Origin of the sequence: Rhizobium sp. AN68 (assembly GCF_030758035.1) — a bacterium.
GTDB classification, from domain to species: domain Bacteria; phylum Pseudomonadota; class Alphaproteobacteria; order Rhizobiales; family Rhizobiaceae; genus Agrobacterium; species Agrobacterium tumefaciens.
This window is the reverse complement of sequence record NZ_JARWMI010000003.1, coordinates 1,938,849-1,996,519: the sequence shown is the minus strand read 5'-3', so window position 1 is coordinate 1,996,519 and position 57,671 is coordinate 1,938,849. Positions and strand designations below refer to the sequence as shown.

47 protein-coding genes and 1 pseudogene (2 of these 48 cut by a window edge) are annotated in these 57,671 nt (G+C 57.9%); 28 read left to right on the top strand and 20 right to left on the bottom strand.

The genetic code is table 11. The annotated features are described in order from the left end of the window. The 9 genes from RBH71_RS22825 to RBH71_RS22785 all read left to right on the top strand — a co-directional run. Window positions 1-777: the 3' portion of a flagellin gene (locus RBH71_RS22825; protein ID WP_323687510.1), read on the top strand. Its footprint begins 321 nt before the window's first position; only the last 777 of its 1,098 coding nucleotides appear in the window; its start codon lies off the left edge, out of view; the stop codon is at window positions 775-777. A gap of 344 nt (window positions 778-1,121) precedes the next feature. Further along, on the top strand, window positions 1,122-1,562 hold the full coding sequence (locus RBH71_RS22820) for a hypothetical protein (RefSeq protein WP_323687509.1): 441 nt from the start codon (window positions 1,122-1,124) through the stop codon (window positions 1,560-1,562). 46 nt (window positions 1,563-1,608) lie between these two features. Next, window positions 1,609-3,639 carry an AAA family ATPase gene (locus tag RBH71_RS22815; RefSeq protein ID WP_323687508.1) on the top strand — a complete coding sequence of 677 codons (2,031 nt, stop codon included), beginning with the start codon at window positions 1,609-1,611 and terminating at the stop codon, window positions 3,637-3,639. A gap of 1,180 nt (window positions 3,640-4,819) precedes the next feature. After that, complete coding sequence (locus tag RBH71_RS22810; RefSeq protein WP_162729492.1) at window positions 4,820-4,978, top strand: hypothetical protein; 159 nt, start codon at window positions 4,820-4,822, stop codon at window positions 4,976-4,978. 75 nt (window positions 4,979-5,053) lie between these two features. Further along, the gene (locus RBH71_RS22805) at window positions 5,054-5,824 is read left to right on the top strand and encodes a hypothetical protein (protein ID WP_323687507.1); all 771 of its coding nucleotides are present in this window, start codon (window positions 5,054-5,056) and stop codon (window positions 5,822-5,824) included. Further along, window positions 5,821-8,214: a hypothetical protein gene (locus RBH71_RS22800; protein WP_323687506.1), complete on the top strand. Its 2,394-nt coding sequence runs from the start codon at window positions 5,821-5,823 to the stop codon at window positions 8,212-8,214. Before RBH71_RS22805 ends, RBH71_RS22800 begins: the two co-directional genes overlap by 4 nt. After that, the gene (locus tag RBH71_RS22795) at window positions 8,211-9,167 is read left to right on the top strand and encodes a TniB family NTP-binding protein (protein WP_323687505.1); all 957 of its coding nucleotides are present in this window, start codon (window positions 8,211-8,213) and stop codon (window positions 9,165-9,167) included. The genes RBH71_RS22800 and RBH71_RS22795 overlap by 4 nt, the downstream gene beginning before the upstream one ends. Beyond that, window positions 9,160-10,653, top strand: a complete 1,494-nt coding sequence (locus RBH71_RS22790; RefSeq protein ID WP_323687504.1) for a TniQ family protein — start codon at window positions 9,160-9,162, stop codon at window positions 10,651-10,653. The genes RBH71_RS22795 and RBH71_RS22790 overlap by 8 nt, the downstream gene beginning before the upstream one ends. Continuing rightward, window positions 10,650-11,354, top strand: coding sequence for a hypothetical protein (locus tag RBH71_RS22785; protein ID WP_323687503.1), 705 nt, complete (start codon window positions 10,650-10,652; stop codon window positions 11,352-11,354). The genes RBH71_RS22790 and RBH71_RS22785 overlap by 4 nt, the downstream gene beginning before the upstream one ends. A gap of 420 nt (window positions 11,355-11,774) precedes the next feature. Here RBH71_RS22785 and RBH71_RS22780 read toward each other — a convergent pair whose 3' ends face one another. The 6 genes from RBH71_RS22780 to RBH71_RS22755 form a co-directional block, all read right to left on the bottom strand. Continuing rightward, the gene (locus tag RBH71_RS22780) at window positions 11,775-12,482 is read right to left on the bottom strand and encodes a hypothetical protein (protein ID WP_323687502.1); all 708 of its coding nucleotides are present in this window, start codon (window positions 12,480-12,482) and stop codon (window positions 11,775-11,777) included. 492 nt (window positions 12,483-12,974) lie between these two features. After that, a complete protein-coding gene (locus tag RBH71_RS22775; protein ID WP_323687501.1) occupies window positions 12,975-15,035 on the bottom strand; it encodes a hypothetical protein in 2,061 nt (686 codons plus the stop codon). 65 nt (window positions 15,036-15,100) lie between these two features. Continuing rightward, entirely contained in the window at window positions 15,101-16,342 is a 1,242-nt protein-coding gene (locus RBH71_RS22770; RefSeq protein WP_323687500.1) for a metallophosphoesterase family protein, read from the bottom strand. Window positions 16,343-16,661: 319 nt separating this feature from the next. Then, a complete protein-coding gene (locus RBH71_RS22765) occupies window positions 16,662-18,290 on the bottom strand; it encodes an SH3 domain-containing protein (RefSeq protein ID WP_323687499.1) in 1,629 nt (542 codons plus the stop codon). A 485-nt stretch (window positions 18,291-18,775) separates the two neighbouring features. After that, entirely contained in the window at window positions 18,776-19,138 is a 363-nt protein-coding gene (locus RBH71_RS22760) for a hypothetical protein (protein WP_003513347.1), read from the bottom strand. A 212-nt stretch (window positions 19,139-19,350) separates the two neighbouring features. Then, window positions 19,351-19,983: an outer membrane protein gene (locus tag RBH71_RS22755; RefSeq protein ID WP_003513345.1), complete on the bottom strand. Its 633-nt coding sequence runs from the start codon at window positions 19,981-19,983 to the stop codon at window positions 19,351-19,353. A 386-nt stretch (window positions 19,984-20,369) separates the two neighbouring features. Between RBH71_RS22755 and RBH71_RS22750 the strand changes: the two genes are divergently transcribed. Continuing rightward, window positions 20,370-20,822 (top strand): hypothetical protein, encoded by a 453-nt coding sequence (locus tag RBH71_RS22750; RefSeq protein WP_003513344.1) that lies wholly within the window; start codon window positions 20,370-20,372, stop codon window positions 20,820-20,822. A gap of 202 nt (window positions 20,823-21,024) precedes the next feature. Then, window positions 21,025-21,585 (top strand): dual specificity protein phosphatase family protein, encoded by a 561-nt coding sequence (locus RBH71_RS22745; RefSeq protein WP_003513343.1) that lies wholly within the window; start codon window positions 21,025-21,027, stop codon window positions 21,583-21,585. 99 nt (window positions 21,586-21,684) lie between these two features. Here RBH71_RS22745 and RBH71_RS22740 read toward each other — a convergent pair whose 3' ends face one another. Next, window positions 21,685-22,944, bottom strand: coding sequence for an AGE family epimerase/isomerase (locus RBH71_RS22740; protein WP_003513342.1), 1,260 nt, complete (start codon window positions 22,942-22,944; stop codon window positions 21,685-21,687). A 179-nt stretch (window positions 22,945-23,123) separates the two neighbouring features. Here RBH71_RS22740 and metH point away from each other — a divergent pair, with 179 nt between their 5' ends. Continuing rightward, window positions 23,124-26,897 (top strand): methionine synthase, encoded by a 3,774-nt coding sequence (metH, locus tag RBH71_RS22735; RefSeq protein ID WP_323687498.1) that lies wholly within the window; start codon window positions 23,124-23,126, stop codon window positions 26,895-26,897. A gap of 69 nt (window positions 26,898-26,966) precedes the next feature. Here metH and RBH71_RS22730 read toward each other — a convergent pair whose 3' ends face one another. After that, complete coding sequence (locus tag RBH71_RS22730; protein ID WP_003513340.1) at window positions 26,967-28,298, bottom strand: MFS transporter; 1,332 nt, start codon at window positions 28,296-28,298, stop codon at window positions 26,967-26,969. Between the two features lie 79 nt (window positions 28,299-28,377). Further along, window positions 28,378-29,154 (bottom strand): AAA family ATPase, encoded by a 777-nt coding sequence (locus tag RBH71_RS22725; protein ID WP_003513338.1) that lies wholly within the window; start codon window positions 29,152-29,154, stop codon window positions 28,378-28,380. A 200-nt stretch (window positions 29,155-29,354) separates the two neighbouring features. Between RBH71_RS22725 and RBH71_RS22720 the strand changes: the two genes are divergently transcribed. After that, a complete protein-coding gene (locus RBH71_RS22720) occupies window positions 29,355-29,999 on the top strand; it encodes a hypothetical protein (RefSeq protein WP_003513336.1) in 645 nt (214 codons plus the stop codon). Window positions 30,000-30,046: 47 nt separating this feature from the next. On the opposite strand, the gene RBH71_RS22715 is transcribed toward RBH71_RS22720, so the two are convergent. The 6 genes from RBH71_RS22715 to RBH71_RS22690 form a co-directional block, all read right to left on the bottom strand. Continuing rightward, complete coding sequence (locus tag RBH71_RS22715; protein WP_003513334.1) at window positions 30,047-31,090, bottom strand: zinc-dependent alcohol dehydrogenase family protein; 1,044 nt, start codon at window positions 31,088-31,090, stop codon at window positions 30,047-30,049. A 75-nt stretch (window positions 31,091-31,165) separates the two neighbouring features. Continuing rightward, the gene (locus RBH71_RS22710) at window positions 31,166-32,224 is read right to left on the bottom strand and encodes an ABC transporter ATP-binding protein (protein WP_003513332.1); all 1,059 of its coding nucleotides are present in this window, start codon (window positions 32,222-32,224) and stop codon (window positions 31,166-31,168) included. 13 nt (window positions 32,225-32,237) lie between these two features. Beyond that, entirely contained in the window at window positions 32,238-33,020 is a 783-nt protein-coding gene (locus tag RBH71_RS22705; protein WP_003513330.1) for an ABC transporter permease, read from the bottom strand. After that, window positions 33,017-33,901, bottom strand: a complete 885-nt coding sequence (locus tag RBH71_RS22700; protein ID WP_003513327.1) for an ABC transporter permease — start codon at window positions 33,899-33,901, stop codon at window positions 33,017-33,019. The genes RBH71_RS22705 and RBH71_RS22700 overlap by 4 nt, the downstream gene beginning before the upstream one ends. Window positions 33,902-34,103: 202 nt before the next feature. After that, window positions 34,104-35,210 (bottom strand): ABC transporter substrate-binding protein, encoded by a 1,107-nt coding sequence (locus tag RBH71_RS22695; protein WP_003513325.1) that lies wholly within the window; start codon window positions 35,208-35,210, stop codon window positions 34,104-34,106. Between the two features lie 288 nt (window positions 35,211-35,498). Then, window positions 35,499-36,377, bottom strand: coding sequence for a MurR/RpiR family transcriptional regulator (locus RBH71_RS22690; protein ID WP_323687497.1), 879 nt, complete (start codon window positions 36,375-36,377; stop codon window positions 35,499-35,501). 177 nt (window positions 36,378-36,554) lie between these two features. On the opposite strand from RBH71_RS22690, the gene RBH71_RS22685 reads away from it, so the two are divergent. The 9 genes from RBH71_RS22685 to RBH71_RS22645 all read left to right on the top strand — a co-directional run bounded on the left by RBH71_RS22685 (window position 36,555) and on the right by RBH71_RS22645 (window position 46,264). After that, complete coding sequence (locus RBH71_RS22685) at window positions 36,555-37,328, top strand: N-formylglutamate amidohydrolase (protein WP_003513321.1); 774 nt, start codon at window positions 36,555-36,557, stop codon at window positions 37,326-37,328. A 212-nt stretch (window positions 37,329-37,540) separates the two neighbouring features. After that, window positions 37,541-39,055, top strand: a complete 1,515-nt coding sequence (locus RBH71_RS22680) for an amino acid permease (RefSeq protein WP_003513319.1) — start codon at window positions 37,541-37,543, stop codon at window positions 39,053-39,055. Window positions 39,056-39,119: 64 nt separating this feature from the next. After that, a complete protein-coding gene (locus RBH71_RS22675) occupies window positions 39,120-40,484 on the top strand; it encodes a glutamine synthetase family protein (protein ID WP_003513317.1) in 1,365 nt (454 codons plus the stop codon). A gap of 18 nt (window positions 40,485-40,502) precedes the next feature. Further along, window positions 40,503-41,891 carry an aldehyde dehydrogenase family protein gene (locus RBH71_RS22670; protein WP_003513315.1) on the top strand — a complete coding sequence of 463 codons (1,389 nt, stop codon included), beginning with the start codon at window positions 40,503-40,505 and terminating at the stop codon, window positions 41,889-41,891. Beyond that, complete coding sequence (locus RBH71_RS22665) at window positions 41,888-43,033, top strand: iron-containing alcohol dehydrogenase (protein WP_003513312.1); 1,146 nt, start codon at window positions 41,888-41,890, stop codon at window positions 43,031-43,033. The genes RBH71_RS22670 and RBH71_RS22665 overlap by 4 nt, the downstream gene beginning before the upstream one ends. Window positions 43,034-43,051: 18 nt before the next feature. After that, complete coding sequence (locus RBH71_RS22660) at window positions 43,052-43,426, top strand: hypothetical protein (protein ID WP_244420490.1); 375 nt, start codon at window positions 43,052-43,054, stop codon at window positions 43,424-43,426. 162 nt (window positions 43,427-43,588) lie between these two features. After that, window positions 43,589-44,305, top strand: a complete 717-nt coding sequence (locus RBH71_RS22655) for a ParA family protein (protein ID WP_003513309.1) — start codon at window positions 43,589-43,591, stop codon at window positions 44,303-44,305. 59 nt (window positions 44,306-44,364) lie between these two features. Further along, on the top strand, window positions 44,365-45,012 hold the full coding sequence (locus RBH71_RS22650; protein ID WP_323687496.1) for a TetR/AcrR family transcriptional regulator: 648 nt from the start codon (window positions 44,365-44,367) through the stop codon (window positions 45,010-45,012). 46 nt (window positions 45,013-45,058) lie between these two features. Continuing rightward, entirely contained in the window at window positions 45,059-46,264 is a 1,206-nt protein-coding gene (locus tag RBH71_RS22645) for an MFS transporter (protein WP_003513305.1), read from the top strand. A 70-nt stretch (window positions 46,265-46,334) separates the two neighbouring features. Here the strand turns inward: RBH71_RS22645 and RBH71_RS22640 are convergent. Continuing rightward, window positions 46,335-47,724: pseudogene (locus tag RBH71_RS22640) on the bottom strand (L,D-transpeptidase family protein). 156 nt (window positions 47,725-47,880) lie between these two features. Here RBH71_RS22640 and RBH71_RS22635 point away from each other — a divergent pair. The 3 genes from RBH71_RS22635 to RBH71_RS22625 all read left to right on the top strand — a co-directional run bounded on the left by RBH71_RS22635 (window position 47,881) and on the right by RBH71_RS22625 (window position 49,586). Further along, window positions 47,881-48,714, top strand: a complete 834-nt coding sequence (locus tag RBH71_RS22635) for an aldose 1-epimerase family protein (RefSeq protein ID WP_003513300.1) — start codon at window positions 47,881-47,883, stop codon at window positions 48,712-48,714. A gap of 142 nt (window positions 48,715-48,856) precedes the next feature. Continuing rightward, complete coding sequence (locus tag RBH71_RS22630) at window positions 48,857-49,195, top strand: TIGR01244 family sulfur transferase (protein ID WP_003513297.1); 339 nt, start codon at window positions 48,857-48,859, stop codon at window positions 49,193-49,195. A 49-nt stretch (window positions 49,196-49,244) separates the two neighbouring features. Beyond that, a complete protein-coding gene (locus RBH71_RS22625; RefSeq protein WP_003513295.1) occupies window positions 49,245-49,586 on the top strand; it encodes a RidA family protein in 342 nt (113 codons plus the stop codon). Between the two features lie 223 nt (window positions 49,587-49,809). Here RBH71_RS22625 and RBH71_RS22620 read toward each other — a convergent pair whose 3' ends face one another. The 4 genes from RBH71_RS22620 to RBH71_RS22605 form a co-directional block, all read right to left on the bottom strand. Next, window positions 49,810-50,562, bottom strand: a complete 753-nt coding sequence (locus tag RBH71_RS22620) for a HugZ family protein (RefSeq protein WP_003513293.1) — start codon at window positions 50,560-50,562, stop codon at window positions 49,810-49,812. A 67-nt stretch (window positions 50,563-50,629) separates the two neighbouring features. Continuing rightward, the gene (locus tag RBH71_RS22615) at window positions 50,630-52,297 is read right to left on the bottom strand and encodes a thiamine pyrophosphate-binding protein (RefSeq protein ID WP_003513292.1); all 1,668 of its coding nucleotides are present in this window, start codon (window positions 52,295-52,297) and stop codon (window positions 50,630-50,632) included. After that, window positions 52,294-53,496 carry a CaiB/BaiF CoA transferase family protein gene (locus RBH71_RS22610; RefSeq protein WP_003513290.1) on the bottom strand — a complete coding sequence of 401 codons (1,203 nt, stop codon included), beginning with the start codon at window positions 53,494-53,496 and terminating at the stop codon, window positions 52,294-52,296. The genes RBH71_RS22615 and RBH71_RS22610 overlap by 4 nt, the downstream gene beginning before the upstream one ends. A 100-nt stretch (window positions 53,497-53,596) precedes the next feature. Next, complete coding sequence (locus tag RBH71_RS22605) at window positions 53,597-54,568, bottom strand: alpha/beta hydrolase (RefSeq protein ID WP_003513288.1); 972 nt, start codon at window positions 54,566-54,568, stop codon at window positions 53,597-53,599. Between the two features lie 127 nt (window positions 54,569-54,695). Here RBH71_RS22605 and ettA point away from each other — a divergent pair, with 127 nt between their 5' ends. From ettA to metF, 3 genes are all read left to right on the top strand, one after another. After that, complete coding sequence (ettA, locus tag RBH71_RS22600) at window positions 54,696-56,345, top strand: energy-dependent translational throttle protein EttA (protein ID WP_003513287.1); 1,650 nt, start codon at window positions 54,696-54,698, stop codon at window positions 56,343-56,345. A 163-nt stretch (window positions 56,346-56,508) separates the two neighbouring features. Continuing rightward, the gene (locus RBH71_RS22595) at window positions 56,509-57,522 is read left to right on the top strand and encodes an ArsR/SmtB family transcription factor (protein WP_019565268.1); all 1,014 of its coding nucleotides are present in this window, start codon (window positions 56,509-56,511) and stop codon (window positions 57,520-57,522) included. Between the two features lies 1 nt (window position 57,523). Further along, window positions 57,524-57,671 carry the start of a methylenetetrahydrofolate reductase [NAD(P)H] gene (metF, locus tag RBH71_RS22590; protein WP_003513283.1) on the top strand. Its footprint extends 758 nt past the window's final position, so 148 of the gene's 906 nt are visible here — the first part of the coding sequence; it begins with the start codon at window positions 57,524-57,526; its stop codon lies off the right edge, out of view.

Genomic DNA, 57,671 nt, shown 5'->3' with positions numbered 1-57,671 from the left:
GATGCCATCAAGCCGACCTTCAGTCTCGATCCGGAATACGCCCAGCCGGATGTCTACAAGATCGACGTGAGGATACAGCAGCTTCAGGACCAGGCGAGGGCGGCGATGCTGTCGGCGTCTTTTGCGGGCGTGAATATGATCTACCACGGCAAGAACGAGGACGTTAAGGCGAGCGAGCAGGTATTCTCCTTCGTCATCGGATACGCGGATGGCGGGGTACAGACGATGGACGTCAGTGCCATGGACACCCTGCTTCTGAACGACGACTTCGGTAGCTTTCCGACAACCTATCCAGGGGAGTTTAACCCGGAGCAGACCCTGTTCGACGGCAGCGACATCATCGACGCGCCGGGATCGTTCACCCCTGCGGCGATCTACTGGTTCAACATCCCCGTCTCAAATCCCGCGGGTGATCCGGAAGCCTACCCGGTCAGTCCCACCTACATCCTCCAGTCGATCGAAAACCATGTCGCCCGCTTCGGATCGGACAGGCAGGGCCTCTACAGCAACCTCGTCGCCGGCATCGACAGCAAAATCCAGCAGCTGACCTCCAAGATGGCCTACGTGGGGTCGGTGCAGTCGTCGCTTGACTTGTACGACGAGAACAACAGGAAGCGGATCGACGCCGCGACACGGGGCATCGGAAGGCTCGTGGATGCTGACATGGAGGTGACGGCGGTCAAGCTGAGGGCGCTGGAGACCCAGCAGCAACTGGCGATCAATGGACTGCAAATCGCCAATTCCCAACCATCGACACTTCTACAGCTTTTCCAATAGCAATTTTCGACGCAATAAAAATCTGAAGGGACGTATTGACCTTTCGATGTTTGTTCACTAATTGTTCTCGCATGCAAAAGATGACCCACCTCATACGAATAGGTTGATTCCGTTTCGCTGCGACAATCGCGGCGATGATCAGCCACGTTTAGTCTGAGGTTTTTAATATGGGTATCGCACAGCGCGCGAGATCGGTTCGCGCCAGCCGTCAGTCGGCGTCCATCCGTACATTTGCTCCCGCCGCCACTATCAAATGCGAGGGTCCATCGATTTTTCGGTCCCAAGTTGCGCGTGACACCGCCTGTCTGCTGGATGTCAATCCAGCCGTCGTTTCGTGGCACTGCATGCCTGTTTCTCTGGATTGTGGCACAGTAGCTCACGTCCCCGATTTCGGCATCGTCAACTACGACGGTGGAAGGATGCTTGTCGACAGTCCGGACAGGGTGTTGCCTATCGACACCGACGGAATTGCGGCGGCTGCCGAGACAGCGGGCTCGCATTATCGCCGTCTGCTTGCCGATGAAGTCTACGAGGGGCCGCGCCTTCAAAATGCCAAGGACCTGCTGTCCTACGGCGGTCACGGTCTGGCGCTGGGAGACCGGCTGCGGGTGCTCGCAACCCTAAACGATTACGGCAATCTAACAGTCGCCGAGTGCCTGACGATTTTTACCGAAACCAAGCCAATCGCCGGACTGGCCCAGATGATCCTGCACGGTTTCGTCGAAGTCGATCTCGACACGGAATTACTCGGCCCGGAGACCATGGTGCGGAAAATACGGACCTGACCGTCTCGTCAGCGTCACCATTATTCTCCGTGTTCCGAGGTATCCAATGCAGTCCTATACAGCCAATCTTATGGGCAACCGCGATCCGTACTACCGCTCGAAATACGAGCTGACCCTGCCGACACATCTTGCGATCATCGCAATGTCGCGATCAATCCGATGGTTTCTGAGAAGGCGTTCGTCGTTCGTGGCAGCTTTCATCATGCCGCCGAAAGCGGATGTTCATGCTTACAAGATGGCCGCAAAGTGGTTGCTTGAGGGGACAGTGCCGGAGAGTGGCGAACACGGCAACAACTATGTCCTCGTCGTTGACGAGGAGACTGACCTTGCCGATGATTTCGAGGCCTTCAGGAAACTGCGAGAACTCAAGCGGGCAATCATTCTTCTCCAGGACGGCGACCTTGTCACCGATGAGGTCCGCATCGCCGCTGATATCGTGGTCTCTTTGGCCCTGCCGGCTCCAACCGATTACCAGATCGCGGGCCGACGGATGGGGTTCGGGAATATTACGGAAGCGGACGCCGAGTTTTTGGCAAATCAATCCCCTAAGCGTACCGAACTCGGTTTGCGACGCGGACGATCCATCGCCGCCAGCCTTGGACGTCTTCGCCGGTATCCGCAACCCGAAAAGGAAACACGTTCTTCTGACGCTTCATCGTCTGGTCCGACACTGCACGATCTGTCCGGATACGGTGATGCAAAAACATGGGGCCTCGAACTTGCCGAAGACTTGGCGGCGTGGAAAGCGGGCAACCTTGCGTGGGATGCCGTTGATCGCGGCATTCTGCTTTCGGGCGCACCCGGGTCCGGCAAGACGTCCTATGCAGCGGCGCTTGCAAGGACTTGCGGCGTGCCGTTGATCCTCGGTTCCGCGGGACGATGGCAGGCAACCGGTCATCTCGGCGACATGCTGAAAGCAATGCGGAAAACATTTTCAGAGGCTGCAATGCAAGCGCCATCGGTCTTATTGGTTGATGAATTCGACAGTTTCACCAGCCGTGATGACAGAACCGGCAGCAGCGACAACTACCATCGTCAGGTGATCAACGCGCTTCTGGAACTGTTGGACGGAGCACAGTCACATGAAGGCGTTGTCGTCATCGGTGCGACAAACTATCCGGACATCATCGATCCAGCGCTTCTTCGAGCGGGGCGGCTGGAACGTCACTTCTCCATTCCTTTTCCGGATGCGATGGCGCGCCACGACATCCTTCGCTTCTATCTCCGGGGAGACCTTGTCGACGACGTACTGGACGGCGTGGTGGCAGCAAGCGACGGCTGGTCTGGTGCCGACATCGAACGGTGCGTCCGGGATGCTCGCCGTATTGCGCGACGGGCAAGGCGTCTGATGGTGCTTGCTGATCTCATCTCCGCCATGCCGCCAGTCGTGCCGGTTCCGATGACAATGCAACGGTGCGTGGCCGCGCACGAGCTCGGCCATGCGATCCTCGGTGTTTTGCTCGAGGCGGACCCACTCGTATCGGTCTCAATCGAGAGAACCATTCAGGTTGGCAGCCTATCACAATCTTTGGGCCACACGAAGTTCGAGGAGCGGTTATTTAGTCGGAAGACTTCAACGTACTTCCGAAACAAGATTGCTACACTGCTGGGTGGCATCGCGGCCGAAGAAGTGCTGTTCGGTGAATATGGAAATGGGGCCGGCGGCGATCCCTCGGCGGACCTCAACCGTGCGACTGATCTAGCGACCATGACGGAGATCAAGTGGGGTCTCGGGAAGACTTTGTCTGTCGAGCCCGGCGACAGCCCTCGTGAGTTGTCGGCATTCCGTCATCGCCGCAAGGGTCTCCACAAGTCCGTCGAAGCCACATTGCAGACAGAGTTTCGGCGCGCGAAATCCCTGCTTGAGGAACACCGGGATATCCTTCTTGATCTTCATGCCAGTCTTTTGCGGAAAGGTAGTTTGCAGGCTGACGTGATCAGGGCTGCAATGGGGCTTACCGGGGATCGTAACCCCGTGAATGGCAGTACCATGGCTATCGAGAAACCAATTTCGAAGTCTAAAAATATGTGCCTCTCCGCCAGAATTTTGGGCTCGGTCCCCTCAGAAGGACATTGAGCGACAGGATAATTGGAAGACTTCGAATATGGTTAATATTTCTCTTCAATCGTCCGTACCGGCATAGGTTGTAGATCAGACGTTGTTGCGATTTTCCCGTCGCAGAATTCGGTAAGGATTTAATTCAAGTATTCGACCACGCGAGTTCTTGAATTGTCGCCATCAGGGAATTTCACGGGAGTTCCTTGCGATCACAGTACACGAGATGTGCTCGAGAGGAATTGCAAAGGATTCGACATGTTGCTTACAGACAGGATTTCGAAACATCGGCTTGTGCACTTCGAAGGCAAGATTTGCTTTCACCGCTTTCCTTCGGACCAGGCTGAAGCGCTGCTCCGGTGGACATTTGGCGTTTCGTCCGCTGATGCCCCAACGAACGTTGCCGCGATGCCGCGGCAACGTTCGAATCCTTGGTCTCGATCTCTGGTCTCCTTTGTCGGCACCCCAAATGCTTTGCGTAGGTTGCAACGAAAAACCGAAGGCATGCAGACAAGGATTCAGCAAGGAGTTCTAGGATTTCTCTTAAAAATCAACCTCGTCTGCGAGTTCTTGAATTTCCTTAGGCCGCTGAAGAATACTAGAAAGCAACCAAAATCGAGTGGACGCGTAATGGTTGAAATCAGAACGATCTGGGGCCGATCCACTCATCTGATGCGTTTTTAAGGGAGCTTGTACATGCCCTGCAGTCACGCTTATATCGCTTTCAACGACGCCACGGCGCACTCTCACAAGTGCCTCCTTGCACTGTCGGAAATGAAAATGGGCCGCCCGGCAAGGCGACCCATTTTAGAGTGGCTGGACCTGTTACAGCAGGTGTCAGCCAAATGGCTCCAACTAGAAGGAAAAAAGCCATGGCGAACAGTTACCCCGGCTAGCGGGTCAATTCAACAGGAAAACCGGCAACTTGGGCTGATGACGCGTAAAGCGTTAATGGCGCTGGCAAAGCCGTGTCTTCCAGCGGATCGCCTGTTGGTTTCCGGAGCACTTGTCGCGGAAACCGGAGACGTGGCGGAGGTCCAGGTGACGGTACGAATAGACGGGCGGCGCAGGCCGCTTGCTTCAGCTCCGTCCTGATCCCCGCCACCGCGCGGTAACGCTCGAAGCTTCACCGAAATCGCGGCGAAAGCCGTATCTTATTCAACCCGTCGTCGCCGACGAACGGGCATGGAAGGACTTTGCCATGTATCTCGTAAAGAAAACTCTCAACGAATGCCTCCACCTCGGTTCCATGGACTTCGATCTCGAGGGTCTCGCTCAGATCAGCGCTGTCGAACTCGAAGAAGAACTGCGCCGCATGATCTGCTCGGTCTCTGATCGTCCGGGCCGCAACGGTTTGTAATCCTAACTCAACAGCAATGGCAGCGCCGGAGCGGGTATGCGATTCCCGCGACCGGCGGAGCTATGGAAAGCGCAGATGAAGCATATCTTCACCGAACCCTACGAATCGGGGCGCACCGTTAAGGATCGCGCACGCCATCCAACCCTTCCGGGTGTCTTCCCGACAAGGAAGGCAACGACGCCTTGGGTTAGGACCAGACTACCTCTTATGACGGACGGTCTGATCCATCTCGAGACCGATCCGCGGGTTGTCCGCATCGCCGTCTACCCGCCCAAGCTCGAATATTCCGTCTGGCACGATATCTCCCTGCGCTCGAAGGTCAGGACTGTGTCTCCCGATGTTGCCGTCCTTGAAGATGACGGCCATGTCACCGTGATCGAGTACGTTCCCGTCGCCATCCAGGACGAGCGCGCGGGCTTCGCAGAACGTGTCCGTGTCCTCAAGCAAATCTACCGGGAGGAGCACGATTGCGGCTACGCCGTGCATTCCGAGCTTTCGATCCGCATCGAACCGAGAATGACGAACCTGCGCCGCCAGTACGAGCACAGCTTCGTGGATGACCGACCAGCGCTGGAAGCTGTCCGAGACGCGCTCTATCGGCACGGTCTTCCGTCGACGATCGGCGCTGTCCGCAGCGCAGTGAGCCTGCCGCCGCCAGTGTATCAGGTGCTCGGAAGGACCAACGAGGCCGTTTTCACGCGGACACTTGAAGAGATCGACCGCCACTTCACCGCCCTCATGCAACTCGCCCACCGGGGCGAGATCGAGATCGACCTGTCACGTCACTACGACGACAGTTCCGTCGTCCGCTGGCCGCGCTACGGCCGAAAGGAGCCCGCACGATGAGTATTTACGCCAGGCCAGGCGATTTCACTAACTTCGGAAGCCTGCCTGTCGCTATCACAGCAGTTGAACTTGAGGTTCCGAAGCACGACTTTGCTGCCCCGCTATCTCAGCCAGTCTCGATCTCCGTCGACGAGAAGTACATGATCTTCAGTCCCGGCCGCCGCAAGGTCGGGCACTATGCTGTGCGTTCGTGGGATGCCGACGATCACCATGGGGCGGTGGCAACCCTCGTCAACCTATTCGGCGGCGGTACGCTCTATCTCACAAACTATCAGCTTGTGACTCTCGAACAGCAGGGCCGCTTCAAGCCTTATAAGTCGTCTGGCGGCGTCGTAAACGATGGGCAGACTCTTGCACTCAAGGACTGGCAGCGTGAAAGCGCCGAGAAGTGGCTTGGATACGTTACCGAGATTGCCGAAGCAGCCCAACGGCTGGGTCGCCCGGCGGATAAGCCCCTGATCCTCCAGGTTGCGGCTGACCGCGCCGACCGTGTAGGCGACAACCCGCCACCATCCTACAGCCGGCTGAGGCAAAAACTCGCGGTCTATTACGAAAACCACTATGATCCGCTGGTAGCGCTCGCGCCACAGGTGCCGCCGGGCAACAGGATCACGACATACTCGTCTTTGACGGAACAGTTGCTGGAAGACGCCGTCCATCAGGTCAGCTTGCAGACCGAAGGTGACTGGGACGACGTGAAAGCCCTGTTCTCGAAGTGGGCAGCGCTGCCTGAAAACGATGCCGTTGGCCGTGAGGTCTTCGACGGGAGCGGCAAATACCGGGGTCCCTCCGACAGCACTATCCAGCGCCGTTGGGGGAAGGTTGACAAGTTCGTCAAGTACGCAAACACATACGGCCCTGGTCCCGCGCAGGAGAAGTTCGGCATCTATATCCGCCAGGTCCTGCCGGACAGCGCGCTCGACACGGTGGACGTGGACTGGACACAGGCCGACGTCACGGCCCTCGACGACGTCTATCCCGTATTTTGGGAGCGCCCTTGGCTCTGTATCTTCCGCGATCGCTGCACCGCGGCGGTTGTGGGATTTGCGATCTCCTTCGAAGGACCAAGTTATATCGGCACTCTCGCCGCGCTCAAGCATGCGATCTATCCCAAGGACATGTCTGCATTCCCTGGACTGGTCTACCTTCCATATGGCCTGCCAGCGAACGTGGGTGTCGATCTGGCGATGGAAAACCTGTCGGAAAACATGCGTTCGGCTGCCGCTCAGCTGGGCTTCAAAATCGTGGAATACCGCGGCTCCCACGGGTGGGAAAAAGGCGGCGTCGAGCGCGCGTTCAGGGTCATCAACCAGGACGTCCTCCATATTGCCCCCGGCTCGACGTTTTCCAATCCTCAGCGCCGCAAGGAATACGACGACGCCAAAAATGCGGGTTTGCCGGTTCTGACACTGTCGGAGCTTGAGGCCTGGCTCTTGACCTATTTCGCGACGAAGTACCACACGCGCCCTATCAAAGGCATCGGCGTGCTCCGATCGATGAAAGCAATCCCGAACGACAAATGGGCCGCCACAATCAAGCATGCTCCGCCGCGCCGCCCGGTCGACCCGCTCGTCTTTGCGCGCCTCGCCGGCGATTTCACCTACAGGACCATCCAGAACGATGGCATCCTTTGGGATTGTCTTCGGTACGCCGATCCGGGTCTTGCTGTTTTCACTGCCGACCCGAAGCACCGCATGGCGTCGGATCGCTCGGAAACGACACGTTACAAGTGCGTTCGTGATCCAAACGATCTCGCCCGCATCTGGGTTGTCAATCACCACGTCAATCCGCCGACCTTCATCGAGGTGCCTATCTCCGGAGCGGATGCCGCATACGCCATTGGCATGACGCTCTCACGCCACCGCGCTATCAAGAAGGTCTACCGCGACCGTCTGAAAGAGGATGCGGCCTCGGTGACGGACCTTGTATCCCTGCGCGATACGATGACAGATGAGATCAGGGAGCTGAATGAGCGCCGCAAAACCATGCGCGTGAAGCACAGCTTTGAGCGCTTCTTCGCGGGCCTCAAGCGCAAATTCGCGCGCAGCCGCATCGTCGATCCCGTTCATAGCGCTGCCGCAAGCGCCGAGCGTATCCGCATCGACGAGCCGTTTGAGCCCGCCCCGGCAAACAGGTCCCGCATCGATGCGGAATCCCGCCGAGGCAGCACGCCGTCGGAAATCTTCAGCCTCGGCCCGGAGGTGAACGGCGACGGTCATATCGTCCCGATCTCTGGTGATCCGTTCGCGGGAAACGCCGCTGATGTCGAGCCTCGTGCCAGACATGCTCAGGCCGCGCCACCGGCAATTTCTGATCGCACTGACACCGAGGCCCGCACGTCCGCGGCGGACCTCTTCAGCAAGTTCCACAGCGAAGGAGAAGACGAATGAGGGTATTCCCGCAGTTCAACGTTACCCCCATGGTGACCCCCGAGCAGCGTGCCGAGGCAGCATCCCGTTCGCCGGCCGAACGCCAGGCCATGGTCCGCGACGTACTATTCCGCAGCGACGATTTTCTTGCGCGGTTCAAGGACGTCAAGCGGTTCCATCTGCCTGTGGATGGTGGCACCCCCGATGTCGGTCAGGTCGGTGCGATGCTGGGAGACTACCGTAGTGGCAAGTCCTTTGTCCTCCAATACTTCGCGAGCAAGCATCCTCCGGTGCAGACAGAGACCGGCTACCAATACCCGGTGCTTTACGTCGAGGCGCGGCGCGATTGGAACTCGATGTCGCTGGGACGGGAAATCTACGACGCGACGGCCGCCGCCGCGATCCCCAATCTGTCCGCTGCGACCATCAACAAGATGGCGACGACCAGACTCATGAAAATGGGTGTCAGGCTTCTCATCATCGATGACGCCCACGCGATCCTAAACGACCGTGGCCAGCGCAGAACCGTTGCGATGTCGCTGGTCAAGTATGTTGCAGACCGTCGCTTCTGCAATGTCCTGCTCGCCGGACATCCGTCGATCGAGAAGGCGATGATGGAAATTCCGGAGATCGAGGGGCGTGGCGGTCTTCCTCGTTTCCGTATGCGTAAGTACGACCAGAATAGCGTGGAGGACCGCGAGAGGCTCCAATACTTCCTCTACGGCGTGGACCGTCTCCTGCCTTTCCGCGAACTGTCGGGTCTCGGCGAGAACGACTATGTCGCCGACTTCTTCCATATTTGCCGCGGCACCATTGGGTGGCCAATGAACGTCATCACGGCCGCCGCCTTCTTCGCCATCAACGACGACAGTCCCCGCATCACTCTCCAGCACCTGCGACGCGCGGCTGCCGAGCGCCTTTCGCTGGATGCAGATTATGTACCATTCGGCCGTGGAGGCGACCGCCATGCTTGATCGCTTGACGATGCCGTTCAGCAACTGGTCCATCGAGCCTGGGGAAACCGAGGGCGCGCTGGGTTACTTCGCCCGCTTGGTGGACAACGAGGGACACGACAGTATGCGGGTCTACTCGAAATGGATCGAAGTCAACGGCCGCAACATCGTACCTGCGTCGTTGCTGGAAGTCGTGTGCGGTCTTCCGATCTCCGACGATCGCCGTCGTCGGCTTGCACATGCTACTCCGGTGAAACGGGACGGATCGTATTGGCTCGGCGGCCAGCGCTTCACGAAACGTGGTCTGTCATTCAGTCGGCGGCGCTGGTGCGCGGCCTGCCTCGCCGAGAAAGCTTATCATCGGTGCTGGTGGGACATCGTCGCGGTGCGTCGCTGCCCCTACCACGATCTTGAACTCGCCGACCGCGATATTGATAACCGCCCCGTTGGCTGGTGGTGGCCAAGGTTCGACGTGACCAAAAGCGGAAATGAACTGGTAGGCGATCGCCGTCCGAACGTGCTTCGTCGGGGGACGTTAGCGGCCTACCTTCTGATGCGCATGGGCTACGAGGATGCGTGGGAAGCGCCATTGCTTGACGGCCTCGACGCGACGGTCGTGATCGACCTTTGTCATCTCGTCGGCCGCCTGGTTTCGAACTCGAAAGTCGACGCTATCCCCGAACTGACGAGTCGCATGGCGGATGTTGGTTATCGTGCCCTGAGTAAAGATCGTGTCCATCTGGTCAACGTCGTTGCCCACTGGGTAAAAAACAACCTTTCCAGCGCCGAGATCGATCGATCCTATTCGATCGTGTTCGGCTGGGCGTATGATCAGGCGCGTTCCCTGCCGGATGCCTTTGCAAAGCGGATGCTGCTATCGGCCTTCCGGAAGGCGCACGTCACGGCCTTGACGGGAAACCGTGCGGTCGACGCCGATGAGGACGGTATGGTGAGCCTGACTGCGCTGGCTGCCGATCTCGATATGGACCGTCGCGGTCTCGCCAGTCTTGTCAGCGCTCTCGGTCAGGTCGGTGGTGGGCAGCGTGGGAAGCGCCGCGTCTCCTTCGATACGACCCAGATGGCCGAAATCAGGCGCGAGATCGACGCACTGCTGAGCAGGGTCGAAGTTGGCGAACTACTCGGAATCCGTAGCTGGGAAGTGTCGCCGCTGCTGTCTGCCGGTTATCTCACCCCTATTGCGTATGTATCGGGTGATGCTGGCAGAGGGGTGAAATTTCTGCGTCGCCAGGTCGACGACATCCTCCGCTCCATCTCAATGCTCCCCCGGGTATCAACGGGGACATCGAGGAAATTCCGCGCCTACTGCTGCGCCGAAAGACGTCCCGTAGGCGACGTAGCGGTTGCGATCCTGAAGGGGGAAATCAGTGTCAGGCGCATTGATGGCCGCACGGGCTTTCGAGGGATTCATATCGCGCTGGACGGTGGCTATCGAGCCGCCAAGCGTGATCAGTCGGTGATTTCAGATTACGAGGAGCGCTGCGAATGAAGCATAGAAAGACCATCCTTATGTCGACAAGGTCTGTTGCTGTGGAGAACTCGAAACGCCCGGTAGCCGCAAACGAGGCAAGGTCACCGAGGGGCGGGCTCGATAGCTGGAACGACGAGGTGCTGACAATCCTCAGGAAACCAGCATCTCGCGAAGTCTATTGGATTGCGGCCGCCAAGGGCGCGCGTAAACCGGAGTTCACCGATTATCACCCAGGGGTAATCCTGCGGCCTCCAGTCTCTATGTCGCCGATGGATGGCGCAGTCGTGTTCGTACCATTGACGAGCGAACCGCCTCGTGAAATCGAACTGGGTCTTCCACTTCCACCATATTGTCGCCAGCTCTCGGAAAACCCGGGACCGGACAAGGAGCGCACAGTGTGGGCAATCTGCGACAAGGTCATGACCGCCGGCATCTGCAGACTTGAGCGTTATGTCGATTTCAATCGGGGTGGCCTGCACATGGTGCCGAAGGTGTCACAAAGGGACTTCGAGGCGATCCTCGAAGGTGTCGCAAGTGCCATTGTCCCGCTGCGTTCGTTCATCGAAAACCGGGCTGGGGAAAGGCATGCCGCCGAAATGGCTGCACTCATTGTTGAACATGAGCGCCGTGTCGCTCTTGTCGAGGAAGAAATCCTCGAACGATTGACGGCTCCGGAAAATGATCGCAGGGCCGTTGACGGCCATGTTGGTACCCGGTAAACGTTGGGTCTGACCTGCGGGTCGGCAGCCATCTTGGAAACGGGATGTAGTCTCTTTTCTGGCCTGCGGGCCAGCATAAAAGGCAGGGGAAACCCTGCCTTTTAGATTTGCAATCATTTCAATTGCGAGACGAAAGAACTGAGTAAGCAAGCTAAAATGCATACATCAGTCAGATTTTAATGAAATACCCACATCAGCCCATGCAGACCAGTCGAAACGAAAGCTCCGCATCGCATAAAGGGGCGAAAAACCCAATACTGCGAAATAGGCGAATTGACCTATCGCATTCATACCAAAACCCGATACCCAGATTGCTTCGCGAAAGGGCATCCGATTAATGCATGGAGCATTAAGCTCCGATATCGTCGCCAAATCTCATTAGATTCTCCTTCGTTTTCTCTACTTATATGTTGTTAAACGTTAATTTTCAACATCCATGGTAAAATGAAATGTAAAATCCGTGTCGTTTTTGCAGGGATGGACATCCAGATTGTTCACAACTATTGCCGTCTCTCCACATTCGATCACGCCGTTTTGACCGCTCCCAACATGATGGGTCACCTTGATTTTTTGGGTCCCAAGCTGATTGTTAATCTTGACGCACATCTTCCGAGTGAAGCGAATTGCCAATTGTCTATTTGCCTCGTCGACTGCCACCCAATAGACCATCCGATGCTTCACTACGCATTTTGAATGGGGCTTGATTGTGATTTCAAATGGACGAGTGATCTCAGAAGTGAAGGTTTCGCTTCCGCCGAAATCCTTTCCATCAACACGGAGATATGCAAGACAGCAATTGTCTCCACCAGGTGGCGGTAGTGGTGCGTTTTTGTATCCGACCCTAGATGGAAAGGTCACATCAGCGTCCAAGACGTACGATCTGTAAGCGATCTCGGTGTCTTGATTGACCAAGAACATTTTGTGGGCGCTATCGTATTTAACTACGTTCAGGGTTCGCTCAACGCATTCCATATATGGCTCAAGAAGCCCGACCAGCTTTTTAGAGATGTAGTCTATATGAGGTCCCTGCTGGCGCTGCAAAAGGTTGTGGATACGAGTATTGATTAGGTCTTGTTCAGGTCGGGGAAGAGTTACGGCCGCGATAATTAGACCGGTGGCGACAAACATAAGAAGTCCGGCCAGCCAAGAGGCATACACCGCTCCCCAGAAGGTACTTACATCTCCGAACTTTGGAAAAAACAACGGCAATAATACCGTTATGAAACATATCCCGAGGACGCTATAAATAATGAGCTTTCCTCGCCAGTCTCCCCCAAAATACTAACAAATTGTGTTTCAACGAATTCAGAAACAACGATTAACCCCACCAGCCCGAGCGTAACACAGCGACGCAATTCACTTATATTCAACAGCGCACAATTTAGCGTTGTCTTCGCTTCTTGAAGCCCGCTACCCAGCCATGTCAAGCCGAAACGTATGGCTCTGTAGCGTGAAAATTCTTGCATGCAGAATTAGGCGTTGTTTTCTACATAGTTCGGGGCGAGGTGTAGTATGTTTTCTGACGTGCGGGCCAGCACCTAAGGCAGGGGAAATGGTTAATCACCTGGGCGCACGCAGGATAGTAGTCCACAAAATCACCGAAGAATTGGATGACCCAGGTTAGCTTGGTTCACCCAAATCCTTTCTTTCCGCATCGCCATCAAGCAACTTATGTTGCCCAATTACCATGGACACTCTAACGATAAAGTATGCCCCGTCGCGGTTGGTACCAGAAACACCACGAGCAATCAGATCGCCGAATTTCTTCGCCAACTCGACAAGATATTTTGTTTCCTGCTCTTCTCGTCCGTTTAGACGCCATATGAAAGAACTCAGTCTGAATAGGTTCAACAAGCTCGCTGCATCGCCATCATGGGAGAACAGCTTCCAAAGCGCTGAATGGCACCTGTCAAATAGATTGAACATGCGCTCGTGAAAAAGATAGTGGTAAGCGCCGATGAGATTCGCACGATCTGTCGCCGTAAGTCGTTCGACAGCGCCAGACTCTCCTGCGAGATCAACGATGGCCCGCGCGGCATTGTAGAAATCGCCGGTCTTCTTTTGTGTCGTCACGATTTGCTTTAAGACGTCGTCGGTCGGCAATCCCTTTTTGCGGCGGTCTTTAGCAAGGGACAGATTGATCGTATTCGCAAGCGAATGGTTTCCGTTCTTCTGCGCCTTTATGAGGATTTTCTTTAGCTCGGCGATCCGCTCGTCATTATCCTGAAACTGTTCGGCAAGGATCAATCGAGCGTGCAACGCGCGGGATGAATGCCGATCAATCGTTATAGCCCGTTTCGCGGCTTCCGCCGCGCCGTCTTCATCCCCTTGGCTGTCGAGGCAGAGCGCAAGTCCGAGCTGAACGCTTTGGCGTTGCTGTTTACTTAGGTATGTGTCGTCAAGAGCCTCGAAGTTTGTGATAGCTTCATAGTGGCGGCTCGTCATGCGCAGACTGCGTGCGTATTCATATCTCAGCGTATTTGCTTCTCGCTCAAAACGATTGTCATCCGCGATCGCAGCGAGCATGTCTTCGCAAAAGCCCGATACACTGCGGAAATGGTCACCGTCTTGCAACGCATCAACAAATCCTAGCGCAAGTCGGATCGCACTTTCTGCTGAAGTCGAACCAATCCCGTCGAGCGACCGCCTAACGGTCCTCAGTATCAGCGTGCTGGCGTTATGAATTTCGTAAACATCACACAGCGCCTGCTGCACCCGTCTGACCGTCGGTGAGGAGTGGATATCTCCAGCCGACCATTGCCTGCCGAAGTGAAGCTCCAGTGCCTTGAGGTCTATATCCTCCGCCGTTTTATCGTCGATTATATTTCTAACGTATTCCCTCACCGAGCGAGGGACCACCAGCGTCCGGTTCGACTCGGTTTCAGCTCCTTCGAAAGTTGCCAGAGAAACGGAGTTGATCAAAGAACGGTCGGCCAGCGCGTGTGCGTGGGGTACGTCAATTGGATGGGGACCGAGAAACCGCTTCAATCGTCCAAGCTGTTCACCATGAGGCAGGGCACTCAGCGCCAAAAGCAGATTCCAGGCTCTCTGCTCTTGCCTGTCGTCCGACGCTCTAAGTTCTGATACCGTTGCTACGAGAGCGGGTGGCGCTTCAATCAACGCACCGCCCGATGAACTGAAGTCGGGGTTCGACTCCATCAGTTCGTTAAGCGATATCAGTTGCAATCCACGCAACGCGACGTCAATTCGATTTGGGACACCGTCCGTATGACGGAAGAGCTTGGAGGCAATCTCGGGCTTGGCGTATTTCTCGCTTCCGATCTCACTCGCGGCGGCGTAGACGCCGACGTCAGCCTCATCAAGCGCCCTCAATTCCACTTGTTCAAAGGTGGCAAACCGCGTGGTTCGCCGTGAGCGAATGAAAATCAAAGTCTCCGTCGCAAAAGCAGACACAGTTTGCGCGAGGGCTTCGACTTCAAGTTCGAAGCCGCCGTCCATGCTGCTGCTCGAAGAAAAATCAAGGTCATCAAAGATCAGGACTGAAGGTCCAGCGTCAGCGATCGCCTCGCAAATCTCTTGAAAGCTCGTTCTGTAAAGGGTTTGAAGACTTTCGAAGAAACTCTCTCTGGTTCGATAGCCGCTGAAATCAAGCACGAACACAGACAGTGACGGTATACCAAGCCTATCGCGGATGGATGAAACGAAGCCCTCGTGGCCCATTCCCCAGTCGGAAGCAACCCAAACGATGCGGTCCCGGGCCAATCCAGCAAGAACGACGTCCCGTTCTAATTGGCGGACACTTTGGTGAGCTCTGCTGACGATAGTGGTGGAGCGTAGAGTTTCCAGGTCGAATTTAACCGGTCGGCTAAGGTCGACAACCTCTGCAACGGATAGACTTCGTTCAGATTCACTGAGGTTGGTGACCACGTGCGGTGGAGATGCCTTTTTTTTCTGTTCAACGAATAGGGCATTGAAAAGCTGCCCGTATCTTCATCGGCCCCTTGGCTGAGGTCTCGGGCGAGTATCATGTCGCCTCCAGCCACCTCAATCATGGTTCGCGGCCAGACGGTAAGCTTCCTAGTCTGATCCGCGATCTCAATCTCGCAAAGGGAATAGCCTTGGATTCGCTCAATCGCCGCTCCGTAGATTTCCAACCCAAACAACGACGCTGCCTGCAGGCTCCGTCTAGCATGCCCCCCACCATGGGCCACAGTCGTAGTGTCTGGCTTGTGCATGTGTCCGTACAGATGCAGGTCGAAGCGTCCAGCAGGATTGATGTCGTTTTCCCAAGTTGTAGGTTTGTTTGCGTGGAGCCAACTTGGCGGCTGGTGTGTCACGAGAAGGCTTACGTCATTTGAATTGACCCAGTTGTCCGGATTTGAATCCGTGATTGCCAACAGCTGTCGAGCGTCGACGTGAAGACGACCGGTATAGTCGCCGCCCTCAAGTTGGAGCCAGGTCGAATTGAGAGCTGCCACGCCTAGCGCCCCTCGGGGCGTGTCCAAAATGTAAGCGGCGTCGCCAGGCAAAATTCCTGTCTTCTGCGGACGAATGTGGACCCCGGTGTCGATGGCTCGTTTCTGCCACGAACTGAAGTTTTCGAACGCTTTTCCGATGAACGTTCGATAATCGTCACCTTTCTTGTCCCAGAATCGATCTCGTATGTCTGGCCGATCCCAATAGCTTGAGAGAGTAATGGCGTGGCTATCGAGTGAGTCCGGTCGTACGAGATCGTGGTTCCCAGGAAGTGCGATCATTTGCGGGCGGTCTTGGAATTCCGAGACTCGGTCCATTATCCTAGCCATGATTTCATCGAACTGATCAAACTCTTCAGCCGCCCCTTTCTGAACCAAGTCGCCTGAAAATATGATCAGGTCGATCTCGCCAGCGCGTCGCAAGACCTTCTCGAGGTCTGCATCCAGTAAATGTCCAGAGCGTGGCCAAAGATGTTCCTGTCCTTTTACTCCGACGTGGATGTCGCTGAAATGTAGCCAGCGAAAACGGTTGGGATTGTCGGAAGAGGACATGCGATTTCCATGCAAGATGACGTTGTATAAACAAGTCTACGTTCTCAGAAACGGACGTGCAATCTCTGATCGAGATCATCACTGCCACAACTCTTTTCTAAGCAGATTTAGTTCCGACGCAACCTTTTGTCATTAATCATCGCGTCCGTCCGCCTGATCTGCGCCGTCGAAACCGTATTCTCTCCGATCCATGCCGTTGGCAACAGTTTGATCACGGGCTCCTCGGAGCCATTGTAGACGACCGTGCCTTTGAGGTTCAAAAATAGCGGACGTGTTGGTTTCTTCGGATAATCGGCAGTTCCGACGCTGGAGTCGACGGTTAATTTCCCATGATCGTAGAATTCGCCATCCATCCAGACGTTTTGACATCTACCTGGACACGGCTCCATCCACCTTTAGTTTCCATGACGGAAACCTGCCCTCCTTTAGGGACAACGATCATCACAGCGAATTTGGTGCCAGGTCCCTCGCGCAGATTAGCGTCGGTCTTCGTATAGCGGATTGCGGCGGGCTCCGCTTTGTCACTGGTGGACGGCCCCGACTGAACCATTTCGGTTTTGTTGACCGTCGGCACTTGAGGCGTGGGTTCAATTTTGATTTTCTCGGGCAGCGCCCCATCCTTTTCTCCTGCGGCCAGCGTTTCGGTTGTCTCCGCAACAAAATTAGGTGGCAATCCGGCATCCGCCTCCTTGTGACGGGGGCCGAAAAAGATGGCAAGTGCCGGAATTCCGACCAGAAGCGCGAGAACTGTCAGTAATGCTCCCTTGAGGAAACTGCCTTTCCTTTCCGTGGCCTTGACGGGAGCGACATCCACGGCATCGTTCGCAGGCGCTGGTGGCAACGCGACCGCAGGTTTCCGTTCCCGAGGCAGCGCGGCGAGCATCCGGCATCCATCCACAAAAGCGGCCACCACCCCGGTCCTGGAAAACTCCACGAGTTCGTTAACGCCACTGTTGCTCGTGAGGTGCATTGTTTCGTACAGGCAGATTGGAATCTGCCTGTTGTCTTTGAAACGCCTGTCGGGACCGCCGCTCTTGTTCGGATGCTTCCAAGTGTGATCTACGATCGTGGCGTCGCTTGGGACGCGCTCTGTCTCGATGAACATGGAGTCCTGCCAACGCACGTTCAAGTCGGCGTAGCTAACGGCACCTACCCGACTACCGTCCTGCACAAGCACAATATCGGGCATGAAAAACATGACCTGCCGGCCCACATGCAGAGCAGGAGGCGTGACGTTGCTCTTGATAACCGACGGGAGGGTATAGGCGAGCTTGGTCGATTTCCTGTTTACGAGGTGGGAAGCTCCTGCATTGCGCTTCCACGCTGCTAGACTTTGGATAGCGCCTCCGGCCTCGATATGCCATTTGGCAGCACACCCGTTCAGGCCGTCATACCCTTCTGTCAGCCGCCCGTAGGCTGTTTCCGCGTCACCTTCTAGGTCATAGTAGAGTACGGTTGTCCTGCGATAAGAATCCAGCCAACTGCCGATCGCCCCCGCTGGTAGCGCCACAGCGCAAATTAGCAATCCAGGTCCGCCCGTAGCGAGGGCCGCCACCGCACCTATTGCGAGAGCGGTCAACGAAAGGGCCACTGACATGCGGGTCTGCTGCGCCTTGGAGTTTATCTCGTCAAGGAGTTCCGAAAAGGAAGTGTCACGCATGTGCATGACATCGCCGGAATCGATCTCGATCATTTCGACATCACCGTTGTCGAAAGTAACCTTCGGCAATGCTTGTTGTTGTGGCAAAACTGGCGATTGCAGACTTCCTCCAGCATTACCAAGCGTCGCCCGATAGTAGAGGCCGCCGCGACCAGCATGGATGTAGTGTCCCCGAGGACCGGTTCCTATCCGTAGGCCTTTCACGCCTACAGAGACACCGACCCCAGACTTGGAGAAATTGAAGCGGAATGGACCCGCCGAAACCGATTTTCTAACGTAGAATGGCAATTGCGCCCCCGCACCAAAGCCTCCCCATGCTTTCGCGAGAAGACGCGTTCGTCGTGCAGAGGTTGAGCGCAACTATCGATTAGGTAGCGAGAACAAGCAAGTATATTGAAGCCTTTGATTGCAATCGGAGGAAAGGCTTCGCTTGGGAACTTTCAATACGATCGCGTGGGACCGTTCCAGCACCGGGGTAGGCCTCAGGATTATCGATTGTGAGAAAAGGGCTCTGCAGGAGCAACGAATGTGACGACAGTGTCAGCCATTGGTGACGACAGCCCAAGGAAAGTTCAATGTTTTCAAAGGTGCGAAAATCGTCGCATGTGACGAACTACATTTCCTTATATTTTGAACGAGTTGGTGCGATTCCGTATAGCAAGTCGATACATCATCGATCATTGCGCATTCCTTGGATTTTGCTCATCCAACAAAAAATCCGACCAGCCATTAAGACTGGTCGGATTGTTCATTACGGATTTTCAGCTATGGGGTCAGTCGCAGACCCGCATGCTTTCGGTGTGCCAGCCGCCATCATAGGAATTGGGAACGCGGCGGTCTTCGAACCAGCAGCGTGGGCGGGGCGGCGGTGGTGGCTCGTAGTAGCGGGGACCGCTGTTACCGCCGTTGGCGATTGCGCCGCCGATCAGGCCGCCGATAACGCCTGCAGCCAGTCCGCCGGCAATCGCAGCACCATCATTGTGGCGGCGGTGTTCGCGATAGGGCGGTGGGGGCGGGCCGCCACGGTCGTAGCGCGGACGATAGGGATAGTCCTGCGCGGCAGCGGTGCCGTAGGACGCGAAGACGCTGCCGGTGGCAACCAGCGCGGCAAGGGTTGTAAGAATGATCTTTTTCATCGAGGGCTACTCCATAAGCCTGCTTCGGGAGATAGAGGCTCATTATGCCCGCATGATGGCACGGGCCGGCTGAACGGTCCGTGAATATCTCATTTTTGCGATGTTCACATTTTCCACGTTTTTAGAGTCTCAGGGCGAAGCTGGTGGGGCGTTCCGACAAAGAAAAAGCCCGGCACTTGGCCGGGCTCTTTTGCTGACGTTTGTCGACGCTATCAGAACTTCACACCAAGGCCGACCTTGACGGTGCTCTGGTCGAAATCGGTGTTGACGCCGAAGATGTCCTTGTCGCCATAGTCATTGTAGCGATATTCAATCCTGCCGAACACATTGTCGGTGAAGGCATAGTCCAAGCCAGCGCCGACGGTGTAACCGTTGAACGTGGTGCTATCCTTGCCGGCGCCAGGCGTTTCGATGAAACCGCGCGTCGCTGTCCAGCCGGCGGTACCATAGATCAAGGCACGGTCGAAAGCGTAACCGACACGGCCACGAACAGAGCCCTGCCAGTCGGTGCCGATGTTCACGCCGGCATAGTCATTGTCGTTCCAGTTATAATCGACATCGCCTTCGATACCGAGGACGAAATTATTGTCGAACTGGTAATTGTAACCGGCAAAAGCGCCCAGAATGCCGCCATCGAAACTATCCGACGCGACGGGGCCGCCAGCCGAAAAATCGCCGTTCGCCCAGCCAGCGCCGCCTTGAATACCAAGATACGGACCAGACCAGGTAAATACCGGCAGGGTTTCCTGCGCGACCGGAGGCGCCGGGGTTTCGTAGACGGCATCCGCAGCCATCGCGGTGCTGGCGGACAGGGCCAAGAGTGACGTTACGATCAGCGTTTTCATCGTTTTTCTCCCTGAGCTGATTGACTTCTATAACATATATTAGGTGCATTTAATATGGGTTGGAGATCGGCGGTTCCAAGGGGCAGATTGTTCCCTCGAGTTGCCGGCCTTCCTTGCCCAAATCGCGACGTTTTTTACCGCCCCGTCATGCTGTTCTGATGCGGCGAACGCCTTCAACGGCGTTTGGTTCCTTTCGCCGCCTTGTCAAAGCAACGGAAGCGGGGTCACGCTTGGTTGTCTTGACAGCGAGGGGCACGACCATAGAGTTGTGCCTGTCTGCGGCAATGCCGGTGCTTCGACACCTGGATAGGGCTGATGTTGCGGGCAGGAATGGGCAAGGGAGGACAGGATCGCATGCGGGTTAGTTTTTATGGGGGAGGGGCGACGTGATTGTCGGAGCCGTTCTCAGTGCCATTCTTCTTCTCACCCTCATCGCGTTTCCGCGGCACCTCAAACCGGTCGTCATCTGCCTGCTGTTGATCTGGGGGACCACCGCCGCCTTTGTCATTTACGACTGGCAGCGCGGTAGCCAGCGGCTCGACCATGTCATTGCGACGGCTAGCTTCGATGCGGCGTGCACGGATGCGGCATTGCCGATCCGCGTCAGCTTCCGCAACGACAATAATGTTGCCGTGCAGCGCCTGACCTATACGCTTGAAGGGTTCGAGCCTGCCTTCCGCGCCTCCGTCGCCTTTGATCCCTATCAGGTGAGTGAAAGGCGGATCGAGGCTGGAGAGACATTTGCCGCGTGCCGCTCTTTCCGACTGCGCAACAATGAAACGGTAGATCCGCAACGGCTGGAATGGCGCGTCACCATCGTTTCTGCGGAATTCGATTGAACGGCTGTCGCTGCTTCCGACCCTCACGGTTTCTTGAACATTTTCGTGCTGTCGCCTGAACCCCTTGTTTCGCAAGGGGTTCGTAAAGGTGCCCGCGTCGTTGCCGGCCACGCCGAGGCCGCTTTCGCCGTTGCGGGACTTGTTTTCGCCGATTTGCAATGCCACCTGCCCACCCGTCCGATGAATGTTGCGGGTTTAGGTTTTGCGTATAGTTCTGAAGTTTCTGAAAATTGCCGCCATTGGCCTGGTGGCTCTGCCGGTTCTGGCCGGCGCGCATATGGGCATTGGCCAGCTGACCGGAAATTTTCACGAGGTCATCCCCGGCGAACTTTATCGTTCGGCCCAGCCGAGCGGTAAGGACATCACGGCCTATGCCAAGGCCTACGGCATCAAGACGATCATCAATCTGCGCGATGAAAAGCGTGAAGGCTGGTATGACGCCGAAAGCCAGGCAGCGAAAAACAACGGTGTCCGGCTTGTCGATTATCCGCTGAGTTCAAGCGAGAAGGTCTCGGTGGAGGAAGCGGAAACGCTCGTCGCCGTGCTGCGCAACGCTGAAAAACCGATCCTCATCCATTGCGAACACGGCGCCAACCGAACCGGGCTCGCCTCCGCGATCTATGTGAGCGCCGTTGCCGGCAAAAGCGAGGCTGCCGCCGAGTTCCAGCTTTCACCCTATTACGGACATGTGCCGATCCCGGGTATCGGCCGTTATGAAATGTACCAGTCCTGGGATGATTTCGAGGAAACTATCGGATTTTGAGGCGCCTCGATATGCCGACACCCCGGATTTGATCCGGGGTCCAGCATCATCACGTCCGGTATGACGGAGCGTGTCAGATGCTTCATTCTTGCAGCGGCCTCAATAGGAGCCGCCGCCTTCCTTGATCACTTTCGTCAAACTTCCCGTTGCCGGAAATAGCGGGATCAGGCAGGCCTGAAGCGCGTGGTAGATGTCGCCCTTGCCGGGGAAAAGCGTGTTGGCTGGAATCAGATTTTCCGTCAGCTCCTCGTGCCAGCCGCCATTGTCGTGGTCGATGAAATTGTTGGCGATCGTGCTCCAGATGCGGCGGTAGCTGTCTTCGTAGAATTCGTCCGCCGGCAGATTTTCGTTGAGGAAGTGGGCTGCACCCGCCGCCTCGCACATGGGCCACCAGAGCTTTGCCGTCTTGTCGGGATTGTCGTGCCAGTCGAGCGTATAAAAGAAGCCGCCTTTTTCGCGGTCCCAGCCAAGCGCCATGGATTGCACGAAGAGCGATTTTGCCGCCACCGGCATCCAGTCGTGGCGGCGTTCGCCCAGCACCCACAATTGCAGGATGAGGCGCGCCCATTCCAGCCAGTGGCCGGGAGTGGAGCCCGAGGGGCGGAACATTTCGTTGCCACGATACTCCTTGTCGAGCGTCCAGTTCTCGTCAAAATGCTCCGGCACGCGGAAATCCAGCTCACCGGCGCGGCGACGGATGACGAGATCGGCGATGCGTTCGGCCTTTGTCAGGTAATTGCTGTCGCCGGTCGCCTCATAGGCGGCCATCAGCGCTTCGGTCAGATGCATGTTGGAATTCTGGCCGCGATAATTGTCGATGGGTGACCAGTCGCGGTTGAATTCCTCGGCGATAGCGCCGTGTTTTTCTTCCCAGAAACGCGTTTCCAGAACCTCGGTGATGTCGGCCAGCATCTTGTCAGCAAGCGGGTGGCCGACAGTTTTGGCGGAGGAGGCGGCCAGAAGCACGAAGGCGTGGCCATAACCCTGTTTGGTGGCGTCCACCGGGCCGCCATCGTTGACCTGCCAGAAATAACCGCCGTGCTCGCTGTCACGATGATTGTTCCAGAGGTAGGTCATACCGTGGTCGACGATATCGCCGCAGCCCGGCCGTCCGAGCAGGTGGCCGATGGAGAAGCAATGCACCATGCGTGCCGAGGCATGGATGCCGCGCACAGGATCGTTTTTCTGCAGCGGCGCACCCTTGGCATCGAGATCGAAGAAGCCGCCGGCCGGATTGACGGCGCGGTACTGGAAGAAGTCGAAAAGCCCATCGGCCTGTTTGACCAGCCACTGGCGATGCCATGGCAAGGTGTTCCAGTTCCGGTTGTTGTGGTCGTCCTCGGGCATTTCGTCCTCCATACGGTTTGCTGCTTCGGCTTATATCCTTGCTGCATAAACCTGTCATCTGTCAGTGAAATTTCGTAGTCTGCCGCAACGACGCAAAGCCATACCTATACCTTGAAGATATATTGACATAAACATATCTTTATGTGACTTGACGGCTTGCGATCTTGCAAATCGAAATGAGGAGTGCGCCCGTGTTTGACGATCTGTTCGGCCCTGAAGGGGCAAAGCGCGACGGCGCGGAAATTTTGCGCGCGCTGCGCCAGGCCGCCAGCGAACGTATCCTCATTCTCGATGGCGCAATGGGCACGCAGATTCAAGGACTGGGGTTTGATGAAGATCATTTTCGCGGTGATCGTTTTATCGGCTGCGCCTGTCACCAGCAGGGCAATAACGACCTTCTGATCCTGACCCAGCCGGATGCCATCGAAGAAATCCATTATCGCTATGCGATGGCGGGTGCGGATATTCTCGAAACCAACACGTTTTCGTCGACGCGCATCGCGCAGGCGGACTACGAGATGGAAAATGCCGTCTACGATCTCAACCGCGAAGGGGCGCAGATCGTCCGCCGTGCTGCCCAGCGGGGTGAGCGCGAAGATGGCCGCCGCCGTTTCGTTGCGGGCGCTATCGGCCCGACCAACCGCACCGCCTCGATTTCGCCTGATGTCAACAATCCTGGTTACCGTGCCGTCAGTTTCGACGATCTGCGCATCGCCTATGGCGAGCAGATCGACGGTCTGATCGATGGCGGCGCGGATATCATCCTCATCGAGACGATCTTCGATACGCTGAACGCCAAGGCCGCAATCTTCGCCTGTGAGGAGCGTTTCGAGGCCAAGGGCATCCGTCTGCCGGTGATGATATCAGGCACGATCACGGACCTTTCCGGCCGCACGCTGTCCGGCCAGACGCCGTCTGCTTTCTGGAACTCGGTGCGACACGCCAACCCCTTCACCATCGGCCTCAACTGCGCTCTTGGTGCAGATGCCATGCGTCCGCATCTGCAGGAGCTTTCGGATGTGGCCGACACCTTCGTCTGCGCCTATCCGAATGCCGGCCTGCCGAACGAATTCGGGCAATATGACGAAACACCCGAGATGATGGCGCGCCAGGTGCAGGGTTTTGCCCGCGACGGTCTTGTCAACATCGTCGGCGGTTGCTGCGGCTCGACGCCCGAGCATATCCGGGCGATTGCCGAAGCCGTCAAGGATTACAAGCCGCGCCCCATTCCCGAGCACAAGCCCTTCATGTCGCTTTCGGGTCTCGAACCCTTCGTGCTGACCAAGGACATTCCCTTCGTCAACGTTGGCGAACGTACCAACGTCACCGGCTCGGCCCGCTTCCGCAAGCTGATCACTGCCGGCGATTACACGGCGGCGCTGGCTGTCGCCCGCGATCAGGTGGAAAACGGTGCGCAGATCATCGACATCAACATGGATGAGGGCCTGATCGACTCGCAAAAGGCGATGGTGGAGTTCCTGAACCTCATTGCCGCCGAGCCTGATATTGCCCGCGTGCCTGTGATGATCGACTCATCCAAGTTCGAAATCATCGAAGCCGGTCTGAAATGCGTGCAGGGCAAATCGATCGTCAATTCGATTTCGCTGAAGGAAGGCGAGGAGAAGTTTCTCCAGCAGGCGCGGCTCGTCCACAATTACGGTGCTGCGGTCGTGGTCATGGCATTTGACGAGGTCGGGCAGGCGGATACCTATCAGCGCAAGGTGGAAATCTGCACGCGCGCCTACAAGCTTTTGACTGAAAAGGCGGGCCTGTCGCCGGAAGACATCATCTTCGATCCAAACGTGTTTGCGGTAGCCACGGGTATCGAGGAGCACAATAATTACGGCGTGGACTTCATTGAAGCCACAAAGACCATCCGCGAAACCATGCCGCTGACGCATATTTCCGGTGGCGTTTCCAACCTGTCCTTCTCCTTCCGCGGCAATGAGCCAGTGCGTGAGGCGATGCATGCCGTGTTCCTCTACCACGCCATCCAGGTCGGCATGGATATGGGCATCGTCAATGCCGGGCAGCTTGCGGTTTACGACAACATCGATGCGGAATTGCGCGAGGCCTGCGAAGATGTGGTGCTGAACCGCCGCGACGACGCGACGGAGCGGCTGCTTGACGTGGCGGAGCGTTTCCGCGGCACGGGTGAAAAACAGGCGAAGGTGCAGGATCTTTCCTGGCGCGAGCTTTCCGTCGAAAAGCGGCTGCAACACGCGCTGGTCAACGGCATTACCGAATTCATCGAAGCCGATACGGAAGAGGCGCGCCAGCAGGCCGCCCGCCCGCTGCACGTTATCGAAGGGCCGCTGATGGCGGGCATGAACGTGGTCGGTGATCTGTTCGGTTCCGGCAAGATGTTTCTGCCGCAGGTGGTGAAATCCGCCCGCGTGATGAAGCAGGCCGTCGCCGTTCTGCTTCCTTACATGGAAGAGGAAAAGCGCCTGAATGGCGGTGAACAGAACAAGGCCGCCGGCAAGGTGCTGATGGCGACCGTGAAGGGTGATGTGCACGATATCGGCAAGAACATCGTCGGCGTCGTTCTTGCCTGCAACAATTACGAGATCATCGATCTCGGCGTGATGGTGCCGACGACGAAAATCCTTGAAACGGCGATTGCCGAAAAGGTCGATGTGATCGGTCTTTCCGGTCTCATCACGCCGTCGCTTGATGAAATGGTGCATGTGGCGGCGGAAATGGAGCGGCAGGGTTTCAACATCCCGCTGCTGATCGGCGGCGCAACAACGAGCCGCGTGCATACGGCGGTGAAAATCCATCCGCGTTACGAACAGGGCCAGGCGATCTATGTCACCGATGCCTCGCGTGCGGTGGGCGTCGTCTCCGCACTTCTCTCCGCCGAGCAGAAGCCAGCCTATATCGACGGCATCCGGGCTGAATATGCCAAGGTGGCGGAGGCGCACGCCCGCAATGAGCGCGAAAAGCAGCGTCTGCCGCTTTCCCGCGCCCGCGAGAATGCGCACAAGATCGACTGGTCGACCTATAGTGTCGTGAAGCCGCAATTCTTCGGCACCAAGGTGTTCGAGACCTATGACCTTGAGGAGCTGTCCCGTTACATCGACTGGACGCCGTTCTTCCAGACCTGGGAGCTGAAGGGCCGATATCCCGCTATCCTTGAAGACGAGAAGCAGGGTGAGGCTGCGCGGCAGCTTTATGCCGATGCGCAGGCGATGCTGAAGAAGATCATCAAGGAAAAATGGTTCCGGCCGCGGGCTGTTATCGGCTTCTGGCCCGCCAATGCGGTGGGAGACGACATCAGGCTGTTCACGGATGAAAACCGCTCCGAAGAACTGGCGACCTTCTTCACGCTGCGCCAGCAGCTTTCCAAGCGTGACGGACGCCCCAATGTGGCGCTTTCCGATTTCGTCGCGCCTGTCGATAGCGGCGTTGCCGATTATGTCGGCGGCTTCGTCGTCACGGCGGGTATCGAGGAGGTGGCGATTGCTGAACGCTTCGAGCGGGCTAATGACGATTATTCGTCGATTCTCGTCAAGGCGCTGGCCGACCGTTTTGCGGAAGCCTTTGCCGAACGTATGCATGAGCGGGTGCGCAAGGAATTCTGGGGTTATGCGCCCGAAGAAGCTCTTGCCGGCGATGAGCTGATCGGCGAGGCCTATGCCGGTATCCGCCCTGCGCCCGGTTATCCGGCCCAGCCTGATCATACCGAAAAGAAAACCCTGTTCTCCCTGCTCGACGCCACCAACGCGGCGGGCGTGGAGCTGACGGAGAGTTATGCCATGTGGCCCGGCTCCTCCGTCTCCGGCCTCTATATCGGCCATCCCGAGAGCTACTATTTCGGTGTTGCCAAGGTGGAACGCGATCAGGTGCTGGACTATGCGCGTCGCAAGGACATGCCGTTGGTAGAGGTAGAGCGCTGGCTCGGACCCGTGCTCAACTACGTACCGGTAAACGGTGCCGAGGAGATCGACAGCGCGGCCTGACGTTTCGGCCACCGTTGTTGCAATAAAAAGCGCGGGTCCTGCCCGCGCTTTTTTGTGTCGTCGTTGGGCTTACGACCTCAAGGCCGCCAGTTCCTCTATGCCGACATGGCTTTCGATCTCGCTGCCGCGGAGATGGAGGTAAACGCCGATGCAGAAGGCGAGGACGGCGATGAACACCAGATACCACGCATGCGCCATTGGATTGACGGCCAGCGCCATCGTTACGCCAATCGGTGTCAGCCCGCCGAAGATGGCATAGGAGACGTTGTAGGCGAAGGAGAGGCCCGAGAAGCGGACCGAGGCCGGGAAGGCGCGCACCATGACATAGGGCACCGCACCCGCCATGCCAACCGACAGGCCCATCACGCCGTAAAGCACGAACATGGTTTCTAGCGATGTGCCAGCATAGCTGTAGAAAGTGAAGGTGGCGATGCCGAAGAAGATGCTGGCGGCCATGAAGAAAATGCCGGAGCCGACACGATCAATCAATGCGCCGGCGATGATGACGCCGAAGATGAGGAACAGCGTGCCGAAGCTGGTGCCTGCCAGCGCCTGCGTCGGTGTGTAGCCATAGAGCTTCTGCAGGAAGGTTGCTGTCATCAGCGTGGTAACGACGATGGCTGCGGACAGAACCCAGGTCAGCAGCGCGGAAATGATCACGCCGCGCATATGGTGCTTCAGCACAAGGCCAAGCGGAAGCTTGTCCGTCAGCGACTTCGACTTTTTCATCTCCATGAAGATCGGAGTCTCTTCCAGCCAGCGGCGCAGATACACGGCAATCAGGCCGAATATGCCGCCGAGCAGGAAGGGAATGCGCCATGCATAGGCCGCCACATCTTCTGCTGAGAAGAGGGAATTGATGGCAAAGGCAATCAGCGAACCGAGCATGATGCCGAAAGAGAGGCCGGACGTCAGAAAACCGCAGGCGAGCCCGACGCGGCGAAAGGGCACGTGCTCCGCAACGAAGGTCCAGGCACCCGGCACTTCGCCGCCGATGGCCGCACCCTGCAGCATGCGCAGGACGATGAGCAGGATGGGGGCCGCAACGCCGATGGTGGCATAGGTCGGCATCAGCGCCATGCCGAGCGTCGAAAGCGCCATGAGCAGGATGGAGAAGGCGAAGACGCGTTTGCGGCCATAACGATCGCCATAATGCGCGAGAACGATGCCGCCCAGCGGCCGCACCAGATAACCGGCGGCGAAGATGCCGAAGGTCTGGATCATCACCAGCCAATCGGGCATTTCCGGCGGGAAGAACAGATGGCCGATGACGGTGGCGAAAAACACGAAAATGATGAAATCGTAGAACTCCAGCGCGCCGCCGAGGGCCGAAAGGCCGAGAGTTCTGTAGTCCTGCCTGTTCAGGGGCCGGGCAGCTGCCGGTGTGGTGGTGGGAGACATAAGCCTGCTTCTTTTTCTAATTCACATGTTGCTAATGGGCATGAGGCAAGCGATGCGCGATTTCAAGCCTTATCAGCTCCTAATCGCTCATGAATTTTGATGGACGATCAAGAAAGCGCCGCAGGAAACTGATGTTTTCCAGCTCGTCATAAAGACGCCCGGTGATGCCGTTCTCGTCGAAGTAATAAATCGTCGCTTCTGGAATGGCCAAGAGCACTGGCGAATGGGTTGCGATGATCAACTGCCCACCACTATCTGCCGTGTGACGGACGAGGGCTGCAAGCTCCAGCTGCTTTTGCGGTGAAAGAGGACTTTCCGGTTCATCGAGAAAATAAAGGCCGGCGCCGTGCAGGCGCTGCTGCATGATATCGAGAAATCCCTCGCCATGCGAACGCCGGTCTATGCCGTTGCTTCTAACGATATGCCTGAAAGTGTCCGGTGTTTCCTCGGGAAAATCTTCGCCTCTTTTCAGGGCTTTTTCCCGCTCCCAGCGAAAGTCATCCAGGATCTCTTCATTCTGCTTGCGGATGTAGCCAAGCACGTCTTCGGCGCGCATGAACATGCGGATTTTCGGGTATTTCTTGCGGGCGAAATAGAATGCCTTCGCCACGGTTTCCGCATGCTGAAGATAGAGGTCGCCGGCAACCTGTCCATGATTGCCGATGGCATAGGCCGTCATTCCGGCCGCCAGCCCTTCCAGCAGCGTGGATTTGCCGGAGCCGTTATTGCCGGCGAAAAAGGTGATCGGCGTCTTGAATTCGAGGCGTTCCAGCTGGCGCAGCGCCGGAACGGTAAAGGGGTATTCGTCCCTTCGGTCCGGAGTTTCCTTCATGGTCACGCTGTCGAGAAACAGCATTTTCAATCCTCTTTATCGATGCTTCTTTTTCTGTGCGTCCGTTTCCCGCGGAAGAGGAGTATATTATATTGGTGTATATTATAAGTATCAAAATTACATCTGTGTATTTTCAAAGTAATTAAATGAATAGTCATCGATTAAATTTTATATTAAGGCGATTGTAGAAATATATCCCGATATTTTTGTATTGCGGGGAAGATATGAATCAGATTGCGCTGGTTTACGTCGCCATCATATTTTTGTTCGCGTCTGCTGTGGATGCCGATGCCAAGCGTTTTCGGTTTTTTGCGGTGCCTGGCTTCAGTCGCGGTGAGACGATCGACAGGGTCTACGACTTGCCCAATCAAACGACTTTCGTGGTGGAAGGGAAGTTCTTTGACCTCGGCTATCTGAACAGCAGTAGTGGCGACGCTTATGTTCTTTATAATGGCGACCAATACGTGAAGTTGGACGAGGTTGGCCTTAAGGGCATTTCCAGTATGCTTGGATTTGACCCTACCGTCGAGGACCGCAAAAAACGTGCGGCGGCTTCGGAGGCGGCTGAGCCTATAGGGAGACTGATAGGTGGGTTTGTGCTGCTCGTGGGCCTGTTCGTGCTCCTGCGCAGGGGTATTCGCTGGTACTATCGGTCGGGTAGCAGAAACGCTCGTCTCGAGCGGGAAGATATCGAGGCGGTCGTCGAATTACCGGAACCCCGTCCGCCAACCATACGTCAGCAACGTGCGGCAGTTACCCAGGATTATACGCCCGCTCTCAATGAGGTTGCACCGCCGACCAGAAGACCGGAGGCCGCGCCGAATCGCGCGGGGATGGCAGTCCGGCCGTTCGGACGCAGGAATGCCTGATGCCGTCTAGACAAACGGCATTTTCCGGGACGTTCCGGCTGTGACTGTTATTCGAACCGGTCGATGATGCTGATGCCACTTTCCTGGAAACGGTCCATGGCGGGAAGGGCGGTGATGGCATCGGAAAGGGTGATGTGGCGGCCGATCAGTTTTTCGGGCGCGAGCTTGCCGCTCTCGATCATCGCCAGCATGTCTTCGTAGCGCCATGCCTGCATGCCGTGGCTGCCGTAAATCTCCAGCTCGTGGGCAATCACCCGGGCCATGGGGATGGCTGGCATGGCGTGATCGGCCAGCATCAGCCCTACCTGAACGTGGCGCCCGCGCCGGCGCAGGTTGCTGATGGAATTGCAGCAGGTCTGCGGGTGGCCAAGCGCGTCGATAGAGACATGCGCGCCGCCGCCGGTCACTTCGCGCACCGCCTCCGTGACGTCGGCAACCGAGCGGCTGTTGATGGTAGCGGTTGCGCCGAGTTGGCGGGCAAGTTCGAGCTTGTCTTCCGCAATGTCGATGGCGACGACCTGAGCGCCGAGGCCTGCGCCAATCATGATGGCGGAGAGGCCGACGCCGCCGCAGCCATGTACCGCCAGCCACTCGCCGCCTTTCAGGCGACCCTGGTCCGTCACAGCCCGGAAGGACGTGGCGAAACGGCAGCCGAGACCGGCGGCAGTGGCGTAGCTCATCGTATCAGGCAGATGAACAAGGTTCTGGTCCGCGTAATCGATGGCGACATATTCGGCGAAAGAACCCCAATGGGTGAAGCCGGGCTGGAACTGCGTTTCACACACCTGTTGATTGCCGGAGCGGCATTCATGGCAACGGCCGCAGCCGGAAACGAAGGGAACGGTGACACGGTCGCCTGTCTTGAACCTGGTAACGTTCTTTCCGACCGCAGCGATAACGCCGGCGAATTCGTGGCCAGGGACATGCGGCAGGCGAATATCCGTATCGTGGCCCATCCAGCCATGCCAGTCGCTGCGGCAGAGGCCCGTCGCCTTCACCTCGATGACCACGCCGCCGTCGGTCGGTTCCGGATCAGGCAGGGATGCCACAATCGGGGTCTCGCCGAACAGTTCGTAAAAAAGCGCGCGCATCCTGGCCTCACATCGTCGGTAAGCAGATTTGAATTATACCTGCTCTATCTGCTTCCGACGCTGGAGAAAAGCCATTTAATCTTTGATCACCATAAGATCACCAGCCGCGAATTTAAGCGTTACTTGTTCGCCCAGGGCGGGCGGTGCGGTGCCGGGATCGTTGAACATGTCGAAAGACAAGGTCGAGCCGCCGAGATCAAGACGGGTTCGGATGACCGAACCCAGGAACTGGCTTGAGGTCACGATACCGGAAATAGCCACGTCTCCCTTCGCGTCAGCGCCGAGAGCTCCTGCTTCCGGGCGCAAGGCGAGGGTGATTTTTTCACCGTTTGCAACATCGACCGGCTTGTGGAGCGTCACGTTCTGCTCCCCGACACGGATTGTGCTGGTAGAGGAATCGACGACGGTTGCGTCGATCAGGTTCAGCGTGCCGACGAAGGAGGCGACAAACCGGGTCGCGGGCTTGTTGTAGATATCGAAGGGCGAACCGATCTGGTCGGCGCGGCCGGAATTCATGACAACGATACGGTCGGAGATCGACAGGGCCTCTTCCTGATCGTGGGTCACGAAAATTGTGGTGATGCCGAGCTTTCTCTGGATCTGGCGGATTTCTTCGCGCAGCGATACGCGGATCTTGGCATCGAGCGCGGAAAGCGGCTCGTCCAGCAGAAGCACTTCCGGCTTCGGGGCCAATGCGCGGGCAAGCGCCACGCGCTGCTGCTGGCCGCCTGACATCTGGTAGGGGTAACGATCCGCCAGATGCTCCAGATGGATGAGCTGAAGCATTTCCTTCACGCGTGCATCGATCTCGGCTTTCGGCTTGCCGGCGACTTTGAGCCCGAAGGCGACATTTTCGTAGACGTTCATGTTGGGGAACAGCGCATAGGCCTGAAACACCATGCCGATATTGCGCTGGTTCGGTCTGAGCGTCGTCTGGTCCTTGCCGTTGATGACGATCGATCCGCCGGTCGGGATTTCGAAACCGGCGATCATGCGCAGCACGGTGGTCTTGCCGCAGCCCGACGGTCCGAGAAAGGAGACGAACTCGCCCTTTTCGATGGCCATGTTGAAATCATGGACGACCTGTACGGAGCCGAAGGATTTCTTGATATTGCTAAGTGTCAAAAAGCTCATGAAAATCTTGTCCTCAGGCCTTGGGAGGCGCGCCCTTCTGGTAGCGTGAAACGAGTTGGATCAACCCAAGGCAACCCCAGGTGATGCCGAAGGATATCACGGCAAGTGCAGCCGGTTCATAGGCGCGGTTGGCGCCAAGCAACTGCATATAGGGGCCAAAGGCCGGGCGGTTCAAAAGGGCGGCCATGGTGAATTCACCGATGACGATGGCGAAGGTCAAAAACGCACCTGACAGCACGGCGACCAGAACATTGGGCAGGATGATGCGCGACAGAATGGTCGTCCACCCCGCGCCAAGGCTCTGCGCCGCTTCCGTCAGCGTCGAGACGTCGATGGTCCTCAGACCAGTATCGACGGCGCGGTACATGTAGGGCAAGGCGAGCGTGGCATAACCGAACATCAAAAGCAGGTTGGTGCCGAAGGTCGTGCCGGTCAGCGGAAGCCAGCTAGAGGTGTTGTAAAGCCTGATATAACCGAACACGATGACGATGGCCGGGATGACCAGCGGCAGGAGCGTGATGAATTCGATATAGGGGCGCAGGCCCGGCAGTTTGAGGCGGACCCAATAGGCCGTGGGCACCACCAGCAGCACACCGAAAACGATGGTGAAGAGAGCCATCACCACAGAATAGCTGAAGGTTTCCTGGAAACGCGGGTCGGTGAGCACCTTGCCATAGGCGTCGAAGGAATATTCACCGCGGCGCATTTTCAGCGAGAAGTTGGTCATGCCGATCAGCGGCAGGGCGAAATAGAGCAGGCCAAAGATCAGCGCGCCCCAGGCGAAGAACTTCTTCATTTGAGCCACCTTTCGCTACGGGCGCGCAGCCAGATGTAAAGCGCATTGGCGATGCCGGTGACGACAATCATGCCGAAGGCGAGAGCGTAACCGAGATGCGGATTGCCGAGAACGTCGCCGCGGATCTGCGCGAAAAGCAGGATGGGCACGATGTTGAGCGACGAGCCGGTAAGCGCGATCGCGGTGGCCACCGCACCGAATGCATTGGCAAACAGCAGCGACATGGTGCCAAGCAACGATGGCAGGAGGATGGGGAAGGCCACCATGCGCCAATATTGCACGCCGGTCGCGCCAAGGATTTCCGCAGCTTCGCGCCACTCGCGCTTCAATCCGTCAAGCGCCGGCGTGATGATGAGGATCATCAGCGGAATCTGGAAGAACAGATAGGTGACGGTCAGGCCCCAGAAGGACAAGATGTTGAAGCCGAGGAGTCTCAGATCAATACCGATCTGCGTCTTCAAAAACACGGTGAGTAGGCCGACAGGGCCGAGTGTGGCGATGAAGGCGAAGGCGAGCGGCACGCCGGCAAATTGCGATGCGACGCCCGAAAAGGTCAGGAGCGGTCCGCGAATGCGCTGCGGCAGACCGCCCAGGACCACGGCGGCGGCGACGGCAAAACCAATCAGGCAGCCAAGAGCGGCCGAGGCGAGGCTGATCTTGATCGAAATCCAGTAGGCCGCGAGGATGGACGAGGTGAAAAGCCCGGCGACGTTTTCCAGCGTCAGGCTGCCATCGGGACGCTGGAACGCGCCGACCACGATTTTCATCGTCGGAAAAATCAGAAACAGCAGAACAAAAACAGCAAAAGGTACGACGCCTAACCAATGAAGCGGCAACTTTCTGCCCGCATCGGATGGTCCGCCGGTGTTGGTTGATGGCATGCCTGGTCCCCAAACGCCGTTTTCAAACGGTCTGTCTATAAAGTTCTTTATTATCGCACGTCCGGTTAAAACGGAATCGTCAGACGCACTTTCGATCTTTGTTTTGTGCAATTTCCGGGGGTAAAACCTAGGGAGTTTTACCTGAAATGCTTTCAAAGAAGCACCCCGGCTTTTTGAAAAGCCGGGGTGTATTTTTCAAAGGTTACTTCACGTTCGCGCCGACGACGCTGTCCCAGCCGCCGGTAACGGCGGCCTTGTTGGCGTCGACGTCTTCGAGCGTCGGGAAGATTGCCTTTTCATAGGCTGCTGCCGGCGGCAGGCTGTCGATCAGTTCCTGCGGAACCTTGCCGGCCTTGACCATCGCGTTGAAGCGGATCGGGTGGCAATAACCCTTCAGCCAACCGAGCTGACCGTCGTCTGAATAGAGGTGTTCCATCCAGAGCTTGGCAGCGTTCGGATGCGGGGCGTAAGCGGAAATGCCCTGAACGTAAACGCCGGCCAGAACGCCTTTTTCCGGAACCACGACTTCCGTGGGCGGGTTGTCGTTCAGCGTCTTCTTCCAGGAGAGCGCGTTATAGTCCCAGGCGACGATGATCGGGGTAGCACCCTGTGCCAGCGTGCCGGCCTTGCCGATGACTGGCAGGAAGTTGCCAGCCTTGTTGAGCTCGGCGAAATATTTCAGGCCTGCCTCACCGGCTTCCTTGCCGGACTTCGCACCGCTGGCAAGACCGGCGGCGAGAACGCCGAGGATAGCCTGGTTGGAAGCGCGCGGATCGCCGGCAAGCGCTACCTGACCGGAATATTCCGGCTTCTGCAGGTCGGCCCAATCCTTCGGCACGTTCTTGACGAGGTCCTTGTTCACGAAGAAGGACATCACGCCGTAATAGTCGCCGTACCAGTAACCTTCCGGATCCTTGACGTTGTCAGGAATTTCGTCCCAGGTGGAGACCTTGTAAGGCTGCAGCAGGCCTTCGGCCTTCATCTGCGGGCCGAAAGCGAGACCGACGTCGACAACGTCAGGAGCCTGCGGGCCCTTGTTGTCCTTGTTCGCCTTTACCGCTTCAACTTCATCGGCAGAGCCGGCGTCGGGGTTGAGTTCGTTGACGGTGATTTCCGGATATTTCGCCTTGAAAGCGGCGATGACGTCGCCGTAACCACACCAGTCGTGCGGCAGCGCGACGGTGGTCAGCATGCCTTCCTTCTTGGCGGCAGCGATCAGTTCGGCGCTTGGCGCAGCGGCAGCGATCGCGGTGGAGGCCATTACCAGAGCGGTGGTGGCAGCAAGCAGTCGACGGCAATGAGAGATCACTTTTTTCTCCTCTTCGTGTTCTCGTATTACGGACGCTGATACGGATTCTGGATGAAGCTAATGTGACGGCTGGATTGCAATTTATTTATCCGGATTCCGTCACTTTACGCCCATTTTCCGCCATCACCCGGCTTTGTGCCTGCAATCGCGGGGTAATCCCATCATCATTCGTGTTGGACAGATATGTTCCCCAGCTTGTTTTTATCCCGCTTTATCGCGCTGGTAGCGATTTCGGGTATCCAATCAGCCGGCGGTTTCCGCGTCAAGCACTGTGCCGGCTACTAATGTTCATGTCCGGTCCGGCCTGCGGAACAGACGCGTCTGCTCGAACAGGCCTTCCAGCGCGTTCATGCGCTCCTTGGTTTCATCCCAGGTACTGCTCTGCACTGCTTCGATCAGCGCTTCGACGACAAACAATGTAACGACCGATGAATCCCATGCCGAGGGGGCTTCGATCTTCACACGGAAGGTGTGCAGCGCGTGGCGCGCCACCGGCGATGTCCACTGATCCGTGAAAAGAATGATCTGTACGCCGTTTGCCTTCGCCACCTCGCCAAGCGTCGTCATGTCGTGCTCATAACGGCGGATGTCGAAGATCACCAGCACATCGCCGGCGCTCATATTCAACATATATTGAGGCCAGGCGCTGGAGTTGGACGACATCAGCGTCGTCTTTGGCCGGATCACCTGCATATGCGTGAAAAAATATTCGGCAATCGCTCCGGTGATGCGCCCGCCGACGAAATAGATGCTGCGTTTGCGGTCCGAGAGCAGCCTTGCGGCATTGTCGAAGACCGCGGTGTCGAGATCGCTCAAAGTGTCGCGCAGATTGCCCGTTATGGCGTCGGCGAAACGGTTGAGAATATGCAGACCCGGCGCATTGGTGGCCCAGCGGTCATGTTTGGCAACCGGGCCGGAGATCGTCGCTTCCAGTTCCTGGTGCAGATGGGCCTGAAACTCCGGGTAACCTTTATATCCGAGCTTCTGCACCATGCGCGCTACCGTCGGCGTCGAAACACCGGCATTTTCGGCAATCGTGGTGATGCTGCCGAGACCCGAGACGGGGTAGTTGCCGAGAAGGCTCTCCGCCAGCCGTTTTTCCGAACGGGTCAGCGCGTCATAGTGGGCATGGATGACATCCGACACGGTGGCCGTCGTACTGCGCAAATCTTTCCCCTTCCGGTCTTTTTGCCGGTGTATGGGCGAATATAAGCATCTGTGCCAGCTATCGAGTCAATGGGGAAAATGAAGAGAAAATTTCAAAATTCCATTTGACACTCGCGATAATGTGAAGAATTCTTTTCGTCATCGGCGGGATGGCAGGTTTCGGGGCGGGATGCGTGCATGACGGTGCGTTCACGGTTTTTCACGGAAGCGGAAGGACAGGCTGTCGGCGTCGAGAACGCCGCAGCAAAGGGCGACGTCGTTCTCGTCTGCGAACATGCTTCAGCCACCATCCCGGAAAAACTCGGTACGCTCGGTCTTTCGCCGGACGTGCTTTCGAGCCATGCGGCCTGGGATCCGGGCGCCTTGGCGGTTGCGAGGCTGCTTTCGCAGAAGCTCGATGCCACGCTCGTCCATCAGCGGTTTTCGCGTCTGGTCTATGATTGCAACCGGCCGCCGGAATCGCCTTCTGCCATGCCGGTCAAAAGCGAGATTTACAATATTCCCGGCAATCTCGATCTGAGCGATGCGGAACGGTTTGCCCGAACCTCGGCGCTTTACGTGCCGTTTCACGACCGTGTCAGTGAGATTATTGCTGAGCGGCAGGACCGCGGCCGCAAGGTGGTGGTAGTGACCATTCACAGTTTCACGCCGGTCTACCACGGTCAGTTCCGTGAAGTGCAGATCGGCATCCTGCACGATACTGACAGCCGGCTGGCCGATGCGATGCTGGTGGGCGCCGAGGGTTCTGCGCTCACGGTAAAGCGCAACGATCCCTACGGTCCGGAAGACGGTGTAACGCATACATTGCGGCTGCATGCGCTGCCGGACGGACTTTTGAACGTCATGATCGAGATCCGCAACGATCTGATCGCCAATGAAGGAGACCAATCGGCAATTGCCGATTTTCTCCACGAGCTTATGGGGAAGGCGCTCTCATCAATCGATGAGTGAGGGAGCAATGGGGCGGCTTATGGTGAAAACACCGCGGCCGACCGTCAATGAGACTGCCGCAATCGACAAAAGCCGGAACGGCATGAAGCGGCAAGGGAACAGCAGATGCGTGCGGCGCAGTGCGGGAAACCTCCCGGGCGATGCCGGAAACTGGGGGCACAATCGGCCAATAACGGCTGGCTGGCTTTTTTTTCTATTAAGGAGAGAAGGGCATGGACGGTTCATCATCAGGCGTCAGCTACAAGAAGGCTGATGCATCCTATTTCGAAAAACGCGGACTATCCCGATACGCGGGCGTGTGGTCGCTGTGGTCGCTTGGCGTCGGCGCGGTCATATCAGGGCATTTTTCCGGATGGAATTTCGGCTTTTCCACCGGCGGCTGGGGCGGCATGCTGGTGGCGGGCATCATCATTGCCATCATGTATCTCGGGCTGACATTCTCGATTGCGGAAATGAGCCCGGCGCTGCCGCACACGGGTGCCGCCTATTCCTTCGCCCGCACGGCCATGGGCCCGTGGGGCGGTTTCGTCACGGGACTTTGCGAGAATGTCGAATATGTGCTGACGCCGGCGGTCGTCGTTACCTTCATCACCGCCTATGTGAACTCCATTCTCGGCCTCGATCCGGCCTATTCACCTTTCGTGTGGATAGCCTTCTACGCGATCTTCCTTGCTCTCAACGTCTTCGGACTTGAGCTTTCCTTCAAGGTCACCCTGGTCATCACGCTGATTTCACTCGGCGTTCTGGTGTTCTTCTGGGTCAGCGCCATTCCGAACATGGATTTTTCGCGTTACGCGCTTAATATCGGTGTCGGACCCGATGGCAAGGCTGTGGAGCTGCCGGAAGGCAACGGTTCCTTTTTCCCATTCGGTTTTTCGGGCGTTCTTGCCACGCTGCCTTTTGCGGTCTGGCTGTTCCTCGCCATCGAGCAGCTGCCGCTGGCGGCTGAAGAATCCGTTGATCCGAAACGCGATATGCCCAAGGGTATCATTCTCGGCGTCATCACGCTGATGGTTTCGGCCTTCATGATCGTGCTGCTGAACCCGTCACTACCGGGCGTCGGCGCCTTTCATCTCAGCTCGTCGCTTGAACCGCTGCTGGATGGCTTCAAGGCGATCTACGGCGATGGCGGCGTGGTGCTGCTTGGTCTCGTGGCGCTGACAGGCTTGATCGCCAGCTTCCATACGATCCTCTATGCGCAGGGCCGCCAGATCTATTCGCTGTCGCGTGCGGGTTACTTCCCGACAGTGCTGTCGATCACTCATTCGAAATACCGGACGCCATACGTTGCCAATATTGCCGGCGCGCTCGTCGGCCTTGCGGTCATGCTCGTCATCTGGTTCTCGCTAGGTGCGGAACAGGGCGGCAGCATCATCGGCAGCGTGCTTTTGAACATGGCCGTGTTCGGTGCGATGTTCTCCTACATCCTGCAGGCGATTTCCTTCATCCTGCTCAGGAAAAATCTGCCGCATATCGAGCGGCCGTTCCGCTCGCCCTTCGGCATTCCGGGCGCGGTGTTGACAATCATCATCGCCATCGTGACGCTGCTCTATCAGATCCAGGATCCGAACTTCACCAAGGGTGTGCTGTGGGTAGCCGTATGGTTTGCGGTTGCCATTGCCTACTTCGCCTTTGTCGGACGCCATCGCCTCATCCTGTCGCCGGAAGAGGAGTTCGCGCTGGAGCACAAGCAGGCTGCCATGGCAGCGGCGGCTGCAAAGGCCTGATGCTCGAACTGACGGGCGGCCGCATACCGGCCGCCTGCTCGCCACATGAAAAGGGATGGACAAAATGACGAGCTATACATTCGACGCGCTGAAGATGGATGTGGCCGAAGGGCGCATCGACACGGTTCTGGCCTGCCTTGTCGACATGCAGGGGCGTCTGATGGGCAAACGGTTCCAGGCGGAGTTTTTCGTTGAAAGCGCCTTTGAGGAAACCCATAGCTGCAACTATGTGCTTGCCACCGACATGGAGATGGAAACCGTTCCCGGTTACAAATCCTCAAGCTGGGAAAAGGGCTATGGCGACTATACGCTGAAGCCCGACCTTTCGACGCTGCGGAAGGTGCCGTGGCTGGAAGGCACGGCGCTGGTTCTGTGCGATGTGCTCGATCACCACACCCATGAAGAAGTGCCGCATTCGCCGCGCGCGCTGCTGAAAAAGCAGGTGGCGCGGCTGGAGGCGATGGGGCTTAAGGCCTATATGGCCACCGAGCTCGAATTTTTCCTGTTCGACCAGACCTTCGATGCGGCACGCGCCAGCGGCTACAGGGACCTGAACCTCGCCAGCGGCTACAACGAAGACTATCATATCTTCCAGACGACCAAGGAAGAGGACGTCATGCGGGCGCTGCGCAAGGGCCTGCAGGGTGCGGGAATTCCGGTCGAGAATTCCAAGGGCGAGGCGTCTCCCGGTCAGGCGGAAATCAATGTGCGTTATGCCGAGGCGCTGACCATGGCCGACCGGCACGCCATCATCAAAAACGCCACCAAGGAGATTGCCTGGTCGAAGGGTAAGGCGGTGACGTTCCTTGCCAAGTGGAACTACAATGCCGCTGGCAGTTCCTCGCATATCCACCAGTCGCTTTGGAGCCTGGATGGCAAGCCGGCTTTCCTCGACAAGGACGGCGAACACGGCATGTCGGATGTGATGCGGCATTATGTTGCCGGGCTTCTGGCGCATGCCAGCGACATCACCTATTTCCTGGCGCCCTACATCAATTCCTACAAGCGTTTCATGGCTGGCACCTTCGCGCCGACCAAGGCGATATGGAGCCTCGACAACCGCACGGCAGGATACCGCCTTTGCGGCGCGGAAACCAAGGGCATCCGTATCGAGTGCCGTGTCGGCGGGTCGGATCTCAATCCCTATCTCGCCATGGCAGCTCTTCTTGCGGCGGGCATTGACGGCATTGAAAATAAACTCGAACTTGAGCCCGCTTTTGTCGGTGACGCCTATGGCGGGAAGGACGTGCGCGAGATACCCAAGACATTGCGCGACGCGACCGCCTTCCTGGACGGATCGAAAATGCTGCGTAAGGCCTTTGGCGACGACGTGGTCGATCACTACGTGCACGCCGCAAGGTGGGAGCAGGAAGAATACGACCGCCGCGTGACCGACTGGGAAGTGGCGCGCGGTTTCGAGAGAGCCTAATCATTACGGGAAAACATCATGACCATGATCCAGAATATCTCGCCCATCGACGGCTCGGTTTATGCCGAGCGGGAGGCGATGTCGCTGGAAGCGGCGCGCGCCGCCGTTTCGAAAGCGCGCAAGGCGCAGAAGGACTGGGCGCGACGTCCGCTTGAGGACCGCATTCAGCTGGTTCTCAAAGGTGTGGCGCGCCTCAACGAAATGGTGGCCGAGGTGGTGCCGGAACTGGCGCATATGATGGGCCGCCCGGTTCGTTATGGCGGCGAGTTCAAGGGCTTCAACGAGCGCTCCAATTATGTCGCCTCCATTGCGGCGGATGCGCTGGCGCCGCTCGTCATCGAGGAAAGCGGCAATTTCGAACGCCGCATCGAGCGCGAAGCACATGGCGTGGTCTTCGTCATCGCGCCGTGGAACTATCCCTACATGACGGCGATCAATACCGTTGCCCCGGCTCTGATGGCCGGCAACACAGTCGTCATCAAACATGCGGCGCAAACGCTTCTCGTCGGCGAGCGGATGGTGCGGGCTTTCGTCGAGGCGGGCGTGCCTGACGATGTCTTCATCAATGTCTTCCTCGATCACGGCACAACCTCGGCGCTGATTTCCGAGGGCCTGTTCAATTTCGTCAACTTCACCGGTTCGGTGGAAGGCGGCCGGGCCATCGAGCGCGCCGCTGCCGGCACCTTCACCGGTCTCGGGCTTGAACTCGGCGGCAAGGACCCCGGCTATGTGATGGAGGATGCCGATCTCGACGCTGCCGTCGATACGTTGATGGATGGCGCGACCTATAACTCCGGACAATGCTGCTGCGGCATCGAGCGTATCTACGTCAACGAAAACCTCTATGACGCATTCGTCGAGAAGTCCGTGGCGTGGGTGTCCAACTACAAGCTCGGCAATCCGCTGGAACAGGAAACGACACTCGGGCCGATGGCCAACAAGCGTTTCGCCAAGGTGGTGCGCGCACAGATCGCTGATGCCGTCTCAAAGGGCGCCAAGGCTTTGGTCGATCCCAAGCTTTTCCCTGCCGATGACGGCGAGAGCGCTTACGTCGCTCCGCAAGTGCTCGTCAATGTCGATCATTCCATGGAGTTCATGACCGAAGAAACCTTCGGCCCCGCTCTTGGCATCATGAAGGTGAAGAACGACGACGAGGCCATCGCCCTGATGAATGACAGCAAATATGGCCTCACCGCCTCGCTCTGGACGCAGGATGCAGCGCGTGCCGGGCGTATCGGCCGTGAGATCGAAACTGGCACCGTGTTCATGAACCGTGCGGATTATCTCGATCCCGCGCTCTGCTGGACAGGCGTGAAGGAAACGGGCCGTGGCGGCTCGCTCTCCGTTCTCGGTTTCCAGAACCTGACCCGACCGAAATCCTACCATCTGAAGAAAGTCACGAAATGAATATCGTCGCCAACTGGAGCTATCCTACCGCCGTCAAGCTTGGCCGTGGCCGGATCAAGGAACTGGCGGAAGCCTGCAAGACGCTCGGCATCAAGAAGCCGCTTCTCGTCACGGATCGCGGCCTTGCCAATATGGCGATTACCGCGCATGCGCTCGATGTACTGGAAGAGGCTGGGCTCGGCCGGGCGATCTTCGCCGATGTCGATCCGAACCCCAACGAAATCAACATGGAAGCCGGCGTAAAAGCCTATCGCGATGGCGGCCATGACGGCGTCGTCGCCTTCGGCGGTGGTTCCGGCCTCGATCTTGGCAAGACCATCGCATTCATGGCCGGGCAGACGCGCCCGGTCTGGGATTTCGAGGATATCGGTGACTGGTGGACGCGGGCGGACGCCTCGAAGATTGCGCCCATCGTCGCGGTTCCGACGACGGCGGGCACCGGTTCGGAAGTTGGCCGCGCCAGCGTCATCACCAATTCGCAGACCCATGTGAAGAAGATCATCTTCCATCCTAAGCTTTTGCCCGGCGTCGTCATCTGCGATCCGGAGCTTACTGTCGGCATGCCGAAGGTCATCACGGCAGGCACGGGCATGGACGCCTTTGCCCATTGCCTCGAAGCCTATTCGTCGCCGTTCTTCCATCCGATGAGCGCCGGCGTTGCGCTTGAAGGCCTGCGTCTGGTCAAGGAATTTCTGCCGCGCGCCTATAAGGACGGCACGGATATCGAAGCGCGCACCAATATGATGGCGGCGGCTGCGATGGGGGCGGTTGCCTTCCAGAAGGGTCTCGGCGCCATTCACTCGCTCTCGCATCCGATCGGCGCTGTCTATAACACCCATCACGGCATGACCAATGCGGTCGTGATGCCGGCCGTGCTGCGTTTCAACCGCCCGGCCATCGAAGACAAGATTGCCCGCGCTGCCGCATATCTCGGCATTTCGGGCGGTTTCGATGGTTTCTATGATTATGTGCTGGAGCTTCGCAAGGAACTCGGCGTGCCTGATAACCTGACCGCCATGGGTATCAAGCCTGACCGCATCGACGAACTGGCGGCAGAAGCGATCAAGGATCCGAGCTGCGGCGGCAATCCGGTGCCGATGACGCTGGAGAATACCAGGAAATTGTTTGAGGACTGCTTTTAAAGGGTAGTTATGGCAGCCATGAGATTTTCAGTTTTTTCGCCATTGCTCGCAGTGGCGTTTCTAAGCCTGCCCCTTGTGGCGCAGGCCGCTTCTTTCAGGGAACTTTCCGGTCAGGGTTACAAAGTCGGAGCTCTGTCGAGCAATAAGGCGGGAATCCGGGGATGGAATTTGTCCAGGGGTTCAGACCGCTATTTCTGTGAAATGCGCGCGACTATGGCGTATTCTGGAAAGAACGGCATGGTGTCCTTCACCAGCGCCGGACGCATGATTACGCTTGATCGTGCAACCGTTGAGAAAAGGCTGGGCAGTTCCCTGAACTTGCCGAAGTACGAGGATCTAAAAGCCGGCCGCCTGCGCGCGGACGATGTGGGTTCCTGCCGAAAGCTGGCGTGATCAATCAGATGGCAAAAGTCCGCGATTTATCGCGGGCTTTTTTGTTGTCCACACAAACGATCTTAGTCTTTTCTTAACCATGTTCGTTAAGGTTATGGAAAGCACCATGATTGGTTCGGTGCATGAATGAGCATGAAACGGCTCTGATCATCAGGGGATATCATGCCTGTCATTACTTTTGCCAACACCAAGGGCGGCGCGGGAAAAACAACTGCCGTATTGCTTCTGGCAACCGAACTTGCCCGCAGCGGCCACCGCGTAACGGTTCTGGATGCCGATCCGCAATTGTGGATTTCCCGTTGGCACGAATTATCAGGCGAGATTGAAAATCTCTCGGTAATTTCGCATGTCACGATGGCGTCCCTCGAGGGGCATATCCGCGAAAACAATGCCAATACCGACTGTTTCATCATCGATCTGCCGGGAGCGAAAAACCCGCTTCTGACCATGGCGCTTGGTATTTCCGACCATGTGCTGATACCGGTGCAGGGCTGCGCCATGGATGCGCGCGGGGCTGCCGAGGTTCTTGACCATATCGAGTTCCTGAACTGCAAGATGGGCAAGGCGATCGCCCACTCCATCGTGCTGACGCGGGTCAACGCCATGGTGGCGACCCGCTCGCTGCTGCTCGTCAAAATGCTGCTGGCCGAGAAAAACGTTTCGGTTCTGAATACGCCGATTGTCGAAAGAGCGGCCTATCGCGATATCTTCGATTATGGCGGCACGCTTCTCTGTCTCGACAAGGACAAGGTCAGCAATATCGACAAGGCGGTGGAGAATGCGAAAGCATTCGCGAGCGAGGTGCTAGGCCTTTTGCCGAAACGCCTGTCGCGGTTCGGCACGCAACCCGCACGCTTTTTCACCCGCAAGGCGGCTTGAGAACACTGCCAATGCCCGGACTGCTGGAGGTGCGGGCATTATTTTTGCTTGATTTGGAAATGATCATTTCCTATATTGCGATCATGACCGATACCAGCCACACCAATTCCCCGGAACAACGCCATCGCGGCAGGCCGCGCGAGTTCGATATCGACCGCGCGCTTGATGGAGCAATCCGTGTTTTTTCTAGGCGCGGGTATCACGCCACCTCTGTCGGTGATCTTACCGATGCGATGGAACTGGCGCAGGGCAGTCTCTACAAGGCTTTCAAGGACAAGAAATCCATCTTCATCGCGACGATGGAGCGCTACAGGACCTTGCAGACGGAGCGGTTTGAAGCCGCCGTTGCCGGTTACGATACCGGTTACGAGCGTTTGCGAGCCGGCCTGATGTTTTATGCGGAACGGTCGCACGGTGCCACCGGTTCGGATGGATGCCTCGTGGTTGGCGCCGCCGCCGATCTCGCCGCACTAGACGACGATATCGCTGTCGTGGTCGAGCGGGCGGTGAAGGCGAGGGAGCGGATCGTTGCCCGACTGGTGGCTGAGGGGCAGAGGGACGGTTCAGTGCAGTCGAAGACCAATCCCGATGATCTCGCCAGAGCGATGTTGTGCATGATGTACGGCATGCGGGTGGTGGGAAAGACCGGGCGCAGTCTGGAAGAGATGACGGCCGTGGTGGATATCGCCCTGAAACTTGCCGAATAATTTTGTGGCTATTTAGGAAACATTCGTTTCCATATTGGAGAAAATGATGACGACGCGTGTAGTTGAAGGGGAGGATGTTTACGAAACATCCATTTCCCCGGCCCTGACTTTTCTGCTGGCTACCGCCTGCGGACTGATTGCGGCTAATCTTTATTATGGCCAGCCACTTGCCGGCATCATCGGGGCGGAGCTTGGCCTGTCTGCCGGCGCAACCGGTCTGATCGTGACCCTGACGCAGATCGGCTACGGCGTCGGCCTGCTGTTCGTCGTGCCGCTTGGCGATCTGGTCGAGAATCGCAGGCTGGTCGTCAGCACCGTTTCGATGGCGGTGCTTGCGCTCCTCGCGGCGGCTTTTGCCCCGCATGCGGCACCTTTTCTGATTGCGGCCTTTCTGGTCGGTATCAGTTCGGTCGCGGTGCAGGTTATCGTTCCCTATGCGGCGCACATGGCGCCGCACGCTGTTCGAGGGCGGGTAGTCGGCAATGTCATGAGCGGATTGATGGCGGGTATCATGCTGGCGCGCCCGGTCTCCAGCCTCCTGTCGGAAGTGGTCTCCTGGCGCGGTGTGTTCCTGACGTCGGCTGGCGTCATGGCAATTCTCGCCGTTGTGCTCTATCGCCTTTTGCCCGTTCGCGTGCCTGAGGCAAGGCTGGGTTATGGGGCGTTGATGGCCTCCATGGGCAGGCTTGCCGCCCATACGCCTATCCTGCGGCGGCGGGCGATCTATCACGCCTTCCTGTTTGCTGCCTTCAGCCTGTTCTGGACGACGACGCCGCTTTATCTGAGCGGGCCGCATTTCAATCTCAGCCAGGGCCAGATCGCGCTGTTTGCCCTTGCCGGTGCAGCAGGCACCGTCGCCGCGCCGATTGCGGGGCGCATGGCTGACCGGGGCTGGACCTATGCCGCTACTTTTGCCGCGATGGTGGCAGCGGCGCTGTCATTCGCCGTCACGCATCTTGCACCCGAAGGATCGCATCTGGCACTCGGCATTCTCGTGGTCGCCGCCATCGTTCTCGATTTCGGCGTCACCACCAATCTGGTGCTCGGTCAGCGCGCCATCTTCACGCTCGGGGCGGAATTCCGCAGCCGTCTGAACGGCGTCTACATGGCGACATTTTTCATGGGCGGTGCGATCGGCTCTGCCGTCGGCGGCTGGGCCTATTCCGTCGGGGAATGGGGTGCTGCGTCCTGTGTCGGCTTTGCTCTACCAGCGGCGGCGCTGCTTTACTTCCTGACCGAAAAGCGCGGATAACATCCATCAACGAAAAAGCCCGGCGGAATGACATCCGCCGGGCTTTTGCAATTCGTCTTCGCGGTCAAACCTATTCCGCGAATTCCACCACGACGCCGGGGCGGACCATTTTTGCCAGCTCCGTCGCATCCCAGTTGGTGAGGCGGATACAGCCGTGGCTGTTAGTCTTGCCGATCTTCGAGGGTTCCGGCGTGCCGTGGATACCGTAGGTCGGTTTGGAAAGGGCAATCCAGACCGTGCCAACTGGGCCGTTTGGACCGGGCGGAATTTGCAGGATCTTGTCGTTCTGGCCCTGCCTGAAGTTGATCTTCGGATTGTAGGTGTAACCCGGATTAAGCGCGACGCGCTCGACGGTGTGCGTGCCGCTTGGCGAAGGCGTGTCCGTAGAACCGATGGTGGCGGGATAGGCGGCGATCAGAGCACCATCCTCTCCATAAGCGAAGACCTGCTTGATGCCCTTATGCGCGACGATGCGGGCCACCTGTCCCTTTTTGGGTTCCCCCGGATTGACAACCTTGATGATGGTGCCGGGCACGGAAAAATCGATGCCGGGGTTCAGTTCTTTCAGATAGGTCTCGTCCATGTGGAAGCGTTCGGCCAACGCCTCCGACGTGGAGGTGAAGGAGAGGGCGGGTAGCTGCGACTTCTCCGCATAGTCATCCGGAATGGAGGCGACATAGGGGCCGGCTGCATCGGCTGCGGTGATCGTATAATCGACGATCGGCATGCCGCCGGAGGCGCGCAGACGCTCGAGAATGTCCTCGGAATTGTTCGGGTCGAGCTTTTCGCCGGTCATGTCCTGCCAGGCGGCAATCGCCTTGTTGACGTTGTCGCCCATCTTGCCATCGATCACGCCGGGCGAGATGCCTTCGCGGTCGAGGAAGGTCTGAAGTGCCACGATCTCCTGGCGAGACCGGTTGACCGGTGTGGTGACGGGCGTGTGGCGCTCGATCAGGTGCTGCGGCTGCGGAACGGCAGCCGTGGTGCTTTCTTCGGGCATCGGCTGGTTGAGCGGCGCGCTTTCGACAGCGCCCGGGCCGGGAACCGAGCCGGTATAGACATCATCGCCGGAACCATTGCCGCGATATTCGCGGTAATCGCGCACGCTTCCATTATCCTGATAACCGTAATCTCGCTGCGGCTCACGATATTCACCGCCGGGGGCGGGGGTAATAGGTTGTGTCGCGCTGCTGTACCTGTTGCCGCTGCTGATAGCCTGACGGCATTTCAGTGGCCAGCAGGTTGCCGTACCGGTCATAAAATACCGTGCGGCCCATATTGTCGCGACTGATGACGATGTCGCCACGTTGGGGCACGAAATCGAGAACACGGCCATCCGGCGTCACCAGAACCGGCTGTTCCTGATAGCCATAACGCTGCTGCGCGCCAGCCTGTAAAGGCGCGCAGACCGCCGCCAAGGCAATCGCCAGACCCAGAGCTGCGTTAACAAACTGTTTCACGATTCTGCTATCCCTTACTTCGTTCACCGATAAACACACCGTAATCTTGACCCTATTGTGAAAAAGGTGAATTCACGGTTAAAGCAATCTTAATTTACGTCACGGTCAGTAGCGTTTCCGTGATTATTGCGCTTTTACTGCCACAGGGAGGTTGTCTTGCGTTCGTTTCAGGCCGGCAAATCGCCATGCATTTTCCTCGATGAAACCTCCGTTTTCGATATTGGCGCCTGTGTTGTCGATGGTATCGACATCGCGCCCGGCCGTGCCATTCCAGATGATGGCGATCCGCGCATCGACCATTCGCTGGAAGGCTTTCTGTTCACCTGCGGTCCCGATCATATCCGCCATCCCGAACCGATCGGCGGTGAGGGCGAGGGGCGTCGATATCCTTTGCATGGGTCCTTCTCCGCGCATCCCGCCAAGATAGTTGCCTTCGACGTTCATGAGTCCAATGCATTGGCGCGTGCCGAGGTTCCCGTGAACCTTGCCGATGGCGGCACGGCCCTTCTCGAGCGGACATGGCGCATCGATGGCGGAAGCGGCGAAGTCAGCCTCGATGACCGGATCGTCAATACGAGTTCGCGGCCGATCCCGGTTTTTCTGATGTACCACATGAATGTCGGCGCGCGGCTGTTTGACGAGGCCGTTCGGCTGGAAGGTGCCATGCTCGATGGCGGTGGTCATGGCTGGCGCTTTGGCGAGGAGCCAGGCACGGTGTTCTGTGTTTCCGCCGGTCAGGACGAATGGGCGGAACTAGCTCTCGGTCCGATTGCCGCAATTGGCGGCAAGACGCTGAAAGTACGTTTCGGCACGGAGACGTTGCCCCATCTGCAGATGTGGCGGAACCAGAAGGATCCGGCCAATGTGCTTGGCATCGAACCGGTTTCGCACCGCTGGGTGGGGCGCGGCGAGCTTGAGGCCGCCGGCGAGTTCAATATGCTGCAGCCGGGCGAAAGCCGCTCCTATGGTCTTCGCTTTTCCATCCTCTGAATAGGCGACTGAATGGTGTACCGAATGAAGGCGCCGCATCATTGACGCAAGAGTTTTGAGCCCTTACATCGGATGCGGATTTCAGACAGTGGCGACAGCGTGCCAGCGGCGCCAAGGCGCCGGTTTAAGCGGAGGCATTAATATGGATATCAGGCGCATAGACGACGAATATTCGGTCACGGGACAGATCAGCGTTGCCGATCTCGACGAGGTCAAGGCACTCGGCTTCAAGTCGATCGTCTGCCACCGCCCGGATGGCGAAGAAGAAGGCCAGCCGCTTTTCGCCGATATTGCCGAGCGTGCCGAACAGCTTGGCCTGACCATCGTGCATGTACCGGTTGGCCGCTACGGCGTCGATGCGGATGCGGTTACCGGCATGGTGGATGCGCTTGACGAATTGCAGCGCCCGATGCTCGGCTATTGCCGTTCCGGCGCGCGCTCGACCGCGATCTACGAAAAGACCCACCACCTGCGCGGCTGATTTTCCGCGGATAATTCGATTTTCTAAAGCCAATCAACAGGAGTTTTCCATGACCATCAAGCGTATCGAACCGGGCAAGCGCATGAGCGGCGCCGTCATCCACGGCAACACCGTTTATCTGGCCGGCCAGGTCGGTGAGGGCGTGTCCGTGACCGATCAGAGCAAGTCGGCGCTGGCTGAAGTCGATCGTCTGCTGGCCGCTGCCGGTTCCGACAAGTCGAAAATCCTGCAGACCATCATCTACCTCTCCGACATGTCCACCTTCGGCGAAATGAACGCCGTCTGGGAAGGATGGATCGACCCGGCAAACCCGCCGGCCCGCGCCACCAGCGAAGCGGCGCTTGCTACTCCGGACTACAAGGTTGAGTTCATCGTTACCGCTGCTCTCTGAGTAACGGTTTGATTTCGAGAAAAGGCCGGGTTGCGGAATGCAGCCCGGCCTTTTTTGTTGGGAAAATTCGAAACGCTCGTTTTGTCATCCTCGGGCTTGTCCCGAGGAGCCAATCACGTATCGCTAATTGATAGGTAGCAGATGCTCGTAACAGGCCCGAGCATGATGGAGGAGAGGCGATTGTCCCAGGTTTGTGAATCGATTGCGCCCTTCATTTCAGAAGCTAAGCAAGCGCCTTCTCAAGCTGCTTCAACGTCTTCACCCGTTCTGCAAACCACAGCCGTGCCAGGTCGTTGGCTGAGGCGAGGTCGATACCATCAGGGTCTATGGAAGTGATTTTCCAGCGTGCGGTTTTCGCACCCGCAAGAGCGGCCAGCCGTGATGCCTCGCCCTTGATGGCGTTGAGGCGCGCGGCCTCGTCCGCTGCCGCAGCCATCAGCTGTTCCGCGCCGGAAAGGTCACTGCGCAGATCGGCAGGTGTGATGTTGCTGGCGTTGCGGGCAGGGCCACCATTGATCTGCACGCCCTCTGTCCGCAGCCGGTAGAGCCTTGTATCGGGAAGAGAGAGGTAGAGTTTTGCCTTGGGATAGCGGTCGATGTAGCGCAGTCTGGCAAGCGGCATTTCTTCCGGATCGATCAGTTCCGCTTTGCCTACCAGTGTCAGCCGGGGCAGCGTCAGCGCGTCGCCCTTGCCGAAGGGGGCAAGTGTCAACGAGATGCGCGGGTCGGCCTCCATGTTTCGGGCATGCAGCGTCAGGCCAGCCGCGAAGAAGAACGGTGTACCATCCGGCTCTATGCCGATATTGGTGGCGGTCGTATAGGGATAACCGCTGACCGGATCGAGGGTCGCGAGCGCCGCCGTGCGGGATGTGTGCAGGACATCGCGTGCCACGCGCACGGCCTCGAATGGCGCACCAGCCGAAGGTTCGATCTTTGCGCCACGTGGGGTGATGACGGGAGGGGCTGCATCCGGCATGTCGTTTCCTAACCTGTATGTTCTAGTCAGGATTTACACCATGCCGGAGCCATGTCCATGCGCAATATCAGGTCCGGCTTCTGATCTGGGTCAGCGTGCGGGTTGGCGTGATCGCTTCGGCATCCAGCTTCACCTCGATGATGGCGGCCTTGCCGCTTGCCCGGGCGCGTTCGAAGGCGGCGGCGAAGTCTTGCGTCTTTTCGACCGTTTCGCCGTGGCCACCATAGGCCTTGGCGAAGGCCGCGAAATCCGGGTTGACGAGATCGGTGCCGCTGACGCGGCCGGGATATTCCCGCTCCTGATGCATGCGGATCGTGCCATAGGTGCCGTTATTGACCAGCACGGTGATGATAGGCAGTCCATACCGCACGGCGGTGATGAATTCCTGCCCATGCATCATGAAGCAGCCATCACCGGCAAAGCAGATCACCTCGCGCTCGGGAAACAGGTGCTTGGCGGCCACGGCCGCCGGCAGGCCGTACCCCATCGAGCCGGAGGTCGGCGCCGATTGAGTGTTGAAGCGGCGGAAGCGGTGGAAGCGGTGTACCCAGGTGGCATAGTTGCCCGCGCCATTGGTGAAGATGGCATCATCCGGCACGTTGGCCTCGATCCAGTCCATGATCGGACCCATCTGAACCGCGCCCGGACCGGTCTGCGGCGGTGTCGACCAGGTAAGGTAAGCCGAATGCATGGTGGCCGTGCGGTCCGCCCAGGCGGCGTTATCGGGGAGCGTTACGGAAGAAAGGGCGGCGACGAAATCATCCGGTGAGGCGCAGATTGCGAGATCGGGGCGATAGACGCGGCCAAGCTCTTCGGCTTCCGGGTAGATGTGGACAAGTTTCTGCGACGGGTAGGGAATGTCGATCAGCGTGTAGCCGGAGGAAGGCATTTCCGAGAGGCGACCGCCGAGCAGCACCACGAGGTCGGCTTCCTTGATTTCCTTCGCCAGGGCCGGGTTGATGCCGATGCCGACATCGCCCGCGTAAGATGGGCTCAAGTGATCGAACAGCATCTGGCGACGGAAGGAGCAGCCGACGGGCAGTTTGTTCCTTTCGGCAAAAGCCGTGAAGCTTGCGACGCTTTCTTCGGACCAGCGTGTGCCGCCGATGATGAAGATTGGCCGCTTGGCCTCGCCCAGCATTTTTGAGAAAGCGGCGATCTGCGACGGGCCGGGATGCGCTTCGACCGGGGTATAGGGCTTTGCCTCGGGGGCTTCAACCTCTTCAACCAGCATGTCTTCGGGTAACGTCAGCACCACGGGGCCGGGGCGGCCGGAGGTGGCGACGGCAAAGGCGCGGGTGACGAATTCCGGAATGCGGCGCGCATCGTCGATCTCGCCCACCCATTTGGCGAATTCGGTAAAGGCGCGGCGATATTCCACTTCCTGAAACGCCTCACGCTCGCGGGCTTCGCGCTGTACCTGGCCGATGAACAGGATCATCGGAATGGAATCCTGCCTTGCGATATGCAGGCCGGCCGAGGCGTTGGTTGCGCCGGGACCGCGCGTTACCATGCAGATGCCGGGTTCGCCGGTCAGCCTGCCCCAGGTGTCGGCCATCATGGCAGCGCCGCCTTCCTGGCGGCAGACCACGGTTTCAATGCCGCTTTCATAGAGCGCGTCCAGCACCGCCAGATAGCTTTCACCGGGAACGCAGGAAACGCGGGAGACGCCATTGGCTTTCAGCGCTTCGACGATCAGTTGTCCGCCTGTTCTTTTCATTCCGGTTGCTTTCATGGCGTCGTGGTCCTTTCGATGTTTTCCAGTTCGGCCAGCACTTGCGCCTGATGCTCGCCAAGCTTCGGGCTCGGGCGTTCGTAACGCAGCGGCGTCTGTGACATGATAATCGGTGTCCGCACACCGGGGATGACGGTGCCATCCTGCGCCTCGAGATCAACACGCAGGCCGCGTGCCTGAACCTGTGGATCGGCGAACATTTCCTCGATGGAGTTGATTGGCCCGGCCGGTACGGCGTTCTGCTCGCAAGCGGTCAGAAGATCGCGCTTCTGCCATTTCAGCGTTTCGGTGGAAATGATCTGCCGCACCTCTGCCTTATGCGCCACGCGCGCCTTGTTGGTGGCGAAACGTTCGTCATCGGCGGTCGCCTCGATTCCGAGGATCTTGCAGAGACGGCGGAACTGGCCGTCATTACCGACGGCCAGGATGAGAAAACCATCCTCTGTCGGCATGACCTCGTAGGGTGAGATATTCGGATGGGCGTTGCCGAGCCTGACGGGGGCATTGCCGGAAATCAGGTAATTCATATTCTGGTTGGCGAGCACGGCCGACTGCACGTCCAGAAGCGCCATGTCGATATGCTGGCCTTCACCTGACCGCATGGCGTGGATCAGCGCGGCCTGAATCGCTGACACGGAATAGATGCCGGTGAAGATATCGGCAACGGCAACGCCCGCCTTCATAGGCTGACCGTCGGGTTCGCCGGTGATCGACATGAAGCCGGACATGCCCTGCACGATATAGTCGTATCCGGCGAAATCGGCATAGGGCCCGGTCTGGCCGAAGCCGGTGATGGAGCAGTAGATCAGCTTCGGATTGAGAACCCTGAGACTCTCATAGTCGAGGCCATATTTGGCAAGCCCGCCGCGTTTGAAATTCTCGATGACAACATCGGCGGTGCGCACGAGCCGCCGTACCAGTTCGCAGCCTTCCGCCGTCTTGAGATCGGCGACGATGGAGCGTTTGCCGCGATTGGTGGCATGGTAATAGGCGGCGGAGAGGTTTTCACCATCTGCGCTTTCGACAAAGGGCGGACCCCATGCGCGGGTATCGTCTCCACCTTCAGGGTTCTCGACCTTGATGACATCCGCACCCATATCGGCCAGCATCTGCCCCGCCCAGGGACCGGCCAGAACACGCGCCAGTTCGATGACGCGAATGCCGGATAGTGGCGGTTTCCTGTTCGGCGTTTCGGTCATTTGTCCCCCGGTGGTTTCTGCTTGCCGGTTTATAGACGTCTCCCCGCATTGCCGCATGTGATTTTATCTCATGGACTTATTCCGTTTCGGCAAAGGCTCGTCAGTTGCCAACGATGCGGCTGCACCAGGCGGCGAAATCCGCAGCCACGGCTTGCCAGCCGATCTCGTTCAGGGTTTCGTGGCGCATGCCCCGATAGATCGTGTGCTCTACATGGCCGAAACCCGCTTCGCGGAAGCGTTCGGCAAGCCAGACGATCTCTTTGCCGTCATTGGTCGCGGCATCCTGATCGCCGCTGACAAGCAAAATCGGCAGCGTCTTCGGCAGGCGTTCGATGAGCCTCGGCGCACGATAGGACAATTCAAAGACATCCTGCCACAGGGAGACGCTGGCCTCGAACTGGCAAAGCGGATCCTCCACATAAGCATCCACCGCTGCCCTGTCATGGCTCAGCCAGTCCGCATGAGTGCGTTTTTCCGGCATTCTGGCATTCCAGGCACGGAAGGTTGCTTTGGGCAGAATGGCGCTCGGCACATCAGAGCCTTTCAGCATCTTTTCAAGGCGCAGCACGATCTGTGCAAGACGGCCCATGACACCGGGATTGAGGTTGGAATTCCAGATGGACAGACCATCAAAGGCATCCGGATGGCTGACGGCGGTGTTGAGCGCCACAAGGCCGCCCATGGAATGGCCGAACAGGATGACCGGCAGGCCGGGATGTCTTTCGCCGACCATCCGGCGCATCGCCATGACATCGGCAACGACCTTGCTGTCTCCGTCCTTCCAGGCGAAGCGACCGAGAGGCGCATCGGCAGCCTTTGTGCGGCCATGGCCGCGATGATCGTGGGCGTATACCTCGAAACCCTGCTTTGCCATGACATCGGCAAAACGGCGGTAACGGCCGGCGTGCTCCACCAGGCCGTGGCAGATCATCAGCACGCCGCGCGCCGGAGAAAGGGCAGAGGGCTGATGGCGAAAGGCGATGGATGCGCCTGATGGAGCGTCGAGCCTCTCAATCCGGCTGAACGTCAAGTCATCCGTCGTCTCATTCATGCTTTCGCCCGTGCCTGCCATGGTATCCCTTGTCATAATCATGGGGTCATAATCGTGCCAGAGGTTGCCCCAAGGTCCTATTTACCCTACATAGCGGCAAATTTCCCGATACGTACTCTTTAAAATCCGATGTGGAGCATTCGCTACAATGGCACGTCAATTCATCTATCACATGGCCGGGCTGAACAAGTCCTATGGCGCGAAGAAGGTTCTTGAGAACGTCCATCTCTCCTTCTATCCAGATGCCAAGATCGGTATCCTCGGTCCGAACGGTGCCGGTAAGTCGACCGTTTTGAAGATCATGGCCGGTCTCGACAAGGAGTATACCGGTGAGGCCTGGCTCGCTGAGGGTGCGACGCTCGGTTATCTCGAGCAGGAGCCGAAGCTCGACGAAAACAAGACCGTGATGGAAAACGTCATGGAAGGTGTGGCGAGCAAGACGGCAATCGTCGACCGCTACAACGAGCTGATGATGAACTATTCCGACGAAACGGCGGATGAGGGCGCAAAGCTTCAGGACATCATTGACAGCCAGAACCTGTGGGATCTGGAAAATCAGGTCGAAATGGCCATGGATGCGCTGCGTTGCCCGCCTGGCGACTCGGCAGTAACCGGCCTTTCGGGTGGTGAGCGTCGCCGCGTGGCGCTCTGCAAGCTGCTGCTTTCGCAGCCTGACCTGCTGCTGCTCGACGAACCGACCAACCATCTTGACGCCGAAACCATCGCCTGGCTCGAAAAGCACCTGCGCGACTATCCCGGCGCCGTGATGATGATCACCCACGATCGCTACTTCCTCGACAACGTCACCGGCTGGATTCTCGAACTCGACCGTGGCCGTGGTATTCCCTACGAAGGCAACTATTCCGCCTATCTGCAGGCAAAAGCCAAGCGCATGCAGCAGGAATCCCGCGAAGACGCCTCGCGCCAGAAGGCCATCAGCCGCGAACAGGAGTGGATCGCTTCCAGCCCCAAGGCTCGCCAGACGAAGTCCAAGGCGCGTATCCGCGCTTATGACGAACTGGTGGAAGCCGCTGAAAATCGCCGTCCCGGTGACGCGCAGATCGTTATCCCGGTCGCCGAGCGTCTGGGCCGCGTCGTTATCGAGGCGGAAAACCTCACAAAGTCCTATGGTGACCGGGTTCTGATCGAAAACCTCACTTTCAAGCTGCCTCCGGGCGGCATCGTCGGCGTCATCGGCCCGAACGGTGCTGGTAAAACCACGCTGTTTCGCATGATCACCGGTCAGGAAAAGCCCGATAGCGGTTCGGTGACCATTGGTGAGACCGTGCACCTTGGTTACGTCGACCAGAGCCGCGATACGCTGGCGGGTGACAAAACCGTCTGGGAGGAAATCTCCGGCGGCAACGACATCATCAAGCTCGGCAAGTTCGAAACGAACTCCCGCGCTTATTGCGGCGCCTTCAACTTCAAGGGCGGCGATCAGCAGCAGAAGGTCGGCAACCTCTCCGGTGGTCAGCGTAACCGCGTTCACCTTGCCAAGATGCTGAAGGCAGGCGGCAACGTGCTGCTGCTCGACGAACCGACCAACGACCTTGATACGGAAACGCTGGCAGCGCTCGAAGAAGCGCTGGAAGCCTTCGCCGGTTGCGCCGTTATCATCAGCCACGATCGCATGTTCCTCGACCGTCTGGCCACTCACATCCTCGCCTTCGAGGGTGACAGCCACGTGGAATGGTTCGAAGGCAACTTCGAAGACTATGAAAAGGACAAGGTCCGTCGTCTCGGCCCTGAGAGCATCAAGCCCGGCCGCGTCAGCTACAAGCGCCTGACGCGCTAATCCTGTTCTCGGATCACTTCAGAAAGGCCCGCCCAAAAGCGGGCCTTTTTTGATGCAATAAATGGGGCTTGAGGGGAGAGCGTGGCAAATTGCGCTTGCATCTCGCGTCACGCCGACATAAAGATATCTTTATATGTTGATTAGATTGCAAGGTGCGGCAGACGTGGCGTTCGGTTTGGATAAATTGGTGGATCTCTTGAAGGCGGCCGGCGAGCCGACGCGCTTTCGCTTGCTGGCGCTTCTGGCGGCCGGCGATCTGACCGTCACCGATCTCACCGAAATTCTCGGCCAGTCGCAGCCCCGTATTTCCCGTCATCTCAAGCTTTTGACGGAAGAAGGGTTGATCGAGCGGTATCAGGAGGGCGCCTGGGCCTATTTCCGCCTGCGGCAGGATGGCGAGCCCGCCGTTGTTATCAGGCAGCTGCTGGGCGCCGCATCGCCCTCTGACGCCGTTCTCCAGCGCGACAGCGAACGCCTTGCCACCGTCAAGCGGGTAAGGGCGGAGCGGGCGCAGGATTATTTCAGCCGCAATGCCTCCGCCTGGGACGAGTTGCGCCGCCTGCATGTGAGCGACGAGGCCGTGGAAGGGGCATTGCTGAAGCTGGTCGGAACCACCCCAATCGACTCGCTGCTCGATCTCGGTACCGGGACGGGCCGCATCCTGCAGCTTCTGAGCGGCATCTATCGCCGGGCAATCGGGGTCGATGCCAGCCGCGACATGTTGTCGGTGGCGCGCTCCAATCTGGACAAGGCGGGCGTGGTCAATGCATCCGTTCGCCATGGTGATATTCTCAACCTGCCGCTGGAAGGCCAGGATTTCGATCTGATCGTCATCCATCAGGTTCTGCATTTTCTCGACCAGCCGGAGATCGCGCTTTCCGAAGCCGCCCGCATGCTACGTCCCGGTGGCCGGCTGATCGTCATCGATCTTGCACCGCATTCCTTCGAGCATCTTCGTGATGAGCATGCGCATGTGCGGCTCGGCTTTTCGCATCCGCTTATGGATGAATGGCTGAAAAAGGCCGGGCTCGTGCTCGACCGTGCCGTCGATCTTCATTCTGAACGGGCGTCCGATGAATCCTTGGACGTCACGATATGGGTTGCCCGCGACCAGCGGCTGCTGATGGCAGACGATGTGGTGCAAGAGGCCGTTTTACTTGCTGCCGGGAGGGCATGATATGTTGAGATCGGAAACCGCGCGCCACAATGGCGAAATCCGGGGGGATATCCGGTTATCTTTCGAGTTTTTCCCGCCCAAGAACCCCGAGATGGAGAACCAGCTCTGGGAAACGGTTGCCGAGCTGAAGAAATGGGATCCGGATTTCG

Coding starts and splice junctions, on each gene's coding strand:
- RBH71_RS22820 (WP_323687509.1), top strand. CDS start 1,122: ATGCCTGTTTCTCTGGATTGTGGCACAGTAGCTCACGTCCCCGATTTC.
- RBH71_RS22815 (WP_323687508.1), top strand. CDS start 1,609: ATGCAGTCCTATACAGCCAATCTTATGGGCAACCGCGATCCGTACTAC.
- RBH71_RS22810 (WP_162729492.1), top strand. CDS start 4,820: ATGTATCTCGTAAAGAAAACTCTCAACGAATGCCTCCACCTCGGTTCC.
- RBH71_RS22805 (WP_323687507.1), top strand. CDS start 5,054: ATGAAGCATATCTTCACCGAACCCTACGAATCGGGGCGCACCGTTAAG.
- RBH71_RS22800 (WP_323687506.1), top strand. CDS start 5,821: ATGAGTATTTACGCCAGGCCAGGCGATTTCACTAACTTCGGAAGCCTG.
- RBH71_RS22795 (WP_323687505.1), top strand. CDS start 8,211: ATGAGGGTATTCCCGCAGTTCAACGTTACCCCCATGGTGACCCCCGAG.
- RBH71_RS22790 (WP_323687504.1), top strand. CDS start 9,160: ATGCTTGATCGCTTGACGATGCCGTTCAGCAACTGGTCCATCGAGCCT.
- RBH71_RS22785 (WP_323687503.1), top strand. CDS start 10,650: ATGAAGCATAGAAAGACCATCCTTATGTCGACAAGGTCTGTTGCTGTG.
- RBH71_RS22780 (WP_323687502.1), bottom strand. CDS start 12,482: ATGTTTGTCGCCACCGGTCTAATTATCGCGGCCGTAACTCTTCCCCGA.
- RBH71_RS22775 (WP_323687501.1), bottom strand. CDS start 15,035: ATGGGCCACGAGGGCTTCGTTTCATCCATCCGCGATAGGCTTGGTATA.
- RBH71_RS22770 (WP_323687500.1), bottom strand. CDS start 16,342: ATGTCCTCTTCCGACAATCCCAACCGTTTTCGCTGGCTACATTTCAGC.
- RBH71_RS22760 (WP_003513347.1), bottom strand. CDS start 19,138: ATGAAAAAGATCATTCTTACAACCCTTGCCGCGCTGGTTGCCACCGGC.
- RBH71_RS22755 (WP_003513345.1), bottom strand. CDS start 19,983: ATGAAAACGCTGATCGTAACGTCACTCTTGGCCCTGTCCGCCAGCACC.
- RBH71_RS22740 (WP_003513342.1), bottom strand. CDS start 22,944: ATGGAGGACGAAATGCCCGAGGACGACCACAACAACCGGAACTGGAAC.
- RBH71_RS22730 (WP_003513340.1), bottom strand. CDS start 28,298: ATGTCTCCCACCACCACACCGGCAGCTGCCCGGCCCCTGAACAGGCAG.
- RBH71_RS22725 (WP_003513338.1), bottom strand. CDS start 29,154: ATGCTGTTTCTCGACAGCGTGACCATGAAGGAAACTCCGGACCGAAGG.
- RBH71_RS22720 (WP_003513336.1), top strand. CDS start 29,355: ATGAATCAGATTGCGCTGGTTTACGTCGCCATCATATTTTTGTTCGCG.
- RBH71_RS22715 (WP_003513334.1), bottom strand. CDS start 31,090: ATGCGCGCGCTTTTTTACGAACTGTTCGGCGAGACCCCGATTGTGGCA.
- RBH71_RS22710 (WP_003513332.1), bottom strand. CDS start 32,224: ATGAGCTTTTTGACACTTAGCAATATCAAGAAATCCTTCGGCTCCGTA.
- RBH71_RS22705 (WP_003513330.1), bottom strand. CDS start 33,020: ATGAAGAAGTTCTTCGCCTGGGGCGCGCTGATCTTTGGCCTGCTCTAT.
- RBH71_RS22700 (WP_003513327.1), bottom strand. CDS start 33,901: ATGCCATCAACCAACACCGGCGGACCATCCGATGCGGGCAGAAAGTTG.
- RBH71_RS22685 (WP_003513321.1), top strand. CDS start 36,555: ATGACGGTGCGTTCACGGTTTTTCACGGAAGCGGAAGGACAGGCTGTC.
- RBH71_RS22680 (WP_003513319.1), top strand. CDS start 37,541: ATGGACGGTTCATCATCAGGCGTCAGCTACAAGAAGGCTGATGCATCC.
- RBH71_RS22675 (WP_003513317.1), top strand. CDS start 39,120: ATGACGAGCTATACATTCGACGCGCTGAAGATGGATGTGGCCGAAGGG.
- RBH71_RS22670 (WP_003513315.1), top strand. CDS start 40,503: ATGACCATGATCCAGAATATCTCGCCCATCGACGGCTCGGTTTATGCC.
- RBH71_RS22665 (WP_003513312.1), top strand. CDS start 41,888: ATGAATATCGTCGCCAACTGGAGCTATCCTACCGCCGTCAAGCTTGGC.
- RBH71_RS22660 (WP_244420490.1), top strand. CDS start 43,052: ATGAGATTTTCAGTTTTTTCGCCATTGCTCGCAGTGGCGTTTCTAAGC.
- RBH71_RS22655 (WP_003513309.1), top strand. CDS start 43,589: ATGCCTGTCATTACTTTTGCCAACACCAAGGGCGGCGCGGGAAAAACA.
- RBH71_RS22650 (WP_323687496.1), top strand. CDS start 44,365: ATGATCATTTCCTATATTGCGATCATGACCGATACCAGCCACACCAAT.
- RBH71_RS22645 (WP_003513305.1), top strand. CDS start 45,059: ATGACGACGCGTGTAGTTGAAGGGGAGGATGTTTACGAAACATCCATT.
- RBH71_RS22630 (WP_003513297.1), top strand. CDS start 48,857: ATGGATATCAGGCGCATAGACGACGAATATTCGGTCACGGGACAGATC.
- RBH71_RS22625 (WP_003513295.1), top strand. CDS start 49,245: ATGACCATCAAGCGTATCGAACCGGGCAAGCGCATGAGCGGCGCCGTC.
- RBH71_RS22620 (WP_003513293.1), bottom strand. CDS start 50,562: ATGCCGGATGCAGCCCCTCCCGTCATCACCCCACGTGGCGCAAAGATC.
- RBH71_RS22615 (WP_003513292.1), bottom strand. CDS start 52,297: ATGAAAGCAACCGGAATGAAAAGAACAGGCGGACAACTGATCGTCGAA.
- RBH71_RS22610 (WP_003513290.1), bottom strand. CDS start 53,496: ATGACCGAAACGCCGAACAGGAAACCGCCACTATCCGGCATTCGCGTC.
- RBH71_RS22605 (WP_003513288.1), bottom strand. CDS start 54,568: ATGGCAGGCACGGGCGAAAGCATGAATGAGACGACGGATGACTTGACG.
- ettA (WP_003513287.1), top strand. CDS start 54,696: ATGGCACGTCAATTCATCTATCACATGGCCGGGCTGAACAAGTCCTAT.